This window comes from Anaerobacillus alkalilacustris (genome assembly GCF_001866005.1).
In the GTDB taxonomy this organism is placed as follows: domain Bacteria; phylum Bacillota; class Bacilli; order Bacillales; family Anaerobacillaceae; genus Anaerobacillus; species Anaerobacillus alkalilacustris.
The window spans coordinates 1-49,791 of the sequence record NZ_MLQR01000022.1 but is presented as its reverse complement, the minus strand read 5'-3'; the positions used below and the strand labels follow the sequence as shown (position 1 = coordinate 49,791).

General features: G+C 34.7%; 48 protein-coding genes, 1 pseudogene and 1 riboswitch. Of the genes and pseudogenes, 2 read left to right on the top strand and 47 right to left on the bottom strand.

The window, feature by feature from the left end; translation table 11 throughout:
- Nucleotides 1-622: 622 nt before the first annotated feature.
- From BKP37_RS09100 to BKP37_RS08960, 31 genes and pseudogenes are all read right to left on the bottom strand, one after another.
- Nucleotides 623-2,023, bottom strand: a complete 1,401-nt coding sequence (locus BKP37_RS09100) for a putative bifunctional diguanylate cyclase/phosphodiesterase (RefSeq protein WP_071309298.1) — start codon at nucleotides 2,021-2,023, stop codon at nucleotides 623-625.
- A 245-nt stretch (nucleotides 2,024-2,268) separates the two neighbouring features.
- The gene (locus BKP37_RS09095; RefSeq protein WP_071309297.1) at nucleotides 2,269-3,423 is read right to left on the bottom strand and encodes an LTA synthase family protein; all 1,155 of its coding nucleotides are present in this window, start codon (nucleotides 3,421-3,423) and stop codon (nucleotides 2,269-2,271) included.
- Between the two features lie 181 nt (nucleotides 3,424-3,604).
- Nucleotides 3,605-4,015: a hypothetical protein gene (locus BKP37_RS09090; protein ID WP_071309296.1), complete on the bottom strand. Its 411-nt coding sequence runs from the start codon at nucleotides 4,013-4,015 to the stop codon at nucleotides 3,605-3,607.
- A gap of 395 nt (nucleotides 4,016-4,410) precedes the next feature.
- Nucleotides 4,411-5,823, bottom strand: a complete 1,413-nt coding sequence (locus BKP37_RS09085; RefSeq protein WP_071309295.1) for an MDR family MFS transporter — start codon at nucleotides 5,821-5,823, stop codon at nucleotides 4,411-4,413.
- Nucleotides 5,824-6,051: 228 nt separating this feature from the next.
- Nucleotides 6,052-6,291, bottom strand: coding sequence for a hypothetical protein (locus tag BKP37_RS09080; protein WP_071309294.1), 240 nt, complete (start codon nucleotides 6,289-6,291; stop codon nucleotides 6,052-6,054).
- A gap of 47 nt (nucleotides 6,292-6,338) precedes the next feature.
- Nucleotides 6,339-6,473, bottom strand: a complete 135-nt coding sequence (locus BKP37_RS20735; RefSeq protein ID WP_281243031.1) for a hypothetical protein — start codon at nucleotides 6,471-6,473, stop codon at nucleotides 6,339-6,341.
- An 82-nt stretch (nucleotides 6,474-6,555) separates the two neighbouring features.
- Nucleotides 6,556-6,690: a hypothetical protein gene (locus tag BKP37_RS20730; RefSeq protein WP_281243030.1), complete on the bottom strand. Its 135-nt coding sequence runs from the start codon at nucleotides 6,688-6,690 to the stop codon at nucleotides 6,556-6,558.
- A 77-nt stretch (nucleotides 6,691-6,767) separates the two neighbouring features.
- Nucleotides 6,768-6,959 (bottom strand): hypothetical protein, encoded by a 192-nt coding sequence (locus tag BKP37_RS09075; RefSeq protein WP_071309293.1) that lies wholly within the window; start codon nucleotides 6,957-6,959, stop codon nucleotides 6,768-6,770.
- Between the two features lie 312 nt (nucleotides 6,960-7,271).
- Nucleotides 7,272-7,826: a hypothetical protein gene (locus BKP37_RS09070; protein WP_071309292.1), complete on the bottom strand. Its 555-nt coding sequence runs from the start codon at nucleotides 7,824-7,826 to the stop codon at nucleotides 7,272-7,274.
- A gap of 166 nt (nucleotides 7,827-7,992) precedes the next feature.
- Nucleotides 7,993-8,379 carry a hypothetical protein gene (locus tag BKP37_RS09065; RefSeq protein WP_245712485.1) on the bottom strand — a complete coding sequence of 129 codons (387 nt, stop codon included), beginning with the start codon at nucleotides 8,377-8,379 and terminating at the stop codon, nucleotides 7,993-7,995.
- Nucleotides 8,380-8,917: 538 nt separating this feature from the next.
- Nucleotides 8,918-9,082, bottom strand: a complete 165-nt coding sequence (locus BKP37_RS20060) for a hypothetical protein (RefSeq protein ID WP_169823116.1) — start codon at nucleotides 9,080-9,082, stop codon at nucleotides 8,918-8,920.
- A gap of 416 nt (nucleotides 9,083-9,498) precedes the next feature.
- On the bottom strand, nucleotides 9,499-10,014 hold the full coding sequence (locus BKP37_RS09055) for a GrpB family protein (protein ID WP_084034623.1): 516 nt from the start codon (nucleotides 10,012-10,014) through the stop codon (nucleotides 9,499-9,501).
- 732 nt (nucleotides 10,015-10,746) lie between these two features.
- Nucleotides 10,747-10,881 (bottom strand): hypothetical protein, encoded by a 135-nt coding sequence (locus tag BKP37_RS20725; RefSeq protein WP_281243029.1) that lies wholly within the window; start codon nucleotides 10,879-10,881, stop codon nucleotides 10,747-10,749.
- 417 nt (nucleotides 10,882-11,298) lie between these two features.
- A pseudogene (locus BKP37_RS09050) lies at nucleotides 11,299-11,559 on the bottom strand (family 1 glycosylhydrolase); the annotation flags it as partial.
- Between the two features lie 230 nt (nucleotides 11,560-11,789).
- The gene (locus BKP37_RS09045) at nucleotides 11,790-12,251 is read right to left on the bottom strand and encodes an RpiB/LacA/LacB family sugar-phosphate isomerase (protein ID WP_071309288.1); all 462 of its coding nucleotides are present in this window, start codon (nucleotides 12,249-12,251) and stop codon (nucleotides 11,790-11,792) included.
- Nucleotides 12,252-12,516: 265 nt separating this feature from the next.
- The gene (locus tag BKP37_RS09040; protein WP_071309287.1) at nucleotides 12,517-12,945 is read right to left on the bottom strand and encodes an SMI1/KNR4 family protein; all 429 of its coding nucleotides are present in this window, start codon (nucleotides 12,943-12,945) and stop codon (nucleotides 12,517-12,519) included.
- Nucleotides 12,935-13,939: an HNH endonuclease gene (locus tag BKP37_RS09035; protein ID WP_071309286.1), complete on the bottom strand. Its 1,005-nt coding sequence runs from the start codon at nucleotides 13,937-13,939 to the stop codon at nucleotides 12,935-12,937. Before BKP37_RS09035 ends, BKP37_RS09040 begins: the two co-directional genes overlap by 11 nt.
- Before the next feature lie 337 nt (nucleotides 13,940-14,276).
- Nucleotides 14,277-15,653: a hypothetical protein gene (locus BKP37_RS09030; RefSeq protein WP_071309285.1), complete on the bottom strand. Its 1,377-nt coding sequence runs from the start codon at nucleotides 15,651-15,653 to the stop codon at nucleotides 14,277-14,279.
- 8 nt (nucleotides 15,654-15,661) lie between these two features.
- Nucleotides 15,662-16,084 (bottom strand): hypothetical protein, encoded by a 423-nt coding sequence (locus BKP37_RS09025; protein WP_071309284.1) that lies wholly within the window; start codon nucleotides 16,082-16,084, stop codon nucleotides 15,662-15,664.
- A 15-nt stretch (nucleotides 16,085-16,099) separates the two neighbouring features.
- A complete protein-coding gene (locus BKP37_RS09020) occupies nucleotides 16,100-16,918 on the bottom strand; it encodes a hypothetical protein (protein WP_071309283.1) in 819 nt (272 codons plus the stop codon).
- A complete protein-coding gene (locus BKP37_RS09015) occupies nucleotides 16,911-19,679 on the bottom strand; it encodes an ATP-binding protein (protein ID WP_169823115.1) in 2,769 nt (922 codons plus the stop codon). Before BKP37_RS09015 ends, BKP37_RS09020 begins: the two co-directional genes overlap by 8 nt.
- 45 nt (nucleotides 19,680-19,724) lie before the next feature.
- Entirely contained in the window at nucleotides 19,725-20,402 is a 678-nt protein-coding gene (locus tag BKP37_RS09010; RefSeq protein WP_071309281.1) for a hypothetical protein, read from the bottom strand.
- A complete protein-coding gene (locus BKP37_RS09005) occupies nucleotides 20,368-22,500 on the bottom strand; it encodes a dynamin family protein (RefSeq protein ID WP_071309280.1) in 2,133 nt (710 codons plus the stop codon). Before BKP37_RS09005 ends, BKP37_RS09010 begins: the two co-directional genes overlap by 35 nt.
- A complete protein-coding gene (locus tag BKP37_RS09000) occupies nucleotides 22,451-23,629 on the bottom strand; it encodes a hypothetical protein (RefSeq protein WP_139193098.1) in 1,179 nt (392 codons plus the stop codon). The genes BKP37_RS09005 and BKP37_RS09000 overlap by 50 nt, the downstream gene beginning before the upstream one ends.
- Entirely contained in the window at nucleotides 23,562-25,127 is a 1,566-nt protein-coding gene (locus BKP37_RS08995) for a dynamin family protein (protein WP_071309278.1), read from the bottom strand. The genes BKP37_RS09000 and BKP37_RS08995 overlap by 68 nt, the downstream gene beginning before the upstream one ends.
- Nucleotides 25,128-25,137: 10 nt before the next feature.
- Complete coding sequence (locus BKP37_RS08990; RefSeq protein WP_071309277.1) at nucleotides 25,138-25,779, bottom strand: hypothetical protein; 642 nt, start codon at nucleotides 25,777-25,779, stop codon at nucleotides 25,138-25,140.
- 444 nt (nucleotides 25,780-26,223) lie between these two features.
- Nucleotides 26,224-26,310: riboswitch (cyclic di-GMP riboswitch) on the bottom strand.
- 382 nt (nucleotides 26,311-26,692) lie between these two features.
- On the bottom strand, nucleotides 26,693-27,367 hold the full coding sequence (locus tag BKP37_RS19240; RefSeq protein WP_139193097.1) for a hypothetical protein: 675 nt from the start codon (nucleotides 27,365-27,367) through the stop codon (nucleotides 26,693-26,695).
- A gap of 558 nt (nucleotides 27,368-27,925) precedes the next feature.
- A complete protein-coding gene (locus BKP37_RS20310; protein ID WP_211271436.1) occupies nucleotides 27,926-28,456 on the bottom strand; it encodes a CueP family metal-binding protein in 531 nt (176 codons plus the stop codon).
- Nucleotides 28,457-28,725: 269 nt separating this feature from the next.
- Nucleotides 28,726-29,805, bottom strand: coding sequence for an AI-2E family transporter (locus BKP37_RS08970; protein WP_071309274.1), 1,080 nt, complete (start codon nucleotides 29,803-29,805; stop codon nucleotides 28,726-28,728).
- 346 nt (nucleotides 29,806-30,151) lie between these two features.
- Nucleotides 30,152-30,346: a YwbE family protein gene (locus BKP37_RS08965; RefSeq protein WP_071309273.1), complete on the bottom strand. Its 195-nt coding sequence runs from the start codon at nucleotides 30,344-30,346 to the stop codon at nucleotides 30,152-30,154.
- A 417-nt stretch (nucleotides 30,347-30,763) separates the two neighbouring features.
- Nucleotides 30,764-31,543: a 5-oxoprolinase subunit PxpA gene (locus BKP37_RS08960; RefSeq protein WP_071309272.1), complete on the bottom strand. Its 780-nt coding sequence runs from the start codon at nucleotides 31,541-31,543 to the stop codon at nucleotides 30,764-30,766.
- A gap of 291 nt (nucleotides 31,544-31,834) precedes the next feature.
- Here BKP37_RS08960 and BKP37_RS19230 point away from each other — a divergent pair, with 291 nt between their 5' ends.
- The gene (locus BKP37_RS19230) at nucleotides 31,835-32,143 is read left to right on the top strand and encodes an IclR family transcriptional regulator domain-containing protein (RefSeq protein WP_084034625.1); all 309 of its coding nucleotides are present in this window, start codon (nucleotides 31,835-31,837) and stop codon (nucleotides 32,141-32,143) included.
- A gap of 228 nt (nucleotides 32,144-32,371) precedes the next feature.
- Here BKP37_RS19230 and BKP37_RS08955 read toward each other — a convergent pair whose 3' ends face one another.
- Together BKP37_RS08955 and pxpB are read right to left on the bottom strand one after the other, a co-directional pair.
- The gene (locus tag BKP37_RS08955) at nucleotides 32,372-33,376 is read right to left on the bottom strand and encodes a 5-oxoprolinase subunit C family protein (RefSeq protein ID WP_071309271.1); all 1,005 of its coding nucleotides are present in this window, start codon (nucleotides 33,374-33,376) and stop codon (nucleotides 32,372-32,374) included.
- Nucleotides 33,373-34,101, bottom strand: a complete 729-nt coding sequence (pxpB, locus tag BKP37_RS08950; protein ID WP_071309299.1) for a 5-oxoprolinase subunit PxpB — start codon at nucleotides 34,099-34,101, stop codon at nucleotides 33,373-33,375. The genes BKP37_RS08955 and pxpB overlap by 4 nt, the downstream gene beginning before the upstream one ends.
- A gap of 544 nt (nucleotides 34,102-34,645) precedes the next feature.
- Between pxpB and BKP37_RS08945 the strand changes: the two genes are divergently transcribed.
- Nucleotides 34,646-35,686: an oxidoreductase gene (locus BKP37_RS08945; RefSeq protein ID WP_071309270.1), complete on the top strand. Its 1,041-nt coding sequence runs from the start codon at nucleotides 34,646-34,648 to the stop codon at nucleotides 35,684-35,686.
- 333 nt (nucleotides 35,687-36,019) lie between these two features.
- Here BKP37_RS08945 and BKP37_RS19645 read toward each other — a convergent pair whose 3' ends face one another.
- The 14 genes from BKP37_RS19645 to yfcE all read right to left on the bottom strand — a co-directional run bounded on the left by BKP37_RS19645 (nucleotide 36,020) and on the right by yfcE (nucleotide 48,977).
- Entirely contained in the window at nucleotides 36,020-36,250 is a 231-nt protein-coding gene (locus BKP37_RS19645; protein ID WP_139193096.1) for a hypothetical protein, read from the bottom strand.
- Nucleotides 36,251-37,051: 801 nt separating this feature from the next.
- The gene (locus tag BKP37_RS08935; RefSeq protein WP_071309268.1) at nucleotides 37,052-37,525 is read right to left on the bottom strand and encodes a hypothetical protein; all 474 of its coding nucleotides are present in this window, start codon (nucleotides 37,523-37,525) and stop codon (nucleotides 37,052-37,054) included.
- 446 nt (nucleotides 37,526-37,971) lie between these two features.
- Nucleotides 37,972-38,991 carry a phosphotransferase gene (locus BKP37_RS08930; protein ID WP_071309267.1) on the bottom strand — a complete coding sequence of 340 codons (1,020 nt, stop codon included), beginning with the start codon at nucleotides 38,989-38,991 and terminating at the stop codon, nucleotides 37,972-37,974.
- Nucleotides 38,992-39,655: 664 nt separating this feature from the next.
- Nucleotides 39,656-40,516, bottom strand: a complete 861-nt coding sequence (locus tag BKP37_RS08925; protein WP_071309266.1) for a DUF6920 family protein — start codon at nucleotides 40,514-40,516, stop codon at nucleotides 39,656-39,658.
- Between the two features lie 17 nt (nucleotides 40,517-40,533).
- Complete coding sequence (locus BKP37_RS08920; protein WP_071309265.1) at nucleotides 40,534-41,025, bottom strand: flavodoxin domain-containing protein; 492 nt, start codon at nucleotides 41,023-41,025, stop codon at nucleotides 40,534-40,536.
- A gap of 13 nt (nucleotides 41,026-41,038) precedes the next feature.
- Nucleotides 41,039-41,854, bottom strand: a complete 816-nt coding sequence (locus BKP37_RS08915; protein WP_071309264.1) for a hypothetical protein — start codon at nucleotides 41,852-41,854, stop codon at nucleotides 41,039-41,041.
- On the bottom strand, nucleotides 41,841-42,323 hold the full coding sequence (locus tag BKP37_RS08910; protein WP_071309263.1) for a MarR family winged helix-turn-helix transcriptional regulator: 483 nt from the start codon (nucleotides 42,321-42,323) through the stop codon (nucleotides 41,841-41,843). The genes BKP37_RS08915 and BKP37_RS08910 overlap by 14 nt, the downstream gene beginning before the upstream one ends.
- A gap of 1,878 nt (nucleotides 42,324-44,201) precedes the next feature.
- Nucleotides 44,202-44,294, bottom strand: coding sequence for a hypothetical protein (locus tag BKP37_RS21130; protein WP_483860432.1), 93 nt, complete (start codon nucleotides 44,292-44,294; stop codon nucleotides 44,202-44,204).
- 380 nt (nucleotides 44,295-44,674) lie between these two features.
- On the bottom strand, nucleotides 44,675-44,905 hold the full coding sequence (locus BKP37_RS08905) for a hypothetical protein (protein WP_084034621.1): 231 nt from the start codon (nucleotides 44,903-44,905) through the stop codon (nucleotides 44,675-44,677).
- A 50-nt stretch (nucleotides 44,906-44,955) separates the two neighbouring features.
- Nucleotides 44,956-45,252, bottom strand: coding sequence for a zf-HC2 domain-containing protein (locus tag BKP37_RS08900; RefSeq protein WP_071309262.1), 297 nt, complete (start codon nucleotides 45,250-45,252; stop codon nucleotides 44,956-44,958).
- A complete protein-coding gene (locus BKP37_RS08895) occupies nucleotides 45,242-45,766 on the bottom strand; it encodes a sigma-70 family RNA polymerase sigma factor (protein WP_071309261.1) in 525 nt (174 codons plus the stop codon). Before BKP37_RS08895 ends, BKP37_RS08900 begins: the two co-directional genes overlap by 11 nt.
- Entirely contained in the window at nucleotides 45,767-46,030 is a 264-nt protein-coding gene (locus BKP37_RS08890; protein WP_071309260.1) for a hypothetical protein, read from the bottom strand. It abuts the gene before it with no gap.
- A complete protein-coding gene (locus BKP37_RS08885; RefSeq protein ID WP_071309259.1) occupies nucleotides 46,023-47,963 on the bottom strand; it encodes an APC family permease in 1,941 nt (646 codons plus the stop codon). The genes BKP37_RS08890 and BKP37_RS08885 overlap by 8 nt, the downstream gene beginning before the upstream one ends.
- A gap of 471 nt (nucleotides 47,964-48,434) precedes the next feature.
- Nucleotides 48,435-48,977 carry a phosphodiesterase gene (gene yfcE, locus BKP37_RS08880; protein WP_071309258.1) on the bottom strand — a complete coding sequence of 181 codons (543 nt, stop codon included), beginning with the start codon at nucleotides 48,975-48,977 and terminating at the stop codon, nucleotides 48,435-48,437.
- Between the last annotated feature and the right edge of the window lie 814 nt (nucleotides 48,978-49,791).

Below are 49,791 nucleotides of genomic sequence, written 5' to 3'. Positions count from 1 at the left end.
GTAGCTCATTACAAAAAAAGAAGCAGAAAGTAACACGGACTGCTGAAAAAGTCCAAATTTTTTTATCTGAAAAATAATATTCAAAAAACGAGCCTCTAGAATCGCTTCTAAGGCTCGTTTGAGGGTTAGGGCGACATTTTTGCCCCCCTATAATCATTCGTTTTTCAAAAACATTCACTTTTTCAGTGGCCTCAAAGTAACATTCCAATATTTGTATCCTTAGCCTGATGACATTGGGGTCTTACTGCCACTTGAGGGTGGGATAAACTTATCATAGGAAGAACAAACAGAATATATAAAACAGTTGAATAAAAGATCTCAATTAGTCGTAAGGCATATAATTTCAGAAATTGTTCTAGATTTGCTAGATTAATACAGTTGAATGGTAAGACACTGACAAGCAAACCTATAACTTTATCGATTTCCTAACTTAAAGAAGTTATTTATTAGTATTGTCCTTCCCTCTAGCTACACCTAAGTATGTAAGGGTTTTCATAAAATAATTCAAAGTAAATCTTAAACTCTCAGTTCATACATATAAAAAATTTACTTTTTTATTAACTAATCATTTCGAAATTTACATTTTAACTATTTGGGCTTGGAGAAAATTCACCCTAAAAATTTACTTTGTGGAATGAAAAAAAGCTTCAACATAATTAAATGGTACAGGTTTACAGAAATAATAACCTTGCATAATATGACAACCTATACTACATAAATATTGATACTGTTCGATCTCCTCTACACCTTCTGCCAATACTTTTATTTTCAAACTTTTTGTCATTGCAACTATTGCTCTAGTGATCGCTGCTCTTTTTTTGTGCTGAGTGATATCTTTAATAAACGACTTATCAATCTTTATTAAACTAACAGGAAGCTTTTCAAAATAGCTTAATGACGAAAATCCAGTTCCAAAATCATCAAGAAAAATTTCAATCCCAAGATTATTTAATTCATTTAATTTAGACAAAATTTCCTCACTATTTTTCATAGCCGTACTCTCGGTAATTTCAATTTTTATCAAATCTACATTTACACCAAAATCTTTAATATGTTGTTCTAATTTTGGAACTAAATTATGTTGTTCAAACTGCTTTATCGACATGTTTAATGAAATGTAAAAGGATGGAACCCCTTTTTTTGACCATGTGCTTAAGTGCTCACACACCTCTAAAAATACCCATTCACCAATCTTAAATATTAAATCGGATTCTTCAGCAATAGGTATAAACTCACCAGGAGAAATTGAACCGAGTTTTTCACTCTTCCACCTTAGTAATGCTTCGAACCCTACTATTTTTTTGTTATATACATTTACGATTGGTTGATATTCAAGATACAATTCATTATTGTCAATTGCTTTTTTAAGATTCTGCTCAATTTTTGCTTTCCTATCTATTTCATTCGCAATTTCGACATTGAAAAATTCAACTCTGTTTTTACCTTTCTTTTTTGCGCTATACATGGCTTGATCCGCACGAAGTACAAGTTCATCTATATGATTAGTATGTTCGGGGAAAATACTAATGCCAATACTTGCACTTACACTATACTCATTATTCAATAATCTTATTGGTTCAGTTAACTTTTGCTGAATCCTCTCTGCCACCTTGTTTATATTTTCTCTATCAGTAACACCTTTAAACAAAACGACGAATTCATCACCACTGTATCTTGCAACTAAGTTTTCAGACCCAACAACATTGTTTATTCGGTCAGCAACAATTTTTAAGACTTTGTCTCCAGCATTATGTCCAAGGGAGTCATTGAAGAATTTAAAACGATCTAGATCAATAAACATTAGTACTATTGTATTTTCATGAATTTCAGCTTCACCTAATATTATCAACTCATCTAGTACGTTTTCAAAGTTCCTTCGATTAGGTAATTCTGTTAAATAATCATACTCTGCCATAAATCGCAAATTTTCTTTACCATTGTATTTTAGCTTTAAATTTTTTCTTTCATTCTGTTTATCTATTAATTGTTGTTCATCTCTACTATTACTTATTTTTTTCCCCATAATACCCCCCATTCACGCTAATAATTCACTACTAATACAGAGAAAACCCTACTAGCGTAAATATGTATTTTCGGCCCAAATTTTTCCCTTATCATTTCTCTATTTAAATTTTGGTATTTTTAGCTCTGTTTTCATATATTATATAGAAAAGTTAAGGTAACCACAACGAGTTTGTTAAATTTTGGAGTGGCACATCATTATCATTTAGGTATTTCTTTACATATTTGCGACATTTTTCAGTGGTGCTACCTTGGCCCTTGTCCACCAAACAACTGATCATATTGCAGAAGATGGTAACGTTTGGCATCTTCAAGAGAAAATTCATTTACATCTCTACGACTTGAAAAAACAACGGCCCCTTTTGTTGCAGTCTTATTTAAAAACCTCATTATGGGTGTTTGTGGCTGTGAATATTTTTCTAAAACAAATGCTCCTAGGAAAGATGAACTCATACGTAGGTCGGCATTCTTTTCATCTGAGAAATTATCCCATATAACAAACGGGACACTATACATCTTTTCATAATCATCCTTTTCCCAAAAACGAGGGTTGGCATCATTTAAATAGCCAGTTATTGTATACCCCTCATAGGCAGCACCTAAATATGGTAAATGATCACCAAAAAACACAATAACCGTTGGATCGTCAATCTTTCTAAAATAGTTGACTAAAAGTTGAAGCGAATCATCTGCATCTTTCACTCCAGTACTATAGTTATTCAATACTTTCGTAATGTCCTCATGCATATCGGTTACTTCGATCCGATCTTCTGGATAGTGACGCATATTATACGGACCATGATTTTGCATCGTTACGGCAAAAATAAATAAAGGTCCTTCAGAATTTTGATGTTCAATAATGATTTGTTTTGACACTTCCAAATCTGAGATGAAGTCGCGTCGATACTCCGGGTTTTTAAAAGATCGATAACTTTCAAAACGATCAAAGTCAAAAAAAGTGTATACTTCATTACGACGGTAAAACCAATCATGATAGCTATGAATCGCGACTGTTTCATAGCCATTATTTTTTAAAGTCGAAGCGAGCGAAGGGTGCGGATGGTTTACAAATTGAGAATATGCAAGTGAGCCTTGTGGAAGCATATGAATACTGTTTCCTGTTAACACTTCAAATTCTGTATTCGCTGTACTGCCTCCCAACACTGGCACGATTAGTTCGCCAGATGTATGATTCTTTTGAAGACTACGGAAAAATGGCATAGGGTCCTCGCTAAATGTAAGATTAGGTAATCGTGTCGGATCCCAAAAGGATTCATTCATAACAAAGATAAAATTCGGTCTAATTTCAGTTTCAATTTCTTCTTCTTTTAATTGTGTCAACAACTCATTGAACGTTACATCATAATAGCCATCCGGTGGTTCAATCGTTACTTTTTGCAACGAATGAATAAAACCTACTTGTACCCCTTTTCTTTGATATGCAATCGACTTGTTCCAATCATCATCATGAATTCCCCCGAACTTAAATGGTGAAAACGGCTTCTCGAAAAAAAATATAGAAAATACAACAAGTGGGATGAAACAAAACAGAATTCTAGTTTTAGGTTCGAATCTCCTTTTACTAAAAAAAAATTGGGAAAACTATAAAAATGAAAACGAGACAACCTAATATCGCTTGCTCTGCACTAGTCATTAAAACAAAAGAACCACCTATATCAGCAGCTTCTTTTCTTAATACTCCATCCCACGGAAGAAGCGGTTCGCCCTTCAAATTTAGTTTAATTTTACTTGCAGTAAAACAAAACAGAAAAACACTAGTCGATATCCATAATGCCAACCTACGTTGTCCAGTCAATGATTGCATGAGATAGATTATTGATAAAATAAATATAAAGTTTAAAAACACAATATATGGATTAGTGATCAGCCATTCGAAAACATGAATAATATTTGAACGATGCCATACTTCCAAAATGAATAAGACAAAGAAAATATAGCTAATGAATAAGATTTCTTGTAACATATACCTCATTTTAAAAGTACCCCTTATCAACAAATGATAATAGTAACCTAATTCAAAAACATCTCCGAATTTCCTTTAACAGATAATTTATGTACTTTTCCCCATCTTATTCATAACTTCCTGACACACCATTGTAGACATATGGGGAAGGTTTAGAACTATTGGACTTTGGTTTTCTGTTTCGGCTGTGAAATGCAACGATCGGAGGCTTTTGTGTACGACTCCGGTTGTTTTCTGAACGAATACCTTTCTGCTTACGCGTTGTTCATTTTACGAAGTATACGCAGGGAGGAAAATGCTACTACAAAAAAAGAAAAGACTACTATTCGAAACGAAAGTAGCCTAAATGATTATTAACTATGAACCGCAAATTTTGCGAGGGTAGCAAGTAGATTGTTGGAGGGTTACGTAGAGGATTTATCCTCCGCATACTCTGGTTTCTCTTTTGGCAGAAAGCTAGCTACTAAAAGTACACATATCAGTGCAATTACAGCTAAGATTATGAACACTGAATGTAGTCCTGTCGCAAGGATTTCAGGAGCTACGTCAGTACCATTATTTGTATGACCTCCTATATGTTGATTTAGTACAGCTCCAAGTACTGCAATACCCAACGTTTGTCCTAATGTGCGTAAAAATGCATTGGACGAAGCTGCTGTACCGCGAAAGTGCCATTGTACTGAGGATTGAACGATTACAGTAAACACAGTAAACGATAGACCAAAACCAAGTCCAATAATAAACATAATAATGACCAAAATATAATTTGGGGTCGTGCTTGTAATAAAAGCTAAAGCACTCGTACCTATAAAAATTAAAATCACTCCAGAAAGCGAAAGTGGTTTTGTTCCTAACTTTACAATAAAGCGACCACTGAAAAATGCGGCAATTGGCCAGCCGATGGACATCGGAATTAAGGTTAAACCAGATGAAGTCGCAGCTAAAAGAAGTACCCCTTGTATCCAAAGTGGTAAATACGCGGTTAACCCAATTAAAATGGCACCAAGTAGTAATCCACTTAAATTTACAATTAATAAGTGACGATTTTTCAGCAATTGAAATGGTAACATCGGTTCTGAGACCTTTAATTGAACAATGATAAATAGAGCTAAAAATACAAATGCGACACTAAACAGTACTATCATTTGAAAATCGTTCCACGCAATTTCATTTCCGCCAGTTAGAAGAGCATATAGTAATGCAGTTGTACCTATTATAAATGTGACAGCCCCACCATAATCAATGGAACGTTTACGTTTCTCAATTCTTTCCTCCAAGTTTTTCCAGATTAAATACATTGCGATCAAACCAAATGGAATGTTAATAAAGAATATCCAATGCCACGTGAAATAATCGACAAAAAAACCACCTACTAACGGACCGAAAATACCGGCAATTCCCCAAATTGAACCGATAATTGCTTGAGCTTTTGCCCGTTGTTCATATTTAAAAACATCTCCAACAATTGTAAAAGTCATTGGCATTAGAGCCCCTGCCCCGACCCCTTGTAGAGCACGAAACAGAATTAGTTGTTCCATTGATTGTGAAAAACCACAGAGTGCCGAGCCAAGTAAAAATAAAGTTACTCCAGTAATAAAAATCTTTTTTCTACCAAATAAATCAGCAAGTTTTCCAAAAATTGGTGTCATAACTGCATAAGTTAATAAATAAATGGCAAAAACCCAACTGATCAAATCTATTCCGCCGAGTTCCCTTGTAATAACAGGCATAGCTGTACTAATAACAGTTACCTCGATCGCAGCTAAGAAGGTGGCAATGATAAGTGCAATTGTAATGTTACGCTGATAACGATTCATAAATCTCCTTTTTGGTGTTTGTTATTTGGATCAAACCCTACTACCATCGTACTAGTGTAATACAAAACCTATGTAAACTACTTGATTTCACTCTCAACATTAATAATTTACCAATTGTCTTCAAAAATATCTGATAATCCTCTGACTTTCAAAACGTTGATTTGTAGCTAGTATAAGTGTATATGTATTATATATTCAAGAATACTTTCTCTTCACCAAATAATAGCTTTAATAAGGTATATAAATATCACTTAATACCCACTGCCATTTATTATTGTCGTAAATTAAAAATTCAGTTCTTTCATTTGTTTCATTTTTTACCGAATATACAGTATATACTTTTCCATTAACTTTGTTTTTCACTTTGAAGAATGCTTTATTTTGTTCATTTATTATGCTCAGTTTTTCTTTAATGGAAAAGCAGACTATTACGATAATGACAACACCTAACATAATAACAAACTCCATAAAATACCACCTTTTTTGTAAACTTAAGTTTTTTTACTTACTATGTATTACTTTTTTACTAATCGCATAATTCCAAAGACTATCATTATTATTGAAGTTGGAAGTGTATACATTAGATTTATAGGTGTAAGAGCCCCTAGAAAGAATGTAATTACACCCAAAACAATTAATCCAATTCCCACTTTCATTCCCCCGTTTCTCTACCAATTATTTTTGAACATAAAGCAACCATTTTCTTTACTAACGTAATACTAGAAATCATCTTTAGTGAGTTCCAATAGTTTCATCTAGTGACATGCATAGTGGTCGCCATCTACTTTTCAAAAAAACCGAGATGATTATAGTTGCTGCAATAGTACAAGCGATAACTATTAACTGTATCATTTCTATTGGATACATACTCTCTGCCCCCTTCAAATCTTACCAATAATACAAAATGAAGAGTAGTTCTTTCTTCAACGGCCTCTCTTTCAAAACTATTTTTTTAGAAATTCGTCCTCTAATTCCTTTTCAATTTGTTCATTAGGTATAGGTTCTTCAACTTCTTCTTTAATATCAAGGTTCTTTATTATCAAATTTAACTGATACTTTATCGTTGAAAGACTACTAATGACATAAAAAAGAATTAGTAATGGTAACACAATCGAGATAATAGTAAGCAAAGTCATATTGTTCTCCTTTTGTTATATTTATGGCCCTTTCAAACAGCGATAAAACAACATACGGACACCAGATCCGTTAATACGAAAAAAAATCTTGATTTTTGATTTTTTCGGACAGAGATTCCGTTATTTAGTCTTGAAATAGCGATTTTATGATAATTTTGATTAAATAGAGGATCTGATGTCCGTTAAAATATATAATAACGTTTTTTTCAATAAATAACGGATTCTCTGTCCTAAAGGGCAGCTAGACTTCTAGTTTCATATCTTTCAATTGCAATTATTCTATTATTTTATGAAACAACCTCTCTTCAGATATCACTTTATTGGCTCAATAGTTTTGAGCCGTCCTTTATTCGGAGATCGTTTATTCCAAACAAAACTAATTAAATACTGTTGTTTTTCTTCAACTAATTGAAATTCATTATAAGAAACTCTAACTTTTTTATCATTGAGTACTAAATAATATTTTCTGTCCTCATGCTTCTTTTGTTCGACCTCAAACACTCCGCCAGTCGATACTTCAAAAGATTGATAAGCAGTTATCGAAACAACAATGATGATCGATGTAATTACTACTATTGCTTGAACAACTGTTTTTAGATTTGTCGTTTGTCTTCCTCTTTTCCGTAAATAATTAATTAAAAAATACATGTAAATAAGAAACAACACAGGTACAATAAATAGCGCAAAGTAAAAAGGGACATGCATTATTTCATGGAGACTATAATTAATATCTGCAATAGCTTGAATTCTACCAAGCTGTAATCCTATAAACGCTGAATAAATAAGTCCTAGCAACCAATACAAGGCCAACTTTTGAGCTTTGAAAAATCTCTGAATATCCTTCTCATCATTTTTATTTACATTCATCTCAATCCATCTCCCAAATTTTAATAAAAACAGAGGGAATAAGTCCCTTTAACCCTCACTCGATACTCAATATTCACCAATAAATTATTTATGATTGATTTCCATGAGTAAAACTCTTTCCTAAACCACTGAGATGAAAAATATTAAGCTACAAAACTTTCAAACATTAGTTATTTACCTCATTAGGAACCTCCCAAAGAAAATAATTTTTGGTAAATAGCCTTGTTACTACAATAGTGGTCATTTCATCTTTCTCAAAGATATATCCAGACCCCATTTGTTCTTTAAACTCAAATCCCTTTTCTACCATAAACTCCTTAATGATCTTTTCTTGGGATCCACTACCATTTTTAGATACAAATTTTATCCCTTGTTCAGTATCGGTGACTTGTTCGTAATGACTATTTGAGGACTCTAACTTCATAATAGCTGTCAAAACGGGAGTGGGATTTCCTTCTTGTCCCAATGCGCTACCAAACTTAATCCCAATAATCCCTATTAAAAGAATAACGATCACTAAAATAATGACTAATAACCTTTTCAAGTCATTCACCACCTAAACAACATTTTTACAACTTCTACCACTTTACTCTTTAAAGTTATCTCTGCGTTACTTTATTATTAGGAATACAAAGACTAGTGTCACTCCCATAAACAAGCGCATTAAACTAGTTCTCCTTTGAAAAGCAATAGATTGTTTTTTAATATAATCAGAATTTATAAATTTCTAACTTGGAAACTGTCTAGCGCAAGCAGCCTACGAGCTCGGTCACTTCAGTCAAGCTACTGACTTCAATAACTACATGAATAACGTCTAGCTTCATGCAGCTTTGCTTCTGCGGTTACTCGTCGCACGGAAAACAATTGCTCCTGCGATTACTCGTCGCACAAAACACTGCTTCGAGGAAGCTACTACGAAGCAGTACTTGAAGACGCAGAAGCACGTAGAAGCCAAAGAGTGGCTTCTGTCAAAGAACGCCCCAGTGAAGCTACTACTTGGATTACTTCGAAGCGGCTTTGCTCTTGAGCAAACGGAGTGGCACAGGAGCAGCTGTTCGTGACCAAGGCGCTTGCGCTTTTCTTGTTTTGTATCACTTTACAAATCTATACAATTTACTAACGAATATTACAAAGAACGACATAAAAAGAAGACGTCCAATAAACCATCCAATTTCTCCGTTTTTCAAGTCCGCAAAGTAACCCCAAATTATTGCTATAACTAACGTAATAAGAAAATAAATTGTTTGTTTATTCATTTTTATCCCCGCTTTCGTTTTATCCAAATTTATTTATGGCGATTTAAAATTCTACCGTAAAGAACCAGGTTCATTTACGTACTGAAACTAGTGGAGTAATTCATAGTCTTTAACTTTGGTTCAGTCTACCCTACTGCTTTTGTTGTAGTTCTCTCATTTTTTTCGATTTATAACAGAATATTTTCCTATCCAAAATATTAGTAACGAAATAAAGATTATGTAAGGCTTTGTAGATTGATTTATTACAAAAAAAGAATTTGATACAATATAAACAAAAAACAAAACAATGAACGCTGCTAATAATTCATAGAATGCTATTTTAATTTTTTCCACACAACACCATTCCTTCTTTCAATAAGATAGAGGTTCCTTGCTCCCCTTCCAAAAATAGGTGTAAGTTTAAGTAATCACCTGATCTAATTGGTTCTTCTCAACTTACTTGCTTTTTTATCAATTGCTTTTATATAATCGTTCTTTCCTTCTATATACATAGCTATGCTTGTGGGGAATTTCTCAGCTAACGTTTGCTTTAATTGACTATATTTCAAGGCTTCCTCTGGATGTGCAATCATAAAATCCCTAAATGCTAAGTGACGGTCAATTTCTCCATTTCCATGTTCGAAAATATGAACGTGATGAGTTCGGTTGTCACCACCCTTACTAAAAAAACGCCTATTAGGAATTCCGTATTCGCCATGAGATTCATAGCCTAGCTCTTCCATTTTGCTAGTAAATTTATCAACTTTACAAATGTTCGTAACTTCTACCATAATATCAATGATTGGTTTAGCATATATAGTTGGAATAGCAGTACTTCCTATATGATATACATGAATAATTTCATCTTTAAATACAGTTTTAAGTTTCTCACTTTCTTCTTGAAACATCTGTGCCCATTTCTGTTCATGTGGAAAAATCTCAACTTTACGCATTACATTCACCTCGCTTGAATTACCAACAATTAATCTATAAATCTAAACTTCGATCAGCATTTATTTTCCTTCAATCTCCACTAATTGTTAGTTTAACTTATACCAAAAGCATAAGAATAACTAATCATCAGCTGCCACTGATAAAGTTATTCTATATCGGACTTTCAGGAACAGTTAAGCCTCCACATAACCTTTTCGATTTTCTTACGTTTTGAGCTAGGCTACTTCCCCTTAAAAGTGGGAAAAAAATGTAGGTTGAATCCACTTAAGTTCCTCATTATTGTTTTCTATCAATACACTAATTATTAGGGCAACAATTATACACGTTAGGTTCATTAATTCCAACTCAATATTACCACTAATTCCCTTCCATTTGGGAATACAATGAAAAAGCGCCTCCGCTTTATCTGAATTTTATTAGGGTAAAAGACCCCCACCTCTAAGCGTAGCGTAGGTGGGATTTTCCAATCAGATGGAGTAGACTCTCCACCTGATTTACTCCTTTTTATAAACATTTTTTATATAAGGAACAATAGTCCTATTTTTCATCTCTTTAAATTTGTTTTTTTATGTATAATTTTTCATTTTTTAAAAGATAATATAATTGTCAAGTCATTTTTTCTTGACAACTCCACAAAAAAACCGCTGACGGGAAAGGCGGTTTTTTTGTGTTACGATTAAATTTTAGAATAGTTGCAATTTGTAAAGGACGACAGTAAATATAAAAACTAATTATTTATTTTTGTTTTCTCGCGCTGCTCTTTTTCTTGCTTTTTTACTTTGAACAACTTCTGAACCAAATTCCGTATCGGCAGCTTTATTACCCCCGGTATGAGGCTGCTTTCGATTATCATTACGATTAGTCATTATTTTCCTCCTTCACTTTTTCATGTCCCACTACTTCCTTATACTAATTAAAACTTTACTTGCAACTAAGTTATATAATGCATTAGTTTCAATAAATTATTCCTAAATCAATTTAATTATTTTGTTGGGAACCGAATCGTACATGGTTATTCCTGCACTATCAAAAACACTATATTTGGTTCACGAGTCCATCTCCATCTATTAAACACAATGCACGCATATTACCACATTTTTCCACAATAAGATTTTTTTCAAACTTAATTCGAAACTAACTAATCTCCCCATTATTTGTTTTTCACATATGGATATTTAGGTTAAATTTTGTCTTATTATAATTAATCAGGACAAACGCTAAAACAAAGGGACAGGTTCGACGATATTTTCACGTCGAACCTGCCCCTTGTGCCATGTATTGTATTATTCTAATTCCTTCCCATTTGTCGCGATTACATTTTTATACCAGTAGAAAGATTTCTTCTTTTTACGCTCTAGAGTTCCACTTCCATCATCGTGTTTGTCGACATAAATAACTCCATAACGTTTGGACATTTCTCCAGTTGAAGCACTTACTAAGTCGATACATCCCCAAGAAGTGTAACCGATTAATTCAACACCATCTTCTACTGCTTCACCCATGGCTTTAATGTGTTCACGCAAGTAATCAATACGATAATCATCAATGCCAATGTACAACTTGAAAAAAACTCCTATTGTAGAAGAGTGATCTTGTGTTGTTCCCAAAACAAACAAATCTTCTACAAAGGAGCTCCAAAATGAACAGTGAACTCGTATCAGCAAGCTAAAACATTGGAAAAACAGGTGGAGAGTCTACTCCACCTGATTGGAAAATCTCACCTACGCTACGCTTATAGGTGGGGGTCTTTTACCCCAAAAAAAATTCAGATAAATTATATTTTTTTCAGATGCTTTTCTGCTATATCATTTACTTTATCTACACGTCTTTTATATTTTTCGATATCTCCTAAGAACTCGGTGTTCATCCATACTTTCACAATTTCTAGTGCAAGGGCTGAACCAATGATTTTACCACCAATACACAACACGTTAGTATTTGAATGAGAACGAGCTAATTCAGCGCAAAAAGTATCTTGACATACTGCAGCTGATACACCATAAATTTTATTGGCAATCATTGCACTACCATATCCTACTCCATCAATAAAAATACCACGCTCCGCTTTTCCTTCAGCAACTGCTAATGAAGCTGGATAAATAAAATCAGGTAAATCACACGCTTCTTCATCATACGTACCAAAATCCAAAACCTCATGACCCTCGTTCTGTAAAAGTTCTCTTACTTCTTCCTTTAATGCATAACCTGCATGATCATTTGCCAAAGCGATTTTCATTTTCAAACCTCCATTGATCAAGAATCTTAGCTAGATTCATTTTGTCATTTCTACCATTAAAGTGTAACCTTCTACTGAATGAAAGACAATTTATTTTTTCTGCATAAGGATTAGGAAGAGATTTGAGGGGCGGGTGTTCGCTCCTGTAAATTCAAAGTGAAAAAAGCTAGGGTAGGGTCATTGTCCTAACTAGTTATTGATTAATCAAAGTGTACGTCAATGAGTAGGTTTTTCTTTCATTTGTTTTTGTTTGAATACTGTTCTATTATTTCTTTTCAGTCAAATTATATATAAATTCTTCAAAGGAATGGGCCATAAATTCTTCCTGCTGCTTTTCATGATTCCAAAAAACGATGCTTGGTTCCCCTTTTGACGTTTTATAATGAAAACAGAAATAATTACCAAAGGGATCATTTGCAAAAGGAACCATTTTATGTGGTAGCTGTTTTCCCAACCACTCAAGTACATCATTGATGCCACCTTTTGTTGGATACACCGTTAAAAAGGTTTTTATTACCCTGTCGTTTCCGTTCATCATTTTGATCATATTTGGTCTCGGTCTTGCTCCGTTATGTTGTTTTACGAGGAGCTTATAAGACATTGGCAATGTAACATCTAAAGTACTCTCTAGTTGTTCAAGAACTCGATTTGTCGCTACTGGCTTTTCAAATTTCCACTCTAGGTTAACGGGCATTTGAACCACCTCCCCAAATTGATCGTCCGCCACTATGTCCTGATTTAGCGTGTAGCTCTTCATCTACTAATTGCAACTTTCCCAACTGCTCATGGTGATGCCATGTATAGCCATCTGGTGTTTCCCCAGCATAAATTTGCTCTAGCTGTTCTGCTGTAAATTGGCTTGCCATTTGCGGATCTTTGCTAACAGTCTCTACCAATTCACTGTTTGCATAGGAAAAATGGCGATAATCACTACTTTCATACATCTCCGGTGGAAGCTCTACTTCAGCTACCGTATCAAATATAGGAAAAACCCCAATGACTTCATTCCCATTCTCTAGCACAACCGTTTGTGCTTCATAAGGAACTCCTGTTTCTGGGTGTAACTGACCATCTAGATGACTATTGTGTGTTATGAGAAAATCGCCATTTTCAGCAGCAGAAACATCTTCACCTTCAATAAGATCAAACACTGTAATCGCTACGGTACCAACTACTACCACCTTGCCGACTCCTTTTATGCCTGCTAACGCCTTCTGATAGTCTTTATGGTATACTCCATTAATAACAGCTGCACTATTTTTTAACGTATAAGCACTAGTTTTATAAACAGCCCCCACTGTTTTGCTTGCCGCAGTAGCAAATTCTCCCAAGCCTTCATAAAGATCTGCTTTGTTTCTACTGACAATGCCCTGTGTTGCTTTCCAGGTTCCTTGGCCCACTTGTCCTGCAATAGTTCCACCAAACTTCGTTGCACCATGAAGACTTTTACCTATATCATCCACAAAGGGGCTTTTTACTTTCTTACCTATAAAACTGACAGGCGTACCAATGATCTTACCAGCCAAATCGCCGCCTTTTTCAGTATATGTATGAAATAATCCTTTTCCAGTTGCTATTTTTAAATCGCGGTCCTTTTCATCTAATACCTGATAAAGCTTCCTAGCACTATTTACCGTCTTGTCGGCACCAGATTTCACTTGATTTTTCAACCATTCCTTTTTATCCATAGCGAGCCTCCACTTTACATGTTATAAATCATCAATTAATGAGTACACACCATGATGTAAGGCATTGCTTACCACCTACTATTAAAGCGGTCAACAAACTAGTTATCTAGTAAACAACCATACTTGAAAAACTTAGCCCTTTAGAATCGTCTTCCTCAGGGTTAATCAAACTGATTTGTACTTAAGGGTCATAGCCCCCCACCTCTAAGCGTAGGTGGGAACTTCCATTCAGGTAGAGATGAGACTCCATCTGAATTTACGATGTTCTAGCGAAGTTAAAAACGAGTTCTCTTTATGTCGCTAAACACATTTGAACGTGCGGTGACAGAACCAATCATTAATCCATCTTATTTATCTTTTTTGTCAATTGCTCAATTTCTACAAATAAACCTTCTAACTGAAGATTTAATTTTTGATCAATTTGATTGAACGACAACTCTCTCGTTTCCCCGTTGTTATAACGGATACTGATCGTTTCTATCGATTTTTGATTGGGCTTTGTAGATTGACTTTCCAAATAAGCCTTTTCGTTTTCAGCTATGACCGTTTCACTTTCTTTTTGAGCAGAGGCTGTACTTTTATCTTTCGTTTGTTCCGTCTTTATTCCTTCTTTTACAGATGGTTCTGCAAGCTGATTCGATTTGGCTAAATCATTGATTTTTTGTTGAGAAATTTTCGTTGGTGCCGTCTTACTCAACTGACTTTGTTGATTAAGTGTATGAAGTGGTTCCAATTCAGTTGGCACCGATACCGTATTTACAGCGACTTCTTCACTTGATTTCGTAGGTATACTAGGAGTCACTTCTTTACTCGAGTTACTTTTTGAAGCCAGAACTTCTCCTTCTCCAACTTCAAAGGATGGACTAGCTTGAGCTCTTTGATTGTTGGTACTCTGATTACTAGGTGTTACTTTTTTGCTATGGCTACCCGTTATAACAGAAGCAACTTGCTTACTATTTTTACTTTCTTGACTTCCCATTCTTTGACTAGTTGATTCATCCTTCAGTTCGCTATTTGCCTTTATTATTTCTTGCTCTTCATCTTTTTTTACCATTTCAGGCATATGTTTATAGTAAGTAAGATAACTAACTATACATTGAGAGAAATAATCTTTGTATTGCTTAAACATGTCATCAATAATAACGAATAAATTTTCTTCAGAGCTTCCTTTTAATTCATCAATAACTCTGTAATCACGAATAAGTTGAAAAAGTTTATTTAGGTTATCATAATCTTCACAATAACCATATCTTATTTCTTGATTAATGGCTGAAACAACTCGATTGAGACGTGATGTGTTTTCATATGCTACATCTAACTCTTCACGTAAAATATAATCCACATTTCGTCTAAAACGTTTTGTTGAACCATGTCCGGTATCTACATGGAAACCACGCGAGTTTTTAATTAATATGTTTAATTCATTAATAAGCTTGTTAGATACAGAAACAAGTTTACTTTTCACTTTATCAGCATCATCAAATCGATCAACATCAACAAATTTAATTTTAGGCTTTTGGATCTTCTTTTCGATGTCGTTGTTTATAGACTTATTTTCTTGCTTAAGTAGTTCATTTATTTCAAAATGAAAATTATTAGCATATTGGTCAAGTTTTTTTATCGTAAGGTTTATGCCTCGGGGATTGAGTTGCAAGCTTTTTTTTTGCTTGTCTAAATATTTCATCACATTATGATCAATTTGTTGGAAATCCAATTTATCACCTACATAATCCAAACAATAATGTTTTGTTCGTTTTGTTTGGCCCTTTCTAAAAAGAAAATTAAATTTGTGAGAGCAGCTGTTTCACGGATCGTCGATAATGATACAATGAGTGACTCTAGTTGAAAATAGGGAATAAAGTTAGATCGCAGTATTCCCTTTAGCTCTTCGCTGCTGATGTTTTCGATCTCTGTTTCAACTTCCTCTATTTGTTCAGAGTTTAAAAAGCCAAGGATGATTCCTGAATTGGAAAGTTGTTGTTGAATCGTTGCCTTTAACGCTTCTTTTTCGGTCAATACGGCTTGCTTTTGGTCCTTACCCAATGCTCGATTGTATAAATTCCTTGTGAGCTGACTGTAAAGGTTGATATCCTTTTCTAATTGTTGATAGACAGTTGAACGTACCCCGTAATACGTTTGCCTCATGTTCATTCACCTCTCTTATAACCTTAAACTATTGGTTAGTCCAATACTAACGTCTGTTGCCTTTACATCTACTACATATACGGCACTATTTTTTTCAGCTAGTTTCTTTTCAAATTCAGCACGGATCTCTGGGCTAATGTCTAAATAATCCTTTGTCAAAACTACCAATGAGTTTCCATCATGACCTTCTACTTGTTTTACCATATGCCCCATTTCGCTACGAATATAGTCACTTGAGCCACATTTGGCTTCTATAAAGAGATCATCACCTTTATTAATCTCTAAATCACCGATTTTCATATCTTCTACTGCCCCTCGTAAAATAACGTCAGGCTTTGTTTCGCCCCACTCTACTTGTACGACTTGCTGCTTATCTTCAACAATATCAAAATGATCTTTTAATGTATCCTTCAACTGATGCTCAAATACAGTTCCTTTATACCGTTCTAACTGTTCATCAATACGTTGGTAGTTCAAATCAGAACCATTAGTTTTCAGGGATTCCTCCTGTCTAGTCAACACCTGATCTACATTTTCATTTTTAGAGCGAATCTCATTAATGTAGGCTGGGTCAGAAAATTCACGAGTCTTTTCATTGAGACCGATATCATCTGACATATAGCGCTCAGCATCATTAGCATTTAGCAATTCTTGCTGTGATTGATCCATATATTCAACTTCAAATTTCCGCCAATCTTCAAGAGGGAATTTCTCCATTTCTATATTTTTTGAATCCCAATCTTTTGTTAGTTCAATTTCAGATACCTCTTGCGTTGTTTCTGTCTTTGCCGCAATATTTCTGAATCCTTCCACCATCGCTGAGAATTCAAACAATGTAGTCACCACCTAGTTTTTTTTGATTAATCGTTAATAAGGTGTATTCTTTTCGGTTATGTTCGTATGGTTTCGATAAGAGATCGAGACATACTTCAAGATATTTTTCTATAAAAATCCGCTTGTTAATCTGTTTGTTAATTTTCTTATTTGCTTTAACTAACTTAAATAAGGCTTCGTTCACAAAAGAAAACACAAAATCATCTATATCAATCCTCATATCAAAACCATATATACTTGCATGACTACTAATCGCTTCTTTTGTACGCTTATAGTTAGTGTGCAAGTGTTGAAGTGGCTCTTTAAGTAATGATAAATAAAACCTCTCCACTTCCTTGGTAAGCTCAGAATAAAGAGACATGTTCTGTATAATGATTTCCGTTAAAGGATGCATTCGTTTTGCATCTAATTGATTGTACAAACTACTTTTCTGTTTCAAATCTTGATCGGACATAAAATAAAGATGTCCTTTTCCATGTGAAATTTGTACATGAGCCGGAGCATTCATACCATCGCTATACAAAAGAGCGGCACCGTTTGTAAGCTTACTTATGAAATGAATTTTTTCGTTAGGTAATGCTAGTGAATTAGCAACATATTCAGCATCATCTTTTGAAACAATTCTATGAATGATTTTAGTATTCGTGTTTTTTAAAACGTCCGGGGCTAATTTTGTTGGCACCTGATCAACTATAATCATCCCTTCGCCATAGGCACGAATTTCAGAAAGAATGTTACTCAAGCTTTCCACGGCTTTTCCTTTAATGTTCACATGCTCTTGACTACCATGTTGATTAACATTGGCAAAAATCCTATGTGCTTCTTCTAATACGAGTAAATGCTTTAATACTCCTGTAAACTCAGTTTCATTTGCCTTTAAATACTCATAAATAAAGATTGAAATTAAACCGATAATCAGTGATTTTTCATCATCATCAGCCACTGCATCTAACTCTAGAACAGTTGGATATTGTAAAATTGTCTTAATATCCATCGTCTCTGAGGTATTGAGCATAAAACCCTTTCCACCAGTCATTAAGCTTTTTATTCGTGTTAATAGAGCTGCACGAATATTATGCATTTGCTCTTGAGCGTAGCCCAGTTCCTTCGTATAATCATCAATTTCATAGTAAAGATCTTCAATGGTCGGAAAATATTTTTCATAATTAACATGATCACTTTGGTAAATATTTGTGGATGTTGTTAAACTCCAACCTTTTTTCATATATATATTATTAATGCATTGCTCTAAGATGTTAGGCATCGAAGCATACATTGTAAATGAAGCATTAAAAATCACTTTTAAATGATCAATATGCTGTTGAATATTCACATGATCCGGGAAATAAAACGGATTAATTCTAAGGGGGGAGACGGATTCATTTCCCATTGTATATACTCGTAAATTAGGAATTATGTTTTGTAATGCACGATACTCCTTTTTAGCTGGTTCAATGATTAGAAATGGAACATTTACATTTCTTAACAAATTAAAAAGTGTGTTTGTCTTACCACTCCCTGTAATACCTGCCACTAAAACATGCTTAACAAGCTTGTTTTTATCGAGATGAAATAACGTAGTCGTTTTCTTTTCCCCATCATAAAGATGCCCTAACGGAATTCCTTTTTTTTCTGTTAGGTTTTGACTAAATCTTGGGACTTGAGAAAATTCATAGCCGTTATACTCTTCTTTTGGTACATCTATAGCATACGATAGCTCATCACCTGTTAAAAAAGAAAACTCGCGAAATTGCTCATGGAATAAATCCATCGTTTGTCCTGAAGCTCCTTTTTCTACCAAACCAACCGTTGGGTACATTTCCTTTAACAAAAACACTTGATATGGCTCGACTGCATCCTGACAATATGTTGATTTATATACTTCACTAGCACTCGAAACATCAGCACGATCTTTAGCATAAATGGACACAGATGTTTTCCAAAGTCCTGATGAAAGGGATTGCTGCAAACGGGTGGCATGAACTTCTAAAAGAGCGTCTACCTCTAATGCTTGATGATCTGACTTTTCCATATTTTTTGTTAATGTTTCCGTTGTGCCTTTTGTGTCTGAACTAGAACTTGTTGTTCCTTCACTGGTTGAATTACTTGAATTAACGACCAACAATCCACCACCACTATTGCTTCCATCAGTGTAAGTTTGTCCTAAACTCGTAGAAGACGTATCAGAAGTAGCTGTACTTTCTGAATAACTCTGCTTTAAATCGAGAGAGTTTTTCGTTCTCAGCTCAGTTACGTTTTCTAACTGCCGTAGAATCGTTGATTTATTTACTGGTTTTGCTACGATCTCAAGTAAGACATCTTTATTTTGAATAAGCCTAACGAACGGCTCAATATAATTTACATATTTCGTATCATTGTAGGCTGGAATTCCAGTAATAATAGCTTGGGTATTGTAGTCATCATCTACATTCGTTTCATTTACCTCATGAAAATCCACGGATTGAAAATAGGAACTAAATCTTTCGGCAATGGAGGCACCACTCTTTCGTTTAGCCCCGAGTAACAAAGTCAACGTTCGATTTTCACGATTACTTTTGACTCGAAAAATTAGCGGTGACGTCAAGTCCGTTAATGAAGCAATAAACTCCTTTATACTGCGATTGACAAAGCTTTGAATTTCTCCTATTTCAAGTTGATCAGAAATAGTGATCTTCCTTATTTGAAAAAAATGATATTCCGATAAGTTGCTACTTGAGAGACGTAAACGTTGCTCTTGCAAAGGAGTCTGAATTCTTTTCAATTGAACGATATCTTCTTGCACAATAAATGCAACCCTCTTCCTATGTTAATATCGGCGGCAGGCTTCCTCTAATTGTTGAATGTACTGCTTAAACAGAGTTTGGATAGCCGCTTTTCTTTGCCTAACAACCGTTTCAAACTTTTCTTTATTCACTTTTCCAAACCGTTGGACTGGTTTTTCGATACTTGCTGAAAGTTCTTTCGGTGTATTTACAGGCGGCTTTGAAGATGCTAACCGAAAAATCGTACCTACTAAAGCGCCAGAGAGAGTAGAAATAACTAACAGAAGAGGATTAGGGCTTTTTACGATAAAAAAGCCCACTCCTAATCCAACGATGGCACCTACTCCTGTCCCTTTGTTGAAAGTACCTTGCCGTTCTTGTTTTCCTTGCTTAGGATGAACCTGATTCGAAACAGGAGCCTGTTCTACATATAAACACTCTTCCTTCGTTAATTGAAATGGCCTAATAGCTAAATTACGGTGAATACCATCAAGTTCGGCAATCACATTCTTATTATTATCTAGAGTTAAAGAAGCTTTTGTCACCTCGTTTTTTATTTCCTCTAAAATGGCAATACTATAATTTGATAGCTTTCTAGTTTCGACGTTGCACTTTTTTTGTAATGTTTCAAAGTCACTTATAAATGCACTGTCCTTTATAAGCTGATCATACATTTTATCTAGATAATCATTGATAGACTGGGCTTTCGATGGAAAGTTCATCTTCAATAACCTCCTCTGTTAATCCAAGTAACCTTTCTTCAAATCGGTGACTAATTTCCTTCACACTAGAAGTCTTTACCTGTTTCAGTTCAATAGAAGTGCGCTTTTCATCCTCATTACGATCCATTTCAGATTTTAAATCAACCAACACGCTCTCCTTAATTTTCACCACATTAGTAATGATTTTAGATACTTCACCATTAATATCATCCATAATCACATTGGACATTGAGAAAATCGGCTCAGAAATCGCTACATGACTTTCCATAAGTCTATTTTTCATCGTGTCAGTTAAGTCATCAACTAAAATATCAAGCTCTCGTTTAAAACGGTATAAGTCGAACTTCTCCTCATAATCTTCAGCACCAAATAGTCCTTTGAGCCAGTTCCATACACCTTTTTTCTTTACCATTGAAACGGACGAATCATAGGCATCTCGAACCTTTTCTTGACAATCTTTAGCGATTGAAACGATAATACTTGAAAATTCTCGTTCAATATTACTCATCGTAGAGCCAACTAAACTATCTACATTTAAATTTCCAATACGGTCCATTTTAGAACCTAAGTTTTTGATTTCCGCTTCTTCAAACTTTTCTGTAACAGTATTAAGCAGCTGTTGAATGTCACTAATTAAAGCAGAGATAATCTTTTTCACATTTAAAAATGATTGTCTTACCAGTTCTTTTACCTTTAACACAAGGAAATCTTCTGCTTCTAAAATTACCGTTTCTACTATTTCCTCTGCATTATGACGGTTAATTCCTTGTTTTGCCTTTGACCACTTCTTAAACATTTCTCGTTCGATATCCTTGGCTGTCCCAACTAATTGTTGTTCGATTTCATCAGAGATTTCGTCTTCTAAACTACTATCGGAAATCCCACCTCTAATTCTTCTCATAACAAGACTATTAATATTTGCTAACGTTTTTACTTTTACAGATTCAATTTCTGCACGAAGCTGATCAATTCTTTCAATATAAATTGATTGATCTTCTTCTATCGTCGAAGTAATTTCTTTAATTTCAAATTTTAGTTTATTTAATGAATCGGATAGGATATTACGAATACTAGAAATAACGTCTGTAATTAAGTATTGGTTTTTACTTTGAAGGTATTCACCAAGAGATTTTTCCAGTTCTCTAATTTTACTAAAGTGAATAATGTCAAGTGTATTATTTTCCGTAATTTGTCTTCCCGATATCGTGTATTCAGAATCAATAGGATCAGGAATTTTTATTTTTCGATCTTTTTGAATATCCGTAATTTCTATATCACCACTACGAACCTGCTTACCTCTCATTCCAAAATAAGCAGATACTTCATGAATGTTAGGCTTCATGATTATTCCAGAAAGAACTTCCTCTAATTCATGTCTAGCTTTTGCAATATCTTCCGCATCAAACACATCAATTTTATTAATCACAAAGAAAATGTGACGTCCGTCTTCTTCTAAACTAGAATTTTTTGCGGAATTAACATAATTACGAATTTTATCTGTAAAATTTGCTTCTCCTACACTGTCTGGATCAATCATAAAGATGACCGCGTTCACTTGAGGAATTATATTATTTGTAATCGCTTCATGCTTTTCATGACGAGAAAACAACCCAGGAGTATCAATTATTTCTACATTGTCTTTACAAATTTCGAGTGGACAATAAACAACTACCTGACGGATCAGTTCCTCATTTTTTTCATCACGAACCGTCGTAATTTTTTTCAGTACTTCTTTACAAGTGTCATACGTAAGAGGTGCACCGAAATCGTCTGTCTCAATCACTTCGACTTTGTCATTTTGAATATAGGTGACTTCTATATTAATATGTTCAGAGTAACTAATCTTTGTAATAACCGACGTTTCTGCACGAATATCCATACTTAACAAATCTTTACCAATAATTGAATTGATAAATGTAGATTTCCCAGCACTAAAAGGGGCTACAAGAGCAATTTTAAAATCCCCATTTTCAAGTCGTAAAATTTCGTCTGAAACAATGGAATTCTCGACAATATATTGATCAATATCCTCTGAATTTTGTATTTCATTAAACACATTCACTAAAAATTTCTTCGTCTCTGCAAATCTCTCTAGCATCGTCTTTCACTCCTAATTTTTGTAATAATTCTATAAAACCAGATTGTTCCAAAAGAAGCTGAGCAAGTTTCGATTTATTCTTCTCCTTAGCTATTGGAAAATTTAGTGGATCGACCAAGACAATATCTGGATCGTTGATGATGTCATCCACTGTAACTTCTCCTTGGAGAAGCTTTATATACTGTTGATAATAAGCTGATGAAACATAGTAAATAGGATCACTAGTTAAGCTCTGAATCTTTGTACTAATTTCTTTGAATAGGTCATCACGACTTTGATCAAAGAACATAAAATCATCGACTTTGTTTACAATGATCATTTTTTCACTACCAACTGTACTTGTACAAATTTTTTCTAAGTAACCACTACACTTGTCCCATTCAAGATCAAAGATGACGAAAATGCCATCATAATATTTCCCCGAATCTACTGTACCTATTTCGTTTTCCACAAAGTGGTCTGTTTCTCCGATGCTTTGTTGAAGAAGGTTGGTAATAAGACTCTTCCCTGTTCGGTCCGGACCCACCACTTGCCAATTTTTCTTGGTTACGTCAATTCCCGCATTTCGGATACCTACGGAAAAAGGCTGTACAAGTTCAAAAAGTTGTTCCATTTTACTTAGCGGAAGAAGCATGGCTAGATCATTTTCTTGTAATTGTTTCCCTATAATCAGTTCGCCTTCCAAAGTAGGTACCATAACTTCGCGATTTCTACGAAGATCTTCCAACGAAAGCTGCCCTCTTTCAAACTGTAGGTGCAAAGCAGCATAATAAGAAGACACTTTAAAGACAGTCGGGTTTTTTAATATGTCTTTAATAGAAGCTTTTAACTCTAGCGTTACTTTAATGACATCTTCATCATCTAGTCGATGACAATCATCAATAGCTAAAAAAATAGTTTTACTATTTTTACGGAACTTGAACACTTCTTCTACAGCTTTTTTAAAAAATTTATGACCAATTTGCGTTGGTGTTAAAAGGAAAAAGACCATATCATAGCTTGGCAACCGTTCAATGTCACATTCTGCTTCAAGTACGACTTCTTTATAATGTAGCTTCGGTTTAAGTTCCCGAAGCGACTCCAACTGCCTCTTGTTTTCGACAATCCAAATGGAGTTCGTTTGGAGCATTGAATTCACCTCTTTCTCGGATAAAGCTCTCTAGTCTTTCAATTTGACTAAAATCAAGTAGAAACTCTGAATGGTACTGCTCTATCTCACGCCCACTAAGAATTTCATCATTTTCAATGACAAAAATACTGCGATTTTTGCGAACTTCATTTAGCTCCACCTTGCCACCTCTTAATAATTTTCCATAGAGACCAAAATAACCTGAAATAAAAAATAACTGCTTTGGTGAATAACTAGGGGCTAAATCTTTTAAGACAATTTCTATTTCATCCTTGATAACATCGTAATCATCACTGTAAATATCCATTTTAGACAAAGCAAAAGCGTATTTAAGTTCTTTTTGACTTACCACTGTGAGAAACTCTTTAATTTGCTCAGAAAAGTTTGCTTCACCAATATGAGCCGGATTAATTAAAAAGACAACAAGATCACACATTTCTAGTGCTTGTAACGCAATCTCGTTATGATCTTCATGTCTAGAATTTAACCCAGGTGCATCAATGATGGTTACACCAGGGAGATGAGTCATCTTGTAAAATATCTGCACCTCTGTTGGTAATTCCGAACTGCGTACCCCTGTAAGTTCTTTCAACTTTTCTCGCAATTCTATAGGACTATCATAACGAAATTTTTCAATACGCTTATTTTGGTATTGTACGAGCAGTAGATTTTCATCAGCACAAGTAACTTTTGTGATGATTGCCGTTTCTGCACGAATATCCATACTTAACAACTTTTCTCCAAGTAACCCATTAACGAGAGTTGATTTACCAAAGGAGAATGGACTAATAAATGTTACTTTGAAATTGCCATTATACATTTCATATTGGTCCTCAATAAGCTGCTTCTCACTTTTAGGCCCTTTCTGATAACGGCTAATGATCTTATTAATTATAGGATTTTGATTATTCACTTCCATACGAATAACCTGTAGAGTCATATGTTTATCTACAAACCTAAAATTAAGCTTTGCCTTCCCTTGTTTAAGTAACTCCTCTAAATATTCATTCACCCGTAATCGAACAACTCGGTATATTTTTTCATACAATTGACCAGATAATCGGTATCTTTCAATAATTTGATTTGTCATTACAGTTGAAAGGGCTTTGTAAACATTCTTGTCCATTTCTGCTTCTATTTCATTTTTCTTTTTCGGTTTATTATTGCTATTTACAATTACCTCAACATCGGGTAACTCTCTATTGATTAACGTTTTAAAATGTGTAAAAGAAGCCGGTAAGTCGATACAATACGTATGAACGTCATATTCCTTCACAATATAAGCATTCAACTCATTAAAAAACGCTAGCGTGCGTTCATCATTAGTTTCTGTGAAAATATGAAACATGTATTGAGGAAACAAATCAAGTGATCGTTCTATTTGCTTACCAATCAAAACTCGCTGTTGAAAAAAATAATAATATGGTGGGAGAATTTCTCCTCTTTCCTCACCACTTAATGTTATTTTGTTATCGCAAAACGTTACCGTTAATTTCATTCTCACACCCCTACAGTAAATATCCAAAGAACACTAATACTACAACAAAAATAAACCATTTTTTTTGACTTTTCATGAGCTGCATGGTTTGTTCGTTTACCTTTGCAGTCAATGCCTCACTGTTATGAATAATCTTTTCATTTGTAGCAGTTAAAGCTTTATCTAGCTCGACTAGCTTATCGCTAATTTCAAGCTGCTTATCCTCAAGAACACTTAGGCGTTTATGTATAACTGTGTCATTTTCAATCAATAATTTCTTTTGAGCTGTAAAGGAATTATGTAAATCTTGTCTTTGTTGCTTGTTCTGTTCCTCTATTTTCACATACGATTTTTTATTTTCCTTGTAATAATCAGTTGTGGACTTTTCTAGTGCAGTAATTCTGTTACAAATGATCGTAATCGATTGATTGGTCGATTCTGAAATTTCTGACTTCACATTGTTTTCTAGCTGTTTTATTTCTTTTTGAAGCTCTTTTTTATTTTTTTGAAAATTTTCCGTTGTTTCTTCATGCAATTCTTCTAATTCTTTGTTAATTTCTTGAATTAATTCTTTTGTTTCCTGTACTGCTTCCATCGTTTCATACATAGATGAATTCATTAAAATGTTGGTTTCATGAATTTGACCAAGTGTTTTCTCTGCAACGCTACCCATTAAATTACTCCTTTTCAATACAAGAAAAACGCAAGCGCATTGGTCACGAGCAGCTGCTCCTGTGCCACTCCGTTTGCTCAAGAGCAAAGCAGCTTCGAAGTAATCCAAGTAGTAGCTTCACTGGGGCGGCCTTTGACAGAAGCCGCTCATTGGCTTCCTACGTGCTTCTCCGTCTTCTAGTATTGCTTCATAGTAAGCTTCCTCGAAGCAGTGTTTTGTGCGACGAGTAATCGCAGGAGCAAAGCTGCATGAAGCTATTCAGAGACGTTATTCATGTAGTTATTGAAGTCAGTAGCTTGACTGAAGTGACCGAGCTCGTAGACTGCTTGCGCTAGACAGTTTTCAAGTTATAAATTTATAAATTCTGATTATATAAAAAATATGGCTACTCCTATTAAAAGGAGTAGCCATTGGTCTTATTACCTAAAAGAAAAAATGAAACTTCTCGGTAACCCAGCCGTCATAGTCAGTTAGACCCGTAGACCCGTGGCTTTGCGTCCCCAACTTTCGGTAGGTTTGCCATTTTCTTAAACTATTACTAATTAATACCTATATTAATATATTACCATAGACCTATAATTAAATAAACGATTAAAAAGATCCCTTTTTAGGTATTTAACCTAACTTGCACATCATACCTAGGATTCTGGTAAGTATAAATCTTGTATTAGACTATTATTAATAAGATAAATTGGTTACTGTTAATTTATCAATATAATTACCAATAATAATAATAATAATAATAATAATATAGGGAGATCACTATCTCTTTACTTAACTTAGAAGGACGCTTGCGGTAGACATCATACCAAGTTCAAAATTTAAAAATTCTTATATTTTTAAAAACGACGCTTACTCTAATGAGTAGACGTCGTTATTATTTCATTTGTCCATCTATTACTTTCACAATCGCTTATCCTTTTAGGTTATTACTAGGATCCCCATCAGGATTTGAACGCAGATAACCGCCACCATCCTCAACCGCTCTATTTATCGAAGTATCCCCATCTCCATCACGCCAATACCCATCAACCTCTGTTCCATTTGCTCTTACATAGCCCTCTACATAATGCGGCTCAACAAAATGTGTTCCTGGGTCACCACTAGCCGAAGGTGGAGTGGTATCCGTTACTAAGTCAGCAGATCCATCTATGCCATCTATAGCATCAACAACACCAATAGCAATGGCACCTACTGCTACAGTCGTTGCTATCCCTTCAACACCATGCTTAATTCTAGTTTTATCTCCATCTTTAATACCAGAGTATACTTCCTTACCATTCGCATATGTTCTCTTTGCTGTACCATAAACTCCGTTTCCAGTTCGCATTGCAGCATCACTCATATTATTTAACCCTTGCTCGCGTTTTAGCGCGTCATTTTGTAGAACTCCATATGTAGTATCTATGACACCATCAACAGCTTGTCCAACTGTATCACCAGCAAATTTTGAAGCATGGTAGACTCCATCGCCGATTTTCGAAACAATATCGACCTTTGTCACATCACCAATAACTTTGATGGGTTTTCCAATGACAAACCCTGCTGCACCACCTAGAAATCTACCAGTATCTCTTATAAACCCCACAAAAGCACCACCTTAGTCAAAAATACCTATTACTATTAATATAGAACATGTCTGAAATTTTATATACTAAAATATAACTCTATTTGAAATAATTTCATTTAGCTCGGTCAAATTTTTATGCTCTTCATAAAAGTAGGAATCGTTGAAAATTTCATCGATACACGGAAATTTTATTCCACTACGGTCTTCTCAAACCGATAGTAAGAAAAGCGCAAGCGCCTTGGTCTCGAGCAGCTGCTCCTGTGCCACTCCGTTTGCTCGTCGCAAAGCCGCTTCGAAGTAATCCAAGTAGTAGCTTCACTGGGGCGGCCTTTGACAGAAGCCGCTCTTTGGCTTTCTACGTGCTTTTAGCGTCTTCTAGCATAGCTTTGAAGTAGGCTACCTCGAAGCAAAGTAGCATGGAGCATATTCAAGAAGTAATCCAAGAAGACATTGAAGTCAGTAGCTTGACTGAAGTGACCGAGCTCGTAGGCTGCTTGCGCTAGACCGTTTTCAAGTTAGAAATTTATTAATTCTGATTATGAAAAAAAGCACCTAATAGGTGCTTTTCGTACTTATTTAAAATTGCATTGTTGTGATGCAAGTCGCGTCGTCATCAAAGGTCGAAATCTCAGACTCTACCATTCTTCCTTCATGTTCAATTCTTACGAGGTACGTTCGATCTCGCGGTAACCAAAAATCAATGAACCCATTTTCTAAAGATGTCATTGTTTCGTCTACAATAATGTTTCCTTCCGAATCCTCAATAAAAACGATAAACTCTTCTTCTACCATTTCTCCTTGACAACCTGTCAAGTTATGATAAGTTCATGGATGTGTTGTTTCAACGTATGGTGCAATAGAAACAAAAAACTCGTCTTCAGGTAAACGATAGATGGTTTCAGCGTTATCACTGTTAGTAACAAGAAGTTCACGAGCTGTAATTGAGACTCTCGGACTTTCTAAATTACCTACACTATAATCATGTACCAATTGTTTAATGTTTTCTACCTCTTGTACCTGCTCTTCAGTTTCAGTATTTCCATCGCCACTACAACCAACTAGGAAAATAGAAATAAATCCTATCGTTGCAAAGGTTTTTAGTTTCATGTGATTTCCCCTCCCCTTGTACTATACAATTATAACATTTCCTATTGATTAACTACTACATTGATTTAATCATGTCACAATAATTTCAATTATTTATTAGAATAGTAGTTAAATAAATACCCTAAATTTTTTGTGGCAACTAACCATATCCTAATTTTTTTGTTGTGAATTTTATAATCCATCTAAGCGTATGGGAACTCATGAGGTTTCTAGGATCTGGTAGGACCAATTCAAACTAACTACATAAGCTAGAAATTCTCCAAGCATTGTTATTTCCTTTCTTCTTTCACCTTCCATAAGCCGTAAAGGTGGGTAGCAATGACTTTTCCAATAGCATAAATTGGAATAACTAAGATCATTCCCACAATACCTATAAACCGTCCAGAAACTAGCACTAATATCATAACAGTCACTGGATGAATAGCCATCCTCTTACCAATCACTTGAGGTTGAACCAAAATACTCTCTATTTGTTGAATGACTACAACAATGATCAAAACAAATAAGGCCATCATTGGAGAATGAAGCAATCCCACCGTGACAGATGGTACCGCACCAATCCAAGGACCAATATATGGTATAACATTTGTCAGCATTCCAATAATCGCTAGGATTAATGCATACTCTAACCCAATAATTGAAAAACCGATGTAGTAAAGAACTCCAATGAACGAACAAACGATTAAAACTCCTTGAATATAACTACTCAATGTTTTATCCATATTTGTTAATATGGGTCTAACCTCTTGTTGCTTTTCTTTACTAAAAAAATCTAAGAAATAATTAGGAAGCCTCTCACCTTCCTTCAACAAATAGAACAGAATAAAAGGAACAATAATAAATAATAGTAACGTATTAAAAATCGTACCTATAAATCCAAAAGTATTAGCAACAAGTTCACCAATGAGTCCACCTACTACCATACCTATTTGTTCAATCTGGTCTCTCAAATTAAATACTTCTACCAAACCAAATCGTTGGACGAGTTCATTTTGCTGCAATTCAATCATTAACAATTGTAACTCAGAAATAATTTGGGGCATGCTATTGATTAATTTAAAAAATTGTTTTTGAATTTCTGGTCCAATAAAAGAAATGAAACTAATACCCAAGGCTATTAAACCAACGTAGATGATAATGATTGATAACACTCTGGACATTTTTTTGCATAGAAAATGAACCAATGGTCTTAATAGGTAGAAAAGTATTCCTGCAAGAAGAATAGGAACAAATAATGTTTGAACAAACACAACAATTGGTCGGAATAACCAATCAATAAGGGTTCCTAAATAAATAATTAAAAAAAGCATGATCATAATTGAACCAAATTTCAAGACCTTGATATACATCCAGTAAACTCCACCTTTTTTTATCTTAAATGGCAAGCAAAATTATGAATATAACTTATCCTGGGCGTTGCTACCCTAACTTTGTTTTATGTATTCTTAACTAGTTTACTAAACTTTTATGTAAGATGCAGTATATATAATTCAGATACTAAAATCAACAAAAAAACCATTACAAAAGCTATATCTAGTTAGGAAGAAGTCATTGAAGTCAGAAACTTGACCTCTTATTCACTTATTTACTAATATTCCCTAGAAATGTATATAAAAGAACGATACGAAGGAATTTTATCGGATATAAAAGCACCCACACATTAGTGTGAATGCTTTCAATTTCACTAACGAATATTCAGTTCAATATTTCCTTTACTCTACCAACAACTCCATTTTCAAGCCTTACTTTAATACCATGAGGGTGAATCAATGAGTTGGTCAGTATATCTGCTACTATACCTTCTGTTAGCTTTCCTGAACGCTGGTCTTGCTTTTGTACAACTTTAACTCTTGAACCTTGCTTAATATATTCTCTTTTTGTTCCAGTCATATTTTGTTTCTCCTTAATCCGTTATATCCCAATCACGCACTCCACATACGTAGACACGTTAAAAGGCATAAAACTGGTAAATTTTTCTATTTATACAGATACTATGTACTTCTCGAATTACTAGCCTTGTTAACAGTATTAAAATTAATTTTTAATGAATTAGTCTGAATGGATTGAAGTGCTTGGCTTTACAATCGATGATAAGTTTGTAGAATTTCATAATCATCATCATAAATATTCACCTTTTTGTTGAATTAAAAATTCATCAATTAATAAATAACTTCTTTCATTAAACTACTACTTTACTTCAGTGAACCCGTTTTAGCAAGCTGAAACGAGTTCACTAGATTAGCTCTTATTCGTGTGCACCCTACTTCGATTTTCTGCTTTTTAGACTACGCTCTTTTTTGTATTCTACTACTTTCTGTTTGTACTGGACTTGTCCCATCTACCAAGTTGAATACCTTCTGCCACGAGAGTTTTACGTAGTGTTTGTGTAAATTCAAGTGCTTTTGGTCCATCCCCGTGTACGCAAATCGTATCTGCTTGTATCGAAACCGTTGTCCCGTCGACTGCTTTGACGGTACTTGTTTTCACCATGGAAAGTACTTGTTCAATCGCTTTATCGGTTTCATGAATGATGGCATTTTCATTTGTTCGTGGCGTCAGCGTACCATCTGGCTGATATGTACGATCAGCAAATACTTCATTTGCTATTTTTAATCCGATCTTTGCACCCGCTTTTGTTAATTCGCTTCCGGAAAGACCATATAAGATTAAAGACGGATCTATATCATACACAGCCTTTGCAATCGCCTCTGCTAGGATAGGATCTTTGGCCGCCATATTGTATAGAGCGCCGTGCGGCTTCACATGGTTCAGCCGAACGTTATTACATTTACAAAATCCTTGTAATGCACCTATCTGATAAATGACAAAATGATAAATGTCCTCTGGTTCTGTTTGAATAACTCTTCTTCCAAACCCGAGTAAGTCAGGAAATCCCGGGTGCGCTCCAATACTTACACCTTTTTTCTTGGCCATTTGTACAGCCTTAGCCATGACATTATGATCACCGGCATGGTAACCACAAGCGATATTTGCTGAAGTAATATGTTGTAAGATCAATTCATCTTGCCCAACAACAAATGCACCAAAGCTTTCCCCTAAATCACAATTAAGATCAACGGACTTCATTAAAATTCTTCCCCCTTTCTTCTATTATAATAACTGTTGAATTATTTGTTTGAGTGTACGAATACCTAAGAATGCAGTTGAAACAACCACTATCACACCAGAAATGGTCATCCAAATTAAAACAAAAACAATTGTTGAAAATACGATAAATCCGATTACCCATAATTTTGATATCTTCTAATACTTGAGTGAACTCGTTTCAGCTTGCTGAAACGAGTTCACTTTTTGTGTTAGCGCGGCTACTCCATGACATAACTAGTTAACTAGACAATCACAAATTGATTTGGTAAAATAAGGAATAAATTTTCACTTTTTTATTTCATAATCATTATTATCTTAAAAACTAATGAACTAAAACCGTTCGGTATAGGAACTATTACAGACAAACAGAAACTTCGAACAGTTTTACAACAATCCAAACTAGATGGCTATACGATTAGCTATTCTGAACTTGAGGATCATACATCATCTGTAGCGGTACAGATTTTCGTATACGAAAAAAGTAGTAGTGACTTAAGTGCAGCTAGACCAGATGTACGTACGTTTTTGAAAAGAACATGTGTCTCATATCATCGAAAAAGTAAAACGAACAGCAGCTAAAATATCTCAAAAGCTAGGTTATTCTAACGGAAAATAAGAGTATGCTTGTTTGACTGTACAACCTTTTTTGTGAAGGTTGTTTTTTACTTTTTATTAACTGAATTCTTGAATATCATGTATGGTCTGTACATTTACAACTCTGTTTGTGCCCCACCTTATACCTATCATCTCGTCTGTTTCCACTATTATTTTATTTTCTAATTCTTTTGTATTAGAAGGACACCAACACTACTTTTTATTTAATTTTAAATTCAATCCTGTTTTTAACTCATTTAATTCATTTTCTCTAGATATATACAGTGCTTCTGCTTCCTCTATACTTACCTTTTTAAAACGGATTTTTTCACCTGGTTTAAGTTGAGCTAAAGTCGGATTATCAACCGACACCACTTGACCTATTCTTGGATAACCACCAGTAGTTTGGCGATCAGCAAGTAAAATAATTGGATTTCCATCTGCGGGCACTTGAATCGTGCCAAGTGTAACGGCTTCAGACAACATCTCAAAAGGATTAATAAGCTGTAAATCTGGTCCCGATAATCGATAACCCATTCGATCCGATTGAGGGGTAATAGTGAATGTATTATGATAAAATGAATTTCTACATTCTTCCGTAAAAAGATCAAAATGGGTTCCAGCTATTACTCGTATCGTGTTAATTTCGATATCTTGTCTTATCCACTCAGTATTCACATTCCAGGATGTTGTAGAAAAATAAGGTTCTGTCAAAGAACATATCTGTTCTATAGCTTTATTTTGTTCGGTTGGTACTTTTAATGAAACAATGTCTCCCTTTTGAAGCGCTCGTCCTTGGAAACCACCGAGATTTGCTCGAAGATATGTACTACAGCTACCCATAACCTCATCTACAGAAAATCCACCAGCAACTGCAAGATAAGCACGACACCCTTTATTACATGCACCAAATTGAAGAACTGTTCCTTTTCTCACTAAAACAGGTTTCCATAAAGGAACTAGAACGTTTTCGATTGAGGGAGATAAATCGCCACCAGTTATCGCAATTAAGCAATCTTGCTCAAATTTTAAAAAAGGACCTGTGACTGTTATTTCTAGGGAAGCTGCCCCTTCGTCATTCCCTACTAATAGATTGGCAATTCGTAATGCATAAGGATCCATCGCACCACTTACAATGACTCCATACTTTTGATAACCGAACCTACCTAAATCTTGAATGGTTGTTAGTAAACCAGGTCGAAGTATAACAATGCTCATCGAGGTCCCTCCTTATACTCTTCAAACTCTTTTTGAGAAATAGGGACAAATTTTATGATATCTCCTGGTTGTAAAAAAGAAGGTCGATCATCTTCGGGAAGAAATAGCTGTATTGGTGTACGGCCAATTAATTGCCACCCACCAGGAGTTGAAATGGGATATACACCCGTTTGATTTCCAGCTATCCCCACAGAACCTTTTGGAATACTTGTTCTCGGGCTTGATCGACGTGGTGTTGCTATTTTTTTAGACATTCCTCCTAAATAAGGAAAACCCGGCGCAAATCCAATCATGTAGACAGGGTATTCTCCTTGTGAATGGATATTAATTACTTCAGCGGAAGTAAGGTTATTTTGTTCTGCTACAAATTGCAAATCCGGACCGAATGTCCCGCCGTAACAAACCGGAATCTCTACTACTCTCTTCAAATTGTCAACAGCATCATTTGCCTGTATGACAAATTCGTTCATCAAAGAAGAAACAATGTCAAAAGCAGATTTTCTACTCTTCAAAACATTACTTCTATTTGCTTCACCTTTAATGACTTGTAGAGGATCGTAGAACACCGTGACACTTGAATAAGCAGGAACCGTTTCGATAAACCCTTGAAATGAATGTTTTTCTATGTATGATACGAATGCTTTTACTCTTTTATGAATATCAGCTTCAATCTTTTTTCCAAACTCAATTACAATAGCCGTTTCACTTAGAGCATATATTTTCATTTTATCGACCGTTTCAGGCACTACCTTCACCCCCTACAAAACATATCATTCCATTTTTTTTGGAAACGTTAATTCTGTTATTAAAATTACTATAATTGCTTGTGAATAAAAATTCAATATCATTATTAGAATGTATTTTTATGCAAAGCTAATGATGACAATTATAATTTTTAAAAATTTTCTTTACTTCGTTTAGGCTCAATACCATTTTTGTTACCTAATTTTCTTATGTTCTTGACTTAACGAGTTAGTAAAAGCGTAATAACTACATTGCACTTGTAATTGGAATACGTAAAAAGAAAAAAAGCAAAGCCATTTTGAATAATACTGGTTTTACTCTTTACATCAACGCTTTAGTTTTAGACCAAGGTATAAAATCTTATTACACTATAACTCTTCTCCTATACCATCGTACTTACATTTTTCTTAAACCTACTATAAAATAGATAATATAACTTCTTGAAAGTTTTATACAACTTTTTTGAATGTCAATATGTTATTTATGTCGAAATAAAATTGTATTAAAGAAAGGAGTGCTTTCCTCTTGACATTAACAATGGGGATAATAGGATTCGGAAAAAGTACCAACCGGTATCATCTACCTTACATAACATTAAGACAAAACATTCAAGTAAAATCGATTTTCAACTTACGAAGAAAACCTGACTTAGAAAAAAATTATACAGATTTTAATATTCATTTCACAACGGATTTAGATTCATTTTTAAATGATTCAGACATTCAGCTTGTAACGATATGTACACCTAGCTCTACTCATTATGAGTATGCAATGAAATGTTTAGAGCACGGCAAAAACGTATTAGTTGAAAAACCTTTTTGTACAACTGTTGAAGAAGCAAAAAAATTACTAGAATTTGCAGATAAGAAAGGTTTAATGATTATGCCCTATCAAAACCGTCGATTTGATGGTGATTTCTTAGCCGTAAAGAAAGTATTGGAGGACGGTTACCTAGGAGAGCCAATTGAACTAGAATCACATTTTGATTACTATCGCCCAGATAACAGTGTATATCCAGGATCATCGGTAGACGGTTCATTTTATGGTTTAGGTGTACACACCATGGATCAAGTTATTTCACTTTTTGGCCGACCAAAACATGTTTCATATGATATCCGATCGATTCGAAACTCTGAGAGCATTGATGATTACTATGATGTGAGCTTATTTTATGGAAAATTAAAAGCGATTGTAAAAACAAGTCACTTAGTTAAAAAAGAATATCCAAAGTTTATCCTTCATGGGACAAATGGTAGTTTTATTAAATACGGTATTGATCAACAAGAAAATGATTTAAAACTAGGGATCATGCCAGGTACTGAAAACTTTGGAATGGACAGCCCTAACCAATATGGAATTGTAACCTATCAAAATGCAAATGGTGACTGGATTGAAAAACAAATTCCGACGCCAACTGGTGATTACGGCCGAGTCTATGATGCCTGTTATGAGACAATCATTAATGGCGCACCAAGATTAGTAAGTAATGCTGAAGTACTTACTATTATAGAGATTTTAGAAAAAGGGGTTAGTCAGCCAAGTCCAAGTACAATATCGCTAGACTAAGTGTGGAATCCCATCAGAAAGTAACAAGAAATTATATATGTTAAATGTAGCAAGAAAAGCGCAAGGCGCCCGCATATCGGCGACAAACACTGGAAGATCGGCAAGTAGCGCGGTCGCTCTTTGACCGCAATCTATATGCTTCTGCGTCTGACAGCAATGCTTCGAAGTAGGATTCCTCGAAGCATTGCTGCATGAAGCTATTCAGAGACGTTATTCAAGTAGTTATTGAAGTTAGTAGCTTGACTGAAGTGACCGAGCTCGTAGGCGCTGAAGCTAGACAGTTTCCAAGTTAGAAACTTATAAATTCTGATACTGTAAAAAATACGGGGGTAGTTACTGCTTTCCCGTCTTTTGAAGCAGATTTTTAAGAACCTCTTTCGGCAACTTACCAAAAGGAGGAGCGATTGATTGCTCATTAAGCGAGTTTCCTTCCATTTCTACGTAAAGTGATTGAATTGTATGAAAATCCTGTTCAGTTAACCAGCCGTGTTGATACCATACCAAAAGCAAGGATATACCTACATGGTTAGGAAACTGTTCTTCCACTATTTTAGCTGCTTCCATAGACATTGCATTTTCAGGGAGTAATTTATTCGTATTTGTTTCATGTAGAGTTATATACTGAAGCCATGATTCAAATGATGTTTCGCATTCGTCATTATATGCAAGCGATGTTAAGTGGCAACCATTACGCAAACGCCTTTTAAAAGTAGCTACTTCTCACTTACAAGCTACTGTCGATATCGATTTAGATCGTTTTTTGAGAGGAACTAGAAACGTTTTATCGGAGAATTAAATAAAAAGAATGCATGAGGTTATTGAAGAGTCTGGGGAAATAAATCGAGTCAATCCGCTATTTGCTACAGAAACATTTTTAGCACTAATGAAAGCGGAAACTATAAAAACCCTGATAACACTTTGATTTTCTCTACAATTCAAGAAACAGCATAACAACTTGTCGATTTTTTTGGAATGGTCTTTTTCAAAAAAGCTAACTTTTTAATCACTGACACATTTAGCTAAAATTTTCTAAACGACCACCTTAGGGTTTGCTGCTGGTATTTATTTAGGGGGCTATATTGAAAATAAATTGGCTTTAGGATACACAAGCATCACTGTTAATTTTAATGAATAAAAATGCGGTCTAGTTAATACTCACTGGGAAAACGGGTTCGGTGTAACCGTATTTAAAGGAACGTGAAAAGAAATAAGCTCTTAATGTATTTAAAGGGGATCTAACCACTAACCAACTACTTTCGAAAAAAAAACCGGAATCTCGGTCATTTAATCTTAAATAATCAAATATATAAATTTCTACTATCCGTACAATTACAAACTTAATAGTAGTCTAGACTATTGTTGTTATTATTGATGTTTCAATAACCGTTTGAAGTCTTTAATCTCAGATTCATGTTTAATAGAGCGTGCAGATAGAGTTTCTATAACTAGTTGCTGACCTTCTATTGTTCCTTTTAAATCATCAGTTCTTTCATCGATGTGAGTAATAATTTTTTCAACATATGGTTCAAGTCCGTTGATGAGATTGTCTTTTAGAGTTTTTACATCTATTTCTATTGTTTCTAAACGTTCGTCAACAATATCAAATCTCTCATCTATTCCTTTAAATCGTTGATCAACAATGTCAAATCTCTCATCTATTCCTTTAAATCGTTGATCAACAGCATCAAATCTCTCATCTATTCCTTTAAATCGTTGATCAACAGCATCAAATCTCTCATCTATTCCTTTAAATCGTTGATTTTGGTTTTCCTCTAATGAATTAATTCGTTTGTTCATTTGTTGAAGTTCAGTAAGGATTTTACTTAATGTTTCTTCCATATCATTCCCCCAAAATTTTTTATATTATACCATGCAGTTGAATAACAGAAAACATCTGATTTATTGTTATTCTCTCTGAATCAGTTTTTTTCATTCTAATTGAAGGCCAAATGTCTACAAACTAAATTTTCTCTCTTCATTTTTCATACTTATATTACCACATTAGAACGAACGTTCGCAACCATTTATTTTACCTTTATACTTGAAATAACCCCACCTTAGTTCTCAGTAAAAGCTGGTGAGATATTTACTATCATTGATCGAATGGTCGCTGGAGCGACTCCTAATTATGAATTGCAGTATGAATCTATTTCATCTGGTAATACGAATTAAACTATACCGACTTTCTCTTACCGGTATGATTGCCTTAGTCTTACTAATTCTTGTAGAAGTGAACATAATTTAAAGCTCAATATTATTTGTTTGAATTATTTCATCCAACTGTACTATAAGATCAACTTTTTCAACAAACGAACTAATTTTCGACCGCCCCCGTCGAGCCATGGTTGATAGGTAGCTGTTTTTATTATTCGCTCCTTAAGCACCGATGGATCATCCTTTCCGTCTATATACCTTCCTAAAAAGTGTAGAAAAACATCTAACCTTCTAAGTTGTACTAATACTGGTAATGCTTCTATTTCAGTATCCATTAGACTCATCGTTGAAACAAAGCCAGAGAAAAAATGGTGGCACTTTTCTAAATAAATGTCTTCGTTTGCTTCTTTAGATATGATATCTGAAATACATACAGCCACTTCCATAATTCGAAGGTCAAAAGTAGTAAATTCAAAATCAAGAATTGCATTTATTTTTTGATCTGCATTTACTAGCACATTTGTTTCGTTTAAATCTCCATGAATGATTTGATGAGGAAGACTCTTAATACGTGGGACAAACTCTTTCAAATCAATTAGCTGTGATGATATCCAGGAGAGTTCCCTTTTACATTCTTTATAATGTTCAGGTGGGTTAATGCACCACTCTACCACTTTATTTATCGGACAATTAGGGTGAGCATATTCAATCTCATAATACGGACGATATATATAAGGTTGCTGTATATGTATCGTTTGTATAGCCTTTAATAAATGACCTACACTTTGGCCAAATGAAAAAACAACTTCTTTCGTGTTAAAAACTGGGTTGTCCCCTTCAATATAGTTGTAAATACAACCAATTTTATTTGAGGGCAATCGAAGTAATGATTTTCCATCTTTAATCACTGGTACAGGGATTTGAAAAGGGAGATTGGAAAGTTGATTTAGCTTCAATAAAACCTCATGTTCTAGTTTTACTTTTGATTCATCATTATGAGTTTCATATATACGTAAAATATATTTATTAGCATTTCTTTCGAGATAACGAGTAGTGTTGTTATAACCGCTTTTGCCACGATATACGGACACTGGCAATTTATCTTGAAAAAAATATTCAATCAGATCGTCAAACCCACTATCTATACTCATTCCGACTACCCCTCACATTTTTTTTATGAGTTTAAATAAAATTTATGCTCATACTTTCATTTGTTTTGTTCATACAAACCTATTTGATTTTTCTTATGTTATCTTATATTGAAAAAACAAGAATGGGAACACCATAAAGAAAACCAATCCAACCAAATTCAACATCAACTTGATCGATTTAGATTAAATTTAGAAAACCCTAAAATATGTAACAGATGAATTCATGGTATAAAAAAGCTACGAAAAAGGAAAGAATCAAGGAATAGTAGAAGGAAAAAGCGAAGTAAGAATAGAAGTAGCAAAAAAACTATTAGGACGAGACTTCTCTACTAGTGAAATAACAGAGTTAACTGGGTTACAGATTGAAAAAATTAAGGAAATCAAGCTTCATTCATCCAAATCACCCTTTAACTATATCAGTATAATTCCATATTATCGAACTCTTTTCTCCCAGTTATAAAAGTAAATGATAATTTCAAAAATACTCCCTGAGTAACAAATCTAATATATAATTCTATAAGAAAAAGGCGCTGTATTCAGCTAGCGCCCGTTACTATGCATAGCATGTCGTTCGTTACTTTCGTTATAGAAATTAAGGGACTGTTCCGTTTGACTAGTCAAACGAAAGAAGCAAAGATCCGGCTCCTTGATTCTGTTATTATCCTTAATACTTTTCAAGCTTGTTATACTCTAAATCCTCTAATTCAAGTACATACCAAGTATAATCTCCGTTATCAAGTTTCCACGTTATTTTTGCCTTCGTAGGTACTTTGTAGCCGTCAATAAATTGATGGTCGTACATCTCAATCGACCACGGTTTTTTGATAAAATTCCCGTCAAATTCACCGTATCGATCTGCAATAAAATGAATAGGGTTTCCTTCCTCATCAAAGGTAAACACCCCTGATGCAGATATATTCTGAAAACTCATCGTTGCCTTCACTGAGGTTTCGTCAATTGCCTCCCATGTAATGTAGTCTTGAAGAGCTGCACTTGGAACCCAAACAATTTCAGCCAAATAGCGAATTAATGTACCTTGATCTATTTCATACCCTGTTGCATCAGCGACCGTAAAGAAAGACTGAAACTTAATGAGCATATGGCCGGTTCCATTATCGTATAGATCCCGTCCTGCTATATGAAGAAACGGGGCAATCTTAAATTTTGCCTTCCAAAGAAATCCAGGTTCCTTCACTGTAAAATATTGATCCGCTTCAAGTGGCATCCAATTTTCTTGATTTTGATCTAGCCGAACAAATGCTGTTTGCTTTGAACGAGCAAAATAAGCCATTTCTCTATCCAATATACCTGAAGTTACTAACCATTTTTGGACAGGGTCCGGTAAATGCCCTAATTTTTCCATGGGGATCGTCGCCACTTCTACCTCTTTTTGTTTTTCTAAAAATACGTCAATTTCTTTTCCTACTTTATAGTTGAAAACGGCGCTACTTATCATTGATACAAGAAATATGGTCACGATAATGACGACAAATGCTACCAACATTATTTTTCCTACTTTTTTCATAATCAATCACCTCTCAACTATACAGTCGTAATACATTCTTTAAATATCTTCGCAAATTTTTTGATTTCCACTTCACTTAACGTAGAAATATCCGTTGCGTTTTTATCGACTTTTTTTACAATAAATCTCTCAAAAAAATTCATTTTCGTAAAATCAAACTCACCACCAAACATTCCACTAGCAATCGCAGAAGTACGTAGGTGCTCCGGATAAGCCAATTCAAATTGTTGTCTCGCTCGTTCTTCCTCAAACATGCAACAAATAAACAACCCTAGTTGTTTCGAGTGTAATTCTTTTTCATGTGCTTTGATGAATTTTTTCATTTTTCCTTGAACCATACCTGCATGGATCGAGCTTCCTAAAATAATACCTTGATAGTGAGCTAGGTCGATCGATTTTTCTTTTTTCAAATTAATTAACGTGATATCCCCTTGTAACTCTTTACATAAAATTTGCGCTGCTTTTTCTGTCGTACCCCTCGATGTCGCATAAATAATAGCTGTTTTCATGTTAGAATCCTCCTCAATTTATTTTAGAACCGATGATGGGCTTTAGTAGAAGTGATATCGATATCAACGAACCCGAAAAGAAAAAGCCCCAAAGTGGAATAAGAGCACCGGCATCCTCTATTCCAGTAAGCATTTGGGAGGTTGATCCCCAAAGTAAGATGATCGTATAAATGACGGTTTTCACATGAACAAAAAAACCAACAATAAGTCCTGCCACTTGCTTTTTCCATAATAGAACGGAGCCAAATAGAAACCACGGAACAACGAGAGTCATATCAAGGGCTGCAACGAGGTGATTTGTGATATCCAATTGCTCTAAGAGTGCAGGTGTTATTCCTGTTGTTACAAAACGAAGCCATTGACCAATCCAGCCGATGCTTAAAAGGAGCGCTGTGAGTCCCATATAAATACTAATGAATTTGCAAATCTTCAATGATGGCATGTGGGCTACTGATAGTTTAGAGAATAATGTTACTCCGCCTACTAATAATCCAAAAAGTCCAAGGACAAATACGATCACATAACCGATAAAAGCGGCATTGAAAGCGGCACCAAACAAATAATACGAATAATTATAAACCGTATACATCATCAAACCGGATAGGAGTGCTACTCCGCTAAGTCCGCCTTTTTTTGTTAGAATAATAGCTATTGCAAACAGTGGAACTGCAACGACAAGCGTTACCCAGTCATTGATCCACCAACCCTTTAAAATAAGCAAATTTTCATCTTGATAAAGACCATCCCAGGACAATCCAATGAAACTCAAAGTAGCAGAGATAAGCATAATGGCTATTCCAATGTTCAGCAATTGCCTAGTTTTGTTCATGTTCATTTTCTCCTTTCTTCTCATCATCCCACGTTTCAATAGTTCCTAGCATTTTCGTGATTCCGCTTACCATCATCTTTAATTCCTCATTCGTCAGATCACAAAACAGTTTATTCAAAAAGATATCGCCCTCATTTTCACGCAGTTTCCAATACTGATGACTTTGTTCTGTTAACATTAATCGGAGTATACGACCGTCCCGTTGATCTTTTATAAATCTTAAAAAATTTTTTTCCTCTAGCTTTTTCGCTAGCTGCTTTGTATTCTGATGCGAGGTTCCCATAAGTGCAGATACCTCACCAAGTGTTGGTGTACCATCTTGAAATTGAAGGATCATCACAGTTAAAAACCATTGCCTGAGTGTCATTCCATCTTCTTCAAATAATTGGTCACCTTTCACTTGCAGCTTATTGGTCAATAAGAACAAACTACCGAATATAAATTTTTCTCTATCTAATGAGTTATCCATTTTGTTCCACCTCTCTTATATATGTAATATATTACATATTTCTCATTTTGTCGTCATTACATTGTGTCAATTTAGTGAACAGGGACAGAAGGTTCATTGTTCTAAATAAATTTTTACTAATTATTGATGGAAGAAGTGGTTGCAACTGCTGTACTGCGAAATGTGAACGAATTTATGCTTCTTTTCCATAATCAAAAAAATTACTACAAATATCATTCATGACTGGTGTAAAGTGGTGAATACTAAAAAGAGGATAAAAAGAGTTTTAGAAAAAAATTTTCCTAAAGTCGGGGTACATCAATGGTCTTATTATGAATAAAATCGATTTTAAAATTATCATTTTTTTATAAAAGCCCTTTTTGAAGGACTATATCCTAGCCTTTTATGAGAATTTGTCCTTCAGCTCTACTATGAAGGACTTTACTCTTATTTCTAGTTTGCAATTTGGTCTTCAGATACCCCATGAAGGCCTTTACTCTTACTTCTAGTTTGCAATTTGGCCTTCAGATACACTATGAAGGACATTCTTCTTACTTCTAGTTTTCAATTTGTCCTTCATCTCTACTATGAAGGACATTCTTCTTACTTCTAGTTTGCAATTTGGCCTTCATTCCTACTATGAAGGCCTTTACTCTTATTTTCAGTTTGGAATTTGTCCTTCAGCTCTACTATGAAGGACTTTACTCTTATTTCTAGTTTGCAATTTGGTCTTCAGATACCCCATGAAGGCCTTTACTCTTGTTTCCAGTTTGCAATTTGGTCTTCAGATACCCCATGAAGGCCTTTACTCTTGGTTCCGGTTTGGAATTTGGCCTTCAGCTCTACTATGAAGGACATTCTTCTTACTTCTAGTTTGGAATTTGGTCTTCAGCTCTACTATGAAGGCCTTTACTCTTGTTTCCAGTTTGCAATTTGGCCTTCAGATACACTATGAAGGCCTTTACTCTTACTTCTAGTTTTCAATTTGGCCTTCAGCTTTACTATGAAGGCCTTTACTCTTGTTTCCGGTTTGCAATTTGGTCTTCAGCTCTACTATGAAGGCCTTTACTCTTACTTCTAGTTTTCAATTTGGCCTTCAGATACCCCATGAAGGCCTTTACTCTTGTTTCCAGTTTGCAATTTGGTCTTCAGCTCTACTATGAAGGCCTTTACTCTTACTTCTAGTTTTCAATTTGGCCTTCAGATACCCCATGAAGGCCTTTACTCTTGTTTCCAGTTTGCAATTTGGTCTTCAGATACCCCATGAAGGCCTTTACTCTTGGTTCCGGTTTGGAATTTGGCCTTCAGCTCTACTATGAAGGATATTACTCTTACTTCTAGTTTGCAATTTGTCCTTCATCTCTACTATGAAGGACATTCTTCTTACTTCTAGTTTTCAATTTGGCCTTCAGCTTTACTATGAAGGCCTTTACTCTTACTTCTAGTTTTCAATTTGGCCTTCAGATACACTATGAAGGCCTTTACTCTTGTTTCCGGTTTGCAATTTGGTCTTCAGCTCTACTATGAAGGCCTTTACTCTTACTTCTAGTTTTCAATTTGGCCTTCAGATACCCCATGAAGGCCTTTACTCTTGTTTCCAGTTTGCAATTTGGTCTTCAGATACCCCATGAAGGCCTTTACTCTTACTTCTAGTTTGCAATTTGGTCTTCAGCTCTACTATGAAGGCCTTTACTCTTATTTTCAGTTTGCAATTTGGCCTTCAGCTCTACTATGAAGGCCTTTACTCTTATTTTCAGTTTGGAATTTGGCCTTCAGCTTATAAATGCTATTTTAAATTGAACCCAGTCTGCATTTTTAACTAACGAGTATATAAATGTGGCATTGTATAATGCAGTCTCGTCGTAATTTTTTTCTGTTATTTCTGTCTCATCTACTTTTTTAATTGACGATTATCCCATAAGGTTCCTCTGTTGTCTTAAGCTCCAAACCACTTGTACTTTCACGAATAGGACTTGGTAACCGCATAGTAATATGACCAACAGACCGTTATCCCCTACGTTAGTATCTTTAAATGTAAATAGATCTCTTTGGATCATTTACGTCACTTGTGTAACAACCAGTTAAAAAAGTACTAATAAGATTGAATAAAAGAAACACTTTTTTATTTTGATCACTTTACATTCCCGCTTAATTAATGCAAACATCTTTTTTGTTTTTAAACGTCTCCTATATATATAAATAATAAACCCAACTTCTTCGACAGACACTCTATAGGAATAGTAAATTAATTATCTTTCTGTTGCTGTCTTTTTACTATTTTTAGTGCTTTTCAAAATTTTTAGAAGTAGCTTAAAAAGCAAATAGAAAAAATAGATGTTAAAAAGTAGGCCAAGAAAATGAAAGGTAAATGTCTACCCACCACGATAAACTAATATTTCAGCAGGAAATCCAAAGTAACAATAACTCCAGCCTATATAATTTTCAATGCGATAACCCACTGTAGGTATGATTGCAAATAAAAAAGCAGCAACAAGACTCAAAATGTATAACTTTTTTTTAGTTTGATCCTTGCGTGGCAGCAATAAAGTTACTACTAAACTAATAACACCTAAGTTTATTATCGTACTTATTGCAACGGCCATTTCAATCACCACCCTCTATAAATAAAAATTTCTTTAAGTTATGCATTCCCTTATTTTAAAAGTACCATAAGCAATACAACAGTTATATATACGATGAAAAACAGTCCAGCACCCTTCAAAATAAGGCGACCATAGTACCTTTTCCATAATTCATTATTCTCGCCTTCGGAATTTGTTGCTATTGGTTGATCTATTACTCTTACATCAAAAGGGGTTTTCATCAGTTCATATAGCTCGTGACAGTTTGAACAACCTTCTAGGTGTTCCTTAACTATTTGATTTGTATGTTTTGAGCAGTCACCCTCTATATAAAGTGGCAACAAATCCCTAATTAAGCTACACTTCATTTCTATCATCCTCTGTTTTACATAAGTGCTTTCGAAGTTCAAGCTTTGCTCGGTGTAAATTTGTTTTCACCTTTGAAAGCTTCCACCCTACGATTTGAGCAATTTCATCATATGAAAGCTCCTGGTATTCACGTAATATCAATACTGTTTGATAATCTTCCTTTAATGAACTAATTGCTGTCAAAAGTTGAACTTGTTCCGCTTTTTGAGCTACCACTTCTTCTGGGTTTTTGTATGTGTTTTGTTCTAATGAAAAAGTTTCTTCAATGGGATGCTTACTAAATTTTGTTTCACGACGATACCAGTTAATGAATGTATGATGAGCGATTGTATACAGCCATGTTCTTACACTTGAGTTTCCTTTAAAAGAAGCTAGCCCATTAAACGCTTTTAAAAAAGTGTCCTGGGCAAGATCTTGAGCTAGCTCTTTTTGTCTTGTTCGTTGTAGTAAATACCTAAATATCTCTTCATAATAAAGAGAATATAAATCCTCTACCGTTCTCCAATTACTCATTTACCACAAGTACCATACGGACATCCAAATGGCAAGAAAAAGGAACATACTGTATAACGACATTGTCATAATACGAATGCCCGAAATTTTCTCGCTGTCCTCATGAAGGGATAAATTCCCTTCACTGTCCTTTCTGCTATTTTGACAATGAGCACATTCTACCTCATGCTCCATCATCCATTGTTTCGTTTCTTCCTCAACTTCCTCTTCTATATACAATTCATACAAATCTTGAAATATTGCACACTCGTCTTTTTTATTCATAGAGGGAGACCCACTCTTTCGTTTCAATGTCAACTAAGTAGAGGCGATGCTCTGCTTTTTTATACGGCTGAATCACGAGTAACCAAGCCACTCTAACTTCATCATTTTCATCTATTACATGAGTTAACCTTGCTCTTTGTGCATAAGGAATATAATCTATTGAACTTGCAACAGCCTCATATGCTTCTTTATTGGTGGCAACAGTCACATTTGTGCTTGGTTGATGATGATAATCGACGTTTTTCGAGTAGGTAAAAAGAGGTTCATCATTGGTATAGTCAAATTGATGGACAAAGGAAAGTTTCATTTCTTCTCGGTTCCTATCTCTTTCTCTCCACTCCCAAAAGTTAGAGTTACCTTCTCGCTCCCAGTTATCGATTTGAATGTTTTTACTAGTTAATACTTTGTTTTCTAACTCTTGCAAATCAATTGTTTCATAATTAGCAAGTTCGCCACTAAAATACAAAATTTCTCCGGAACGACCATTAAGATGGATCGTATGTTGATTTACTGTAGTAATATGGATCTCAATCGTCCTGTTACTATATCCATACGTTACATTATCAACTACGTATCCAGGTACCTCTTCCCCTACCATTTCGTACCATTGATGTAGACTTGATTCCATGTCTTCAGACGTTATGAAAACATCTTTTAACGTTTCAACAGGATATAAATGTAAGTTTTCATGGAATTGCATTAGAGATTCCTTTTCCCAAGAAAAAGAAGTCTTCATCCATACATCTAACACGGAACCATCGGAATACTTAGGTACCATCTCCACATGAACGCGATTTTCTTCTTCCGTTACAGTCGTGTAAATTTGATCATCCTCTAGCAATGTTCTGCCCATTCGTTCTAACAATTGCTTTGAGAGAGCAACATATTCCTCAACAGAAAGGGTTTTGCCTTCTGGTTTCGTCTGGCGGTGAACATTCATGACAACTCCTGAAACCCCATCAATATCAACCGAATAATTTTTTGACTTTAGCCAATATCGATTATGGAAATCTTGTGTTTCAGGCTGACGGAAAGAAAAATGCTCATCATTTGTAATTTTCGTCGCTAACGCTTTCGCTTCTTCTAATTGTATTAAATTGGTTGTTTCAAAGTAACGTAATCTCAATTCCGCGTCAGTGGTAGCAAGCGCCGCATCTGCAGCATTATAAAGTGGATTACATAAAACTAGGAGCAATAAAGCCATTGTCAGCTGGAACGGCTGTTTTAACTTTTCGAGTAACGGAAACTGATTTCTTTTAATAAGATGATACGTCAATAATAAACCTAAGAAAACAACAAGATTTGACACTTCAATCAAATCGACTATACCCGTAATGTAAAATAATACTAAGCAAATTCCTATGATTAAATAAAATGGAATAATGGTTTTCCAGCTAAACTCCCAGTAGTTTTGGAAAAATAAATACAGACTTGCTCCAATGATAGTAAAAATGATGAGAAAGCCAACCACATCAGCAAGAATTACTTCCCCTTTGATCGCAAAAAAGAAAAAACTAGTGAGAAGCTGCAATGCTGGTAGTGTCATAACGGCAATATCAAAAGTATAAAAGATTCCTTGATTCTTTTTTTGCTTTAGAGTAACGATATAGTAAAAACCGACGACAATGATATAGCCAAAAAACAAAAAGTGGAGAAACTGTCGTAAAGACGGCTGCCTATCGTAAAAAACAGTGGTAATTTCCGTTATACTTACTTGATGAAGCATTTCAATAGATAAACCGATAAGTAACAAGAAACGTACAGCAAACCCAATATATATAGACGCTCTCGTCTCATCCCAATTCTTTAGAAAAAATGTAACTAAACCATAAATGGCTAATGCTGTTAATGTCCATTGAATAATGATTTTGCTAAAATGACTTAATAAAAAAAAGTTTTCAATATGTAAGACGAACCTACTAATGATCTCCATTACTTACACCCTTCTCTTATTTTCTATGAGCTCACACTGTATAGACAATCCAAAAGGAAAAAAGTTTCATAAGTCAATAAAATTCATAATAAAGATTAAACGTCACTAGGATCCCACATTTAGTTGAGTTAAGCTTGGTGTAGATATTTTAATGGTATTATGAAATTTACTCAAATAAAGAAACCTAAAAATGAAAACTTTCAATAGACTTAACTCAACCTTTCAACCATTTTTTAGAAGGGCTTTTTGTACACAAAAAAGCGATAACCATTAGTAAGCTATCGCATCTTTATCTATAAAGCTGAACTTTAATCAGTGGGGGTTTTTCTTTACTCTTCCAATGATTGTTAGTTTAACTTATACCACAGGCATAAGAGTTAAATGGTCTATTTTATGTCTTTTTTGTTTCTAAGTAAGTCTACATTTCCACCGGTTGCATTTCTACTGTTCTGTGTTTCAAGCAAATCAACTTTACAATTTTAACTTCTTTATTACAGACCGGCTGTCAAGATCCCAAATTTCGATTTGTCCATTTTCATAAAACGCAAAGGATTTTGTACCGTCTTTTGGAATAGTCGTGCTTCCAGGATTAAGTACGATTATCCCGTCTTGTTCTTTCAGTACTTTGACATGGGTATGACCGGATATAACAACCTGACACCCGAACTCTTTTGCTTTCTGTATTCTCTCTTCTTCCGTCTCTTCATATCCATGTACGAGATAAAATCTATAGTTGTCGAAGGTTATTACCCTCGATTTATTAGAAAGGTCTTGCTCTAATACTGCCTCGTCTACATCCGCATCACAATTTCCACGGACATACACAATATCTGTCCGTCCCTTGAGTAAATCGGTCAATTTTTTTGGATTATAAGTTTCCGGAATATCGTTTCGTGGGCCATGATAAAGGACATCCCCCAAATGGCAAATTTGATCAGAGCCCTTAAGAAGTTCTAGAGCTTGGACTACATTTTCATAACCTCCATGCGTATCACTAATAAATCCTAATTTCATATCATCATTCCTTCCATGCTCGAGATTTTCTCTTTTTTTTATTTATTCAAAATAAGCTTCACGGCTGTCTCAACCTAGCTTGAATAGTGATTGAATCTTGCTGATATAACAGAGTTCACCTTATTTTTCCTCATCTTTACATTAACTAACTATGAAAATTAATTCAATTCTTCATTAAGCTTCTCTCAAGGAATGTTGCCTAATATCCCTTCTCTTTTGTAATTTTGACCAAAGTTCATCTACAATATCTTTCGTAGGGAAATTTATGAAAAATGAGATCATAAGTGTAAAATAGTTGACGTAAGCAGTCAACGTTCTTATCTCCCTCTTTGCTATGTAGGATGATTTTTTGTTTTCGAGATGCCCTTCTGAAAAAAATAATTTCTGACTTTCCGCGATATTTCCCTTTGAGCTTCTAGTCTCATACTCTACTATAATGAGTGAAAATTCTTTTTATTTCAAAAAAACACCCAAAGTCGTCGGCTGAGACGATGACTTTGGGTGAGCACTTTTAAAATATTTTGTACCAAAGCGACTTTACCACTTTAAAGCGGTGGGGGTCAGACCCAATGTCATCAGGCTAAAGAGCCAATAACTTACAAATTACATCTAAACCTCTAAATCAGGAAAATATAATCCAGTCTAAAGAAAAGTTTATCAATCAACTTAGGAAAAAAGGCAATAGGATACCCGGGGCTTGTATGTCATTTTTTTACAAGTCCTTGTTTTCTTACTCTCCAATTCTATTAAAAGCTTACACGTTACTCTTTTAAGCTAAAACGAAAATCCTTACAGACATCTCTTTCTATTAAGT

What these genes read in the sequence shown, in the direction of transcription:
- BKP37_RS09100 (WP_071309298.1), bottom strand. Translation starts at nt 2,023, where the DNA reads ATGGGGAAAAAAATAAGTAATAGTAGAGATGAACAACAATTAATAGAT.
- BKP37_RS09090 (WP_071309296.1), bottom strand. Translation starts at nt 4,015, where the DNA reads ATGAGGTATATGTTACAAGAAATCTTATTCATTAGCTATATTTTCTTT.
- BKP37_RS09085 (WP_071309295.1), bottom strand. Translation starts at nt 5,823, where the DNA reads ATGAATCGTTATCAGCGTAACATTACAATTGCACTTATCATTGCCACC.
- BKP37_RS09080 (WP_071309294.1), bottom strand. Translation starts at nt 6,291, where the DNA reads ATGGAGTTTGTTATTATGTTAGGTGTTGTCATTATCGTAATAGTCTGC.
- BKP37_RS20730 (WP_281243030.1), bottom strand. Translation starts at nt 6,690, where the DNA reads ATGTATCCAATAGAAATGATACAGTTAATAGTTATCGCTTGTACTATT.
- BKP37_RS09075 (WP_071309293.1), bottom strand. Translation starts at nt 6,959, where the DNA reads ATGACTTTGCTTACTATTATCTCGATTGTGTTACCATTACTAATTCTT.
- BKP37_RS09070 (WP_071309292.1), bottom strand. Translation starts at nt 7,826, where the DNA reads ATGAATGTAAATAAAAATGATGAGAAGGATATTCAGAGATTTTTCAAA.
- BKP37_RS20060 (WP_169823116.1), bottom strand. Translation starts at nt 9,082, where the DNA reads ATGAATAAACAAACAATTTATTTTCTTATTACGTTAGTTATAGCAATA.
- BKP37_RS09055 (WP_084034623.1), bottom strand. Translation starts at nt 10,014, where the DNA reads ATGCGTAAAGTTGAGATTTTTCCACATGAACAGAAATGGGCACAGATG.
- BKP37_RS20725 (WP_281243029.1), bottom strand. Translation starts at nt 10,881, where the DNA reads ATGACTAATCGTAATGATAATCGAAAGCAGCCTCATACCGGGGGTAAT.
- BKP37_RS09045 (WP_071309288.1), bottom strand. Translation starts at nt 12,251, where the DNA reads ATGAAAATCGCTTTGGCAAATGATCATGCAGGTTATGCATTAAAGGAA.
- BKP37_RS09040 (WP_071309287.1), bottom strand. Translation starts at nt 12,945, where the DNA reads ATGCCCGTTAACCTAGAGTGGAAATTTGAAAAGCCAGTAGCGACAAAT.
- BKP37_RS09035 (WP_071309286.1), bottom strand. Translation starts at nt 13,939, where the DNA reads ATGGATAAAAAGGAATGGTTGAAAAATCAAGTGAAATCTGGTGCCGAC.
- BKP37_RS09025 (WP_071309284.1), bottom strand. Translation starts at nt 16,084, where the DNA reads ATGAGGCAAACGTATTACGGGGTACGTTCAACTGTCTATCAACAATTA.
- BKP37_RS09010 (WP_071309281.1), bottom strand. Translation starts at nt 20,402, where the DNA reads ATGAACTTTCCATCGAAAGCCCAGTCTATCAATGATTATCTAGATAAA.
- BKP37_RS09005 (WP_071309280.1), bottom strand. Translation starts at nt 22,500, where the DNA reads ATGCTAGAGAGATTTGCAGAGACGAAGAAATTTTTAGTGAATGTGTTT.
- BKP37_RS09000 (WP_139193098.1), bottom strand. Translation starts at nt 23,629, where the DNA reads ATGCTCCAAACGAACTCCATTTGGATTGTCGAAAACAAGAGGCAGTTG.
- BKP37_RS08995 (WP_071309278.1), bottom strand. Translation starts at nt 25,127, where the DNA reads ATGAAATTAACGGTAACGTTTTGCGATAACAAAATAACATTAAGTGGT.
- BKP37_RS08990 (WP_071309277.1), bottom strand. Translation starts at nt 25,779, where the DNA reads ATGGGTAGCGTTGCAGAGAAAACACTTGGTCAAATTCATGAAACCAAC.
- BKP37_RS08970 (WP_071309274.1), bottom strand. Translation starts at nt 29,805, where the DNA reads ATGTATATCAAGGTCTTGAAATTTGGTTCAATTATGATCATGCTTTTT.
- BKP37_RS08965 (WP_071309273.1), bottom strand. Translation starts at nt 30,346, where the DNA reads ATGACTGGAACAAAAAGAGAATATATTAAGCAAGGTTCAAGAGTTAAA.
- BKP37_RS08960 (WP_071309272.1), bottom strand. Translation starts at nt 31,543, where the DNA reads ATGAAGTCCGTTGATCTTAATTGTGATTTAGGGGAAAGCTTTGGTGCA.
- BKP37_RS08955 (WP_071309271.1), bottom strand. Translation starts at nt 33,376, where the DNA reads ATGAGCATTGTTATACTTCGACCTGGTTTACTAACAACCATTCAAGAT.
- pxpB (WP_071309299.1), bottom strand. Translation starts at nt 34,101, where the DNA reads ATGAAAATATATGCTCTAAGTGAAACGGCTATTGTAATTGAGTTTGGA.
- BKP37_RS19645 (WP_139193096.1), bottom strand. Translation starts at nt 36,250, where the DNA reads ATGGAAGCAGCTAAAATAGTGGAAGAACAGTTTCCTAACCATGTAGGT.
- BKP37_RS08935 (WP_071309268.1), bottom strand. Translation starts at nt 37,525, where the DNA reads ATGGAAGAAACATTAAGTAAAATCCTTACTGAACTTCAACAAATGAAC.
- BKP37_RS08930 (WP_071309267.1), bottom strand. Translation starts at nt 38,991, where the DNA reads ATGAGTATAGATAGTGGGTTTGACGATCTGATTGAATATTTTTTTCAA.
- BKP37_RS08925 (WP_071309266.1), bottom strand. Translation starts at nt 40,516, where the DNA reads ATGAAAAAAGTAGGAAAAATAATGTTGGTAGCATTTGTCGTCATTATC.
- BKP37_RS08920 (WP_071309265.1), bottom strand. Translation starts at nt 41,025, where the DNA reads ATGAAAACAGCTATTATTTATGCGACATCGAGGGGTACGACAGAAAAA.
- BKP37_RS08915 (WP_071309264.1), bottom strand. Translation starts at nt 41,854, where the DNA reads ATGAACAAAACTAGGCAATTGCTGAACATTGGAATAGCCATTATGCTT.
- BKP37_RS08910 (WP_071309263.1), bottom strand. Translation starts at nt 42,323, where the DNA reads ATGGATAACTCATTAGATAGAGAAAAATTTATATTCGGTAGTTTGTTC.
- BKP37_RS08905 (WP_084034621.1), bottom strand. Translation starts at nt 44,905, where the DNA reads ATGGCCGTTGCAATAAGTACGATAATAAACTTAGGTGTTATTAGTTTA.
- BKP37_RS08900 (WP_071309262.1), bottom strand. Translation starts at nt 45,252, where the DNA reads ATGAAGTGTAGCTTAATTAGGGATTTGTTGCCACTTTATATAGAGGGT.
- BKP37_RS08895 (WP_071309261.1), bottom strand. Translation starts at nt 45,766, where the DNA reads ATGAGTAATTGGAGAACGGTAGAGGATTTATATTCTCTTTATTATGAA.
- BKP37_RS08890 (WP_071309260.1), bottom strand. Translation starts at nt 46,030, where the DNA reads ATGAATAAAAAAGACGAGTGTGCAATATTTCAAGATTTGTATGAATTG.
- BKP37_RS08885 (WP_071309259.1), bottom strand. Translation starts at nt 47,963, where the DNA reads ATGGAGATCATTAGTAGGTTCGTCTTACATATTGAAAACTTTTTTTTA.
- yfcE (WP_071309258.1), bottom strand. Translation starts at nt 48,977, where the DNA reads ATGAAATTAGGATTTATTAGTGATACGCATGGAGGTTATGAAAATGTA.